Source organism: Mycobacterium sp., assembly GCF_019247635.1.
Lineage (GTDB): Bacteria > Actinomycetota > Actinomycetes > Mycobacteriales > Mycobacteriaceae > Mycobacterium.
In genome coordinates, this window is the sequence record NZ_JAFBAR010000128.1 from 115,343 (window position 1) to 169,293 (window position 53,951).

General features: G+C 64.4%; 48 protein-coding genes, 2 tRNA genes and 4 pseudogenes (1 of these 54 cut by a window edge). 39 read left to right on the forward strand and 15 right to left on the reverse strand.

Annotation, left to right across the window (positions count from 1 at the left end; translation table 11 throughout):
- On the forward strand, nt 1-1,007 hold the 3' portion of the coding sequence (locus JO236_RS21915; RefSeq protein ID WP_293335691.1) for a L,D-transpeptidase. The gene continues 160 nt to the left of window position 1, outside the view; the window shows 1,007 of its 1,167 coding nt (coding positions 161-1,167); its start codon lies off the left edge, out of view; the stop codon is at nt 1,005-1,007.
- A 208-nt stretch (nt 1,008-1,215) separates the two neighbouring features.
- Here the strand turns inward: JO236_RS21915 and JO236_RS21920 are convergent, their stop codons facing one another.
- The 3 genes from JO236_RS21920 to orn form a co-directional block, all read right to left on the reverse strand.
- The gene (locus tag JO236_RS21920; RefSeq protein ID WP_293335537.1) at nt 1,216-1,911 is read right to left on the reverse strand and encodes a sensor domain-containing protein; all 696 of its coding nucleotides are present in this window, start codon (nt 1,909-1,911) and stop codon (nt 1,216-1,218) included.
- 191 nt (nt 1,912-2,102) lie between these two features.
- Nucleotides 2,103-2,178: transfer RNA gene (locus tag JO236_RS21925), tRNA-His, on the reverse strand.
- A gap of 47 nt (nt 2,179-2,225) precedes the next feature.
- Nucleotides 2,226-2,873: an oligoribonuclease gene (gene orn / locus JO236_RS21930; RefSeq protein ID WP_293335540.1), complete on the reverse strand. Its 648-nt coding sequence runs from the start codon at nt 2,871-2,873 to the stop codon at nt 2,226-2,228.
- A 111-nt stretch (nt 2,874-2,984) separates the two neighbouring features.
- Here orn and JO236_RS21935 point away from each other — a divergent pair, with 111 nt between their 5' ends.
- Nucleotides 2,985-4,544 carry a helicase HerA-like domain-containing protein gene (locus JO236_RS21935; protein WP_293335543.1) on the forward strand — a complete coding sequence of 520 codons (1,560 nt, stop codon included), beginning with the start codon at nt 2,985-2,987 and terminating at the stop codon, nt 4,542-4,544.
- Between the two features lie 88 nt (nt 4,545-4,632).
- On the opposite strand, the gene cmrA is transcribed toward JO236_RS21935, so the two are convergent.
- Nucleotides 4,633-5,436, reverse strand: a complete 804-nt coding sequence (cmrA, locus tag JO236_RS21940) for a mycolate reductase (protein ID WP_293335546.1) — start codon at nt 5,434-5,436, stop codon at nt 4,633-4,635.
- A 59-nt stretch (nt 5,437-5,495) separates the two neighbouring features.
- On the opposite strand from cmrA, the gene JO236_RS21945 reads away from it, so the two are divergent.
- Entirely contained in the window at nt 5,496-6,839 is a 1,344-nt protein-coding gene (locus JO236_RS21945) for an MFS transporter (RefSeq protein WP_293335549.1), read from the forward strand.
- On the opposite strand, the gene JO236_RS21950 is transcribed toward JO236_RS21945, so the two are convergent.
- Together JO236_RS21950 and JO236_RS21955 are read right to left on the reverse strand one after the other, a co-directional pair.
- On the reverse strand, nt 6,836-7,669 hold the full coding sequence (locus JO236_RS21950) for an MmpS family transport accessory protein (protein ID WP_293335552.1): 834 nt from the start codon (nt 7,667-7,669) through the stop codon (nt 6,836-6,838). The two genes, JO236_RS21945 and JO236_RS21950, sit on opposite strands and share 4 nt — an antisense overlap.
- 7 nt (nt 7,670-7,676) lie before the next feature.
- Entirely contained in the window at nt 7,677-8,381 is a 705-nt protein-coding gene (locus tag JO236_RS21955; protein ID WP_293335555.1) for a TetR/AcrR family transcriptional regulator, read from the reverse strand.
- 144 nt (nt 8,382-8,525) lie between these two features.
- Between JO236_RS21955 and JO236_RS21960 the strand changes: the two genes are divergently transcribed.
- The 8 genes from JO236_RS21960 to JO236_RS21995 all read left to right on the forward strand — a co-directional run bounded on the left by JO236_RS21960 (nt 8,526) and on the right by JO236_RS21995 (nt 17,671).
- Entirely contained in the window at nt 8,526-10,088 is a 1,563-nt protein-coding gene (locus JO236_RS21960) for an AMP-binding protein (protein ID WP_293335693.1), read from the forward strand.
- 102 nt (nt 10,089-10,190) lie between these two features.
- Entirely contained in the window at nt 10,191-10,937 is a 747-nt protein-coding gene (locus JO236_RS21965; RefSeq protein ID WP_293335558.1) for a CoA transferase subunit A, read from the forward strand.
- Nucleotides 10,938-10,986: 49 nt separating this feature from the next.
- Nucleotides 10,987-11,634, forward strand: coding sequence for a CoA transferase subunit B (locus JO236_RS21970; RefSeq protein ID WP_293335561.1), 648 nt, complete (start codon nt 10,987-10,989; stop codon nt 11,632-11,634).
- A 4-nt stretch (nt 11,635-11,638) separates the two neighbouring features.
- Nucleotides 11,639-13,219 (forward strand): carboxyl transferase domain-containing protein, encoded by a 1,581-nt coding sequence (locus tag JO236_RS21975; RefSeq protein ID WP_293335564.1) that lies wholly within the window; start codon nt 11,639-11,641, stop codon nt 13,217-13,219.
- Between the two features lie 6 nt (nt 13,220-13,225).
- Nucleotides 13,226-15,211: an acetyl/propionyl/methylcrotonyl-CoA carboxylase subunit alpha gene (locus JO236_RS21980; protein WP_293335567.1), complete on the forward strand. Its 1,986-nt coding sequence runs from the start codon at nt 13,226-13,228 to the stop codon at nt 15,209-15,211.
- The gene (locus JO236_RS21985) at nt 15,208-16,371 is read left to right on the forward strand and encodes an acyl-CoA dehydrogenase family protein (RefSeq protein WP_293335570.1); all 1,164 of its coding nucleotides are present in this window, start codon (nt 15,208-15,210) and stop codon (nt 16,369-16,371) included. The genes JO236_RS21980 and JO236_RS21985 overlap by 4 nt, the downstream gene beginning before the upstream one ends.
- The gene (locus JO236_RS21990) at nt 16,368-16,856 is read left to right on the forward strand and encodes a MaoC family dehydratase (protein WP_293335573.1); all 489 of its coding nucleotides are present in this window, start codon (nt 16,368-16,370) and stop codon (nt 16,854-16,856) included. The genes JO236_RS21985 and JO236_RS21990 overlap by 4 nt, the downstream gene beginning before the upstream one ends.
- On the forward strand, nt 16,856-17,671 hold the full coding sequence (locus tag JO236_RS21995) for an HpcH/HpaI aldolase/citrate lyase family protein (RefSeq protein WP_293335576.1): 816 nt from the start codon (nt 16,856-16,858) through the stop codon (nt 17,669-17,671). The genes JO236_RS21990 and JO236_RS21995 overlap by 1 nt, the downstream gene beginning before the upstream one ends.
- Before the next feature lie 248 nt (nt 17,672-17,919).
- On the opposite strand, the gene JO236_RS22000 is transcribed toward JO236_RS21995, so the two are convergent.
- Nucleotides 17,920-19,380: an FAD-binding oxidoreductase gene (locus JO236_RS22000; RefSeq protein WP_293335579.1), complete on the reverse strand. Its 1,461-nt coding sequence runs from the start codon at nt 19,378-19,380 to the stop codon at nt 17,920-17,922.
- Between the two features lie 222 nt (nt 19,381-19,602).
- On the opposite strand from JO236_RS22000, the gene JO236_RS22005 reads away from it, so the two are divergent.
- Nucleotides 19,603-19,926 carry a DUF732 domain-containing protein gene (locus JO236_RS22005; RefSeq protein ID WP_293335582.1) on the forward strand — a complete coding sequence of 108 codons (324 nt, stop codon included), beginning with the start codon at nt 19,603-19,605 and terminating at the stop codon, nt 19,924-19,926.
- A 36-nt stretch (nt 19,927-19,962) separates the two neighbouring features.
- Here JO236_RS22005 and JO236_RS22010 read toward each other — a convergent pair whose 3' ends face one another.
- Entirely contained in the window at nt 19,963-20,925 is a 963-nt protein-coding gene (locus tag JO236_RS22010) for an NHL repeat-containing protein (protein ID WP_293335585.1), read from the reverse strand.
- Nucleotides 20,926-20,994: 69 nt separating this feature from the next.
- Between JO236_RS22010 and JO236_RS22015 the strand changes: the two genes are divergently transcribed.
- On the forward strand, nt 20,995-21,240 hold the full coding sequence (locus JO236_RS22015) for a hypothetical protein (protein WP_293335588.1): 246 nt from the start codon (nt 20,995-20,997) through the stop codon (nt 21,238-21,240).
- Between the two features lie 141 nt (nt 21,241-21,381).
- Here JO236_RS22015 and JO236_RS22560 read toward each other — a convergent pair.
- Together JO236_RS22560 and JO236_RS22020 are read right to left on the reverse strand one after the other, a co-directional pair.
- Nucleotides 21,382-21,474 (reverse strand): annotated as a pseudogene (locus JO236_RS22560) (DUF2510 domain-containing protein); the annotation flags it as partial.
- A gap of 59 nt (nt 21,475-21,533) precedes the next feature.
- The gene (locus JO236_RS22020; protein WP_293335591.1) at nt 21,534-22,493 is read right to left on the reverse strand and encodes a LysR family transcriptional regulator; all 960 of its coding nucleotides are present in this window, start codon (nt 22,491-22,493) and stop codon (nt 21,534-21,536) included.
- 111 nt (nt 22,494-22,604) lie between these two features.
- Here JO236_RS22020 and JO236_RS22025 point away from each other — a divergent pair, with 111 nt between their 5' ends.
- The 13 genes and pseudogenes from JO236_RS22025 to JO236_RS22085 all read left to right on the forward strand — a co-directional run bounded on the left by JO236_RS22025 (nt 22,605) and on the right by JO236_RS22085 (nt 35,467).
- A complete protein-coding gene (locus JO236_RS22025; RefSeq protein WP_293335594.1) occupies nt 22,605-23,897 on the forward strand; it encodes an aromatic ring-hydroxylating oxygenase subunit alpha in 1,293 nt (430 codons plus the stop codon).
- Nucleotides 23,898-23,899: 2 nt separating this feature from the next.
- Entirely contained in the window at nt 23,900-24,223 is a 324-nt protein-coding gene (locus JO236_RS22030) for a hypothetical protein (RefSeq protein ID WP_293335597.1), read from the forward strand.
- 4 nt (nt 24,224-24,227) lie between these two features.
- On the forward strand, nt 24,228-25,058 hold the full coding sequence (locus tag JO236_RS22035; RefSeq protein WP_293335600.1) for a TauD/TfdA dioxygenase family protein: 831 nt from the start codon (nt 24,228-24,230) through the stop codon (nt 25,056-25,058).
- Nucleotides 25,055-25,933: a TIGR03619 family F420-dependent LLM class oxidoreductase gene (locus JO236_RS22040; RefSeq protein ID WP_293335603.1), complete on the forward strand. Its 879-nt coding sequence runs from the start codon at nt 25,055-25,057 to the stop codon at nt 25,931-25,933. Before JO236_RS22035 ends, JO236_RS22040 begins: the two co-directional genes overlap by 4 nt.
- Nucleotides 25,934-26,202: 269 nt before the next feature.
- The gene (locus JO236_RS22045) at nt 26,203-27,855 is read left to right on the forward strand and encodes an acyl-CoA synthetase (RefSeq protein ID WP_293335606.1); all 1,653 of its coding nucleotides are present in this window, start codon (nt 26,203-26,205) and stop codon (nt 27,853-27,855) included.
- Nucleotides 27,856-27,996: 141 nt separating this feature from the next.
- Nucleotides 27,997-28,962, forward strand: a complete 966-nt coding sequence (locus JO236_RS22050; protein ID WP_293335609.1) for an NHL repeat-containing protein — start codon at nt 27,997-27,999, stop codon at nt 28,960-28,962.
- A 491-nt stretch (nt 28,963-29,453) separates the two neighbouring features.
- Nucleotides 29,454-30,911: pseudogene (locus JO236_RS22055) on the forward strand (APC family permease).
- Entirely contained in the window at nt 30,883-32,307 is a 1,425-nt protein-coding gene (locus tag JO236_RS22060; RefSeq protein WP_293335612.1) for an FAD-binding oxidoreductase, read from the forward strand. Before JO236_RS22055 ends, JO236_RS22060 begins: the two are co-directional and overlap by 29 nt.
- A gap of 25 nt (nt 32,308-32,332) precedes the next feature.
- Nucleotides 32,333-33,127 carry a DUF4239 domain-containing protein gene (locus JO236_RS22065; RefSeq protein ID WP_293335615.1) on the forward strand — a complete coding sequence of 265 codons (795 nt, stop codon included), beginning with the start codon at nt 32,333-32,335 and terminating at the stop codon, nt 33,125-33,127.
- 108 nt (nt 33,128-33,235) lie between these two features.
- Nucleotides 33,236-33,349, forward strand: a pseudogene (locus JO236_RS22070) (hypothetical protein); the annotation flags it as partial.
- A gap of 104 nt (nt 33,350-33,453) precedes the next feature.
- Nucleotides 33,454-34,104, forward strand: coding sequence for an MspA family porin (locus tag JO236_RS22075; protein ID WP_416362306.1), 651 nt, complete (start codon nt 33,454-33,456; stop codon nt 34,102-34,104).
- A 30-nt stretch (nt 34,105-34,134) separates the two neighbouring features.
- On the forward strand, nt 34,135-34,713 hold the full coding sequence (locus tag JO236_RS22080; protein WP_293335621.1) for a hypothetical protein: 579 nt from the start codon (nt 34,135-34,137) through the stop codon (nt 34,711-34,713).
- A 235-nt stretch (nt 34,714-34,948) separates the two neighbouring features.
- Entirely contained in the window at nt 34,949-35,467 is a 519-nt protein-coding gene (locus JO236_RS22085) for a hypothetical protein (RefSeq protein ID WP_293335624.1), read from the forward strand.
- Between the two features lie 193 nt (nt 35,468-35,660).
- On the opposite strand, the gene JO236_RS22090 is transcribed toward JO236_RS22085, so the two are convergent.
- Nucleotides 35,661-35,861 carry a hypothetical protein gene (locus tag JO236_RS22090; protein WP_293335627.1) on the reverse strand — a complete coding sequence of 67 codons (201 nt, stop codon included), beginning with the start codon at nt 35,859-35,861 and terminating at the stop codon, nt 35,661-35,663.
- Nucleotides 35,858-36,763 (reverse strand): SPFH domain-containing protein, encoded by a 906-nt coding sequence (locus JO236_RS22095; RefSeq protein WP_293335630.1) that lies wholly within the window; start codon nt 36,761-36,763, stop codon nt 35,858-35,860. The genes JO236_RS22090 and JO236_RS22095 overlap by 4 nt, the downstream gene beginning before the upstream one ends.
- A 75-nt stretch (nt 36,764-36,838) precedes the next feature.
- Here JO236_RS22095 and JO236_RS22100 point away from each other — a divergent pair, with 75 nt between their 5' ends.
- On the forward strand, nt 36,839-37,528 hold the full coding sequence (locus tag JO236_RS22100) for a DUF4389 domain-containing protein (protein ID WP_293335695.1): 690 nt from the start codon (nt 36,839-36,841) through the stop codon (nt 37,526-37,528).
- 96 nt (nt 37,529-37,624) lie between these two features.
- Complete coding sequence (locus tag JO236_RS22105; RefSeq protein WP_293335633.1) at nt 37,625-38,068, forward strand: thiol-disulfide oxidoreductase DCC family protein; 444 nt, start codon at nt 37,625-37,627, stop codon at nt 38,066-38,068.
- Nucleotides 38,069-38,340: 272 nt separating this feature from the next.
- Here the strand turns inward: JO236_RS22105 and JO236_RS22110 are convergent.
- Nucleotides 38,341-38,709: pseudogene (locus tag JO236_RS22110) on the reverse strand (hypothetical protein).
- Between the two features lie 166 nt (nt 38,710-38,875).
- A complete protein-coding gene (locus JO236_RS22115) occupies nt 38,876-39,580 on the reverse strand; it encodes a class I SAM-dependent methyltransferase (protein WP_293335636.1) in 705 nt (234 codons plus the stop codon).
- Nucleotides 39,581-39,716: 136 nt separating this feature from the next.
- Here JO236_RS22115 and JO236_RS22120 point away from each other — a divergent pair, with 136 nt between their 5' ends.
- The 3 genes from JO236_RS22120 to JO236_RS22130 are packed head-to-tail and all read left to right on the forward strand — an operon-like array spanning nt 39,717 to nt 41,453.
- Nucleotides 39,717-40,562 (forward strand): SDR family NAD(P)-dependent oxidoreductase, encoded by an 846-nt coding sequence (locus tag JO236_RS22120; RefSeq protein ID WP_293335639.1) that lies wholly within the window; start codon nt 39,717-39,719, stop codon nt 40,560-40,562.
- 20 nt (nt 40,563-40,582) lie between these two features.
- Nucleotides 40,583-40,792 (forward strand): hypothetical protein, encoded by a 210-nt coding sequence (locus JO236_RS22125; protein ID WP_293335642.1) that lies wholly within the window; start codon nt 40,583-40,585, stop codon nt 40,790-40,792.
- A gap of 10 nt (nt 40,793-40,802) precedes the next feature.
- Nucleotides 40,803-41,453 carry a TetR/AcrR family transcriptional regulator gene (locus tag JO236_RS22130; RefSeq protein WP_293335645.1) on the forward strand — a complete coding sequence of 217 codons (651 nt, stop codon included), beginning with the start codon at nt 40,803-40,805 and terminating at the stop codon, nt 41,451-41,453.
- A gap of 70 nt (nt 41,454-41,523) precedes the next feature.
- On the opposite strand, the gene JO236_RS22135 is transcribed toward JO236_RS22130, so the two are convergent.
- Nucleotides 41,524-41,600 (reverse strand) — tRNA-Arg (locus JO236_RS22135).
- Between the two features lie 187 nt (nt 41,601-41,787).
- Between JO236_RS22135 and JO236_RS22140 the strand changes: the two genes are divergently transcribed.
- The 8 genes from JO236_RS22140 to ettA all read left to right on the forward strand — a co-directional run bounded on the left by JO236_RS22140 (nt 41,788) and on the right by ettA (nt 53,883).
- Nucleotides 41,788-43,044 carry an alpha/beta hydrolase gene (locus tag JO236_RS22140; RefSeq protein WP_293335648.1) on the forward strand — a complete coding sequence of 419 codons (1,257 nt, stop codon included), beginning with the start codon at nt 41,788-41,790 and terminating at the stop codon, nt 43,042-43,044.
- A gap of 121 nt (nt 43,045-43,165) precedes the next feature.
- On the forward strand, nt 43,166-44,641 hold the full coding sequence (locus JO236_RS22145; RefSeq protein WP_293335651.1) for a WS/DGAT/MGAT family O-acyltransferase: 1,476 nt from the start codon (nt 43,166-43,168) through the stop codon (nt 44,639-44,641).
- A complete protein-coding gene (locus JO236_RS22150; RefSeq protein WP_416362307.1) occupies nt 44,638-46,434 on the forward strand; it encodes an HAD-IB family hydrolase in 1,797 nt (598 codons plus the stop codon). The genes JO236_RS22145 and JO236_RS22150 overlap by 4 nt, the downstream gene beginning before the upstream one ends.
- Nucleotides 46,431-48,794, forward strand: coding sequence for a glycerol-3-phosphate 1-O-acyltransferase (locus tag JO236_RS22155; protein ID WP_293335654.1), 2,364 nt, complete (start codon nt 46,431-46,433; stop codon nt 48,792-48,794). Before JO236_RS22150 ends, JO236_RS22155 begins: the two co-directional genes overlap by 4 nt.
- A 28-nt stretch (nt 48,795-48,822) precedes the next feature.
- Nucleotides 48,823-50,847, forward strand: a complete 2,025-nt coding sequence (locus tag JO236_RS22160) for a cytochrome c oxidase assembly protein (protein WP_293335657.1) — start codon at nt 48,823-48,825, stop codon at nt 50,845-50,847.
- Nucleotides 50,848-50,939: 92 nt separating this feature from the next.
- Nucleotides 50,940-51,341 carry an NAD(+)--rifampin ADP-ribosyltransferase gene (gene arr, locus JO236_RS22165; RefSeq protein WP_416362308.1) on the forward strand — a complete coding sequence of 134 codons (402 nt, stop codon included), beginning with the start codon at nt 50,940-50,942 and terminating at the stop codon, nt 51,339-51,341.
- A gap of 315 nt (nt 51,342-51,656) precedes the next feature.
- Nucleotides 51,657-52,139: a single-stranded DNA-binding protein gene (locus JO236_RS22170; protein WP_293335663.1), complete on the forward strand. Its 483-nt coding sequence runs from the start codon at nt 51,657-51,659 to the stop codon at nt 52,137-52,139.
- 67 nt (nt 52,140-52,206) lie between these two features.
- The gene (gene ettA, locus JO236_RS22175; RefSeq protein WP_293335666.1) at nt 52,207-53,883 is read left to right on the forward strand and encodes an energy-dependent translational throttle protein EttA; all 1,677 of its coding nucleotides are present in this window, start codon (nt 52,207-52,209) and stop codon (nt 53,881-53,883) included.
- The last annotated feature ends 68 nt before the right edge of the window (nt 53,884-53,951 follow it).

Consider the following 53,951-nt stretch of genomic DNA (forward strand, 5'->3'; position numbering starts at 1 on the left):
CCGTGGACGCGCCCGTGACGGTTTCGGTTGCCGACGGCGTGCTCGCGGCGGTCACCATGGTCAACGACAACGGCAGGACGATCAACGGTCAACTCAGCCCCGACGGGCTGCACTGGTCGACCACCGAGCAACTCGGCTACAACAGGCGCTACACGCTGAACGTGAAGGCGCTCGGCATGGGCGGCGCGGCCACCCGCCAGATGACCTTCCAGACCAGTTCCCCGGAGCACCTGACGATGCCCTACGTCAACCCCGGCGACGGCGAGGTCGTGGGCATCGGCGAGCCGGTGGCCATCCGGTTCGACGAAAACATCGCCAACCGTCTCGCGGCGCAGAAGGCGATCGTCATCACCACCAACCCGCCCGTCGAGGGCGCGTTCTACTGGCTGAACAACCGCGAAGTACGTTGGCGCCCAGAGCATTTCTGGAAGCCGGGCACAACGATCGACGTGGCGGTCAACACCTACGGAGTCGACTTGGGTGAGGGCATGTTCGGCGAGGACAACGTCAAGACGCACTTCACGATCGGCGACGAGGTCGTCGCGACCGCCGACGACAACACCAAGATGGTTACGGTGCGGATCAACGGCGAAGTCGTCAAAACCATGCCCACCTCAATGGGCAAGGACAGCACCCCTACCGCGAACGGCGTCTACATCATCGGCGGACGGTTCAAGCACATCATCATGGACTCGTCGACCTACGGCGTTCCGGTCAACTCGCCCAACGGATATCGCACCGACGTCGACTGGGCCACGCAGATGTCCTACAGCGGGGTCTTCGTGCATTCCGCGCCGTGGTCGGTGGGCGCCCAGGGTCACACCAATACCAGCCACGGCTGTCTGAACGTGAGTCCCAGCAACGCCGAATGGTTCTACGACCACGTCAAGCGCGGCGACATCGTCGAGGTGATGAACACCGTCGGCGCAACCTTGTCCGGCACCGAGGGTCTCGGGGACTGGAATATTCCGTGGCCGCAGTGGAAAGCGGGCAACGCCAACACCTGAGCGCGGTGCCGCCGAGATCATCGCGCGTCCTGTCAGGACATTGGTGCGGTGTCCCTCGGGCGTCTCGAGGATATGGCTTTTTGCCCACCTCCGAGCGACACGGCGTGGGCGGGCGCGCAGCGGAATCGGTTGTCGCTGTAAGGCGGGCAATTCGGCACACCCGAAACTTGCCGTGACGCAACGTGATCTCACGCCGGCTCTCGGCGACTTACTGCCTGGCCACCTTGGCCGCGATCTGGTGAGCGATGTTGACCGCAATGTCGGCCGGATTGCCGGGCACGCAGGCCGCGATGTCGACGGCGATGTTGCTGTTGACGGTCAGCGCGCGCTGACAGGCCCACGTTTTGGTGCCCTGGCGGGTGTCGGTAACGCTCAGGGTCCCGTCGGCGTCGGCGAGGGGCCCCGCGCTCCAGACCACGTCGGGGTCGTCGGGGGAGGTGTGGCGGTACTGGCGGTTCGCGCAGGCTGGCCAATGCTCTGCCGAACTGGCGAAGAACCGCGCCGCGTCCTCGGCGGAGGGAAACGACACGACAGCCTGAGTGACTTCATGGGTGGAGTGCCCGCCGGGCTGGTCGAGGATCTGACGACGAACGGCCGTCCAGTTGCTGACGACATACACCGAGTTGTCAGCCGGATACGCGAAAACGCAATCCTTGTCGGGTATATGGGAACTCGCGTCGAGCATCGTGGTCCATGTTCCCGCGACCGTCATTGACCGCGTCCCCATCGCTGTGTTGACCTCGGCGGCGCTGAGCAGCAGCTCGTCCAGGGCGGCCGCGGCGACCGACGGTGTTGTGGTGGTGAGCTCTGCGCTGGAGGAAACCGCGGGCGTGCCGCCGCTGCAGCCGGTGAGGAGTATCGCGAACGCGATGAGGTGGCGTCCGATGCGCTCGTTGTGAGCCACACTTCGAAGGCTAACCTCGCGTGCCGGGCGCGGCGGGGCACGGCGGCGCGCGCCAGGCGGGCGGCGGGGCACGCCACGGGTCGCGAGTGTGCATTGCGCGACGCATTATCGGCGTGTCGCGTCGCGAGATTCACAGTGGAGAGGGGCTCGCGACAGCAAAAGGTCAGAGGGCGAAAACGCCCTCTGACCTGTGGGGTGAGTGACGGGACTCGAACCCGCGACATCCAGGATCACAACCTGGTGCTCTACCAACTGAACTACACTCACCATGGCCGTCGGCCGGCCCTGAGGGCTAACTCGCGGCGACGTCGATACTAACTGTTCGTAGCCTCGTCGGCCGAATCGTTTCCGTCGGATGTGCCCGATTCGCCCTCGAGCTCGGCGGTGACTACCCCGATTTCGCTGATAGAAGGCCCGGGTGGGGGCACGAACGCGGTACGGCGGTAGTACTGCAGTTCACGGATGGATTCGTGAATGTCGGCCAGGGCCCGATGTGCAAGGCCCTTGGTCGGCTGCCCGAAGTAGATGCGCGGGTACCAGCGCCGGCAGAGTTCCTTGATCGAGCTGACGTCGATCATGCGGTAATGCAAGAAGGAGTCCAGCTTGGGCATGTCGCGCGCGATGAACGAGCGATCGGTTGCGATCGAGTTGCCCGCCAGCGGGGCCGTCTTGGGCTGCTTGACGTGTTCGCCGATGTAATCGAGCGCCATCGTCTCGGCGGTGGCCAGGTCGATGGTGGAGGCCTTCACCTCGTCGATCAGCCCGGAGCGCGAGTGCATCTCCGTCACGACGTCGATCATCGACGACAGCGCGGCGTCCTCGGCGTGAATCACGACGTCGACACCGTCACCGAGTATGTTCAGCTCGGCGTCGGTGACCAGCACTGCGATCTCGATCAACTTGTCCGAGCCCAGATCCAGCCCGGTCATCTCGCAGTCGATCCACACCAATTCGTCACGCACAGCGCACAGCGTAGGCCCACGTCACCACCTGCCCCTGTTCACCCTGCGAAGTAGGGTGATGGTCTGCCTTGCTCGCATGGGACCACTGGGGAGATCGAGGGCCGACGCACGATGAGCACCGAATCAGCACCGACACCCGCTAAACGCATCGCGGACGGGTATGCCGTCGAGGGCCAGGCACTGGAGCTGGGCACCGTCGTCGTCGACGGTCAAACCGACCCGGCGGCCCAGATCCGCATCCCGTTGGCCACCATCAACCGGCACGGCCTGGTGGCCGGTGCGACGGGCACCGGCAAGACCAAGACGCTGCAGTTGATCGCCGAGCAGCTCAGTGCTGCGGGGGTTCCGGTGCTGATGGCCGATGTGAAGGGCGACCTGTCCGGGTTGGCGCGCCCGGGGGAGGCGAACGACAAGACCGCCGCACGCGCGAAGGATACGGGCGACAATTGGCAGGCGACGGGATTCCCGGTCGAGTTCCTGTCGTTGGGCACCGACGGGGTCGGCGTGCCGATACGCGCGACCGTCGCCAGCTTCGGCCCGGTGCTGCTATCAAAAGTGTTGGGGCTCAACGCTACTCAGGAATCAACACTCGGGCTGATCTTCCACTGGGCGAAGGAAAACAACCGTTCGCTGGTCACGGTGGGCCAGCTGCGCGCCGTCATCAGCCACCTGACCAATGACGAGGGCAAGGCCGACCTGAAATCCCTGGGCGGGGTGTCGTCGACGACGGCGGGCGTCATCCTGCGGGCGCTGGTGAATCTCGAAGGCGAGGGCGGCGACACGTTCTTCGGCGAGCCGAAGCTTGATCCGAAGGATCTGCTGCGCGCCAACGACCAGGGCCAGGGCATCATCTCGCTGCTCGAATTCAGTGGTCAGTCGTTGCGCCCGGTTATCTTCTCCACCTTCCTGATGTGGCTGCTCGCCGATCTGTTCACCGAACTCGACGAGGTCGGCGACGTGGACAAGCCCAAACTGGTCTTCTTCTTCGACGAGGCGCACCTGTTGTTCGCCGACGCCTCCAAGGCATTCCTTGAGCAGGTCGAGCAGACCGTGAAACTGATCCGGTCCAAGGGCGTCGGGGTGTTTTTCTGCACGCAGCTGCCCACGGACCTGCCCAACGACGTGCTCTCGCAGCTGGGTGCGCGCGTCCAGCACGCGCTGCGCGCGTTCACGCCCGACGACCAGAAGGCGCTGAGCAAGACGGTGCGCACGTACCCGAAAACCGATGTCTACGACCTGGAGTCGGCGCTGACGTCCCTGGGCATCGGCGAGGCGGTCGTGACCGTGCTGTCCGAAAAAGGCGCGCCGACGCCGGTGGCGTGGACGCGGATGCGGGTGCCCCGCTCGTTGATGGCCGCGATCGGGGCGGACGCCGTCTCCGCGGCAGCCAAATCCAGCCCGCTGCAAGCGAAATACGGGAAAACGGTCGAGCAGGAGTCCACGCCCGAACCAAGCCCCAAAGGCCAAGATCCCCAGCCCGGTAAGCCCGAGCCCGAATATCCGGCGCTGCCAGACGATTACGAGTTGCCCCCGATGCCGCCGCCCGCCGCGCCGAAGGGACCTAGCATGTGGGAGGAAGTGCTGAAGAATCCCACCGTGAAAAGCGGCATCAACACGGCGATACGTGAAGCGGTGCGTAGCGTGTTCGGGTCGGGCCGCCGGCGCAGGTAGCGCCGCGAGCGTAACGCCACTGCGAAAATCCGCGGCGGATCTCACAGTAGCGTTACGCTCGGCAGAGCGTCGGCCCAAACGCGGCCTGCTAGCCGCCCAGCTTTTTGTAGAAGCTGCCCACGATCGGTGCCACAATGGCGCGCGGGGCATACTGACTCGCCACCGACATGGCCTTGGACGTCAAGCCGGGCACGACACGCATCTTGTTGCGCTCCAACGCATCCAGCGAAACCTGGGCGGTGTGCTCGGTGGAGATCCAGAGGAAATCCGGCACCAGCCTTTCGACCAGGGATGCTTCGGCGTCGTCCGGCAGGTCGGTGCGTACCGGGCCCGGGGCCAGCAGCGTGACGTGCACACCCGAGCCTTTCAGTTCGCCGCGTAACGACTCGCTGAACGTGTTGGCGAACGCCTTGGTGGCGGCGTAGGTGGCGTTGAACGGAATCGGCGAATTGCCCGCCGCCGAGCCGGAAATCAGGATGCCGCCCGCCTTACGCTCGATCATGCCCGGCAACACTGCCAACGAAAGATCATGCACTGCAACGGCATTAAGTTGAACCTGAGCCCTTTCGCCCGCCGGGTCCAGTCCCGAGACCGGACCGAACGTCGCCGTCCCCGCGTTCGCACACAGGATGGAGATGGGGCGGGCGGCCAGCTCGTCGCACAGCTTCGCTCGTTCGGCCGGGTCGGCGAGGTCGGCCGGTCGCACCTCCACGCTGACGCGGTACTTGTCGGTCAGCCGTGCGGCGAGCTCCGTTAGCAGATCCTCACGGCGCGCGGTGACGATCAGGCTGTGACCGCGCGTGGCCAGCTCGGTGGCCAGCGCCGCCCCGATGTTTTGTGAAGCTCCGGTGACAACCGCGCGCGCGTCGGAACTGGGAGCGGGTATCGGCATGAGGGCAATCGTAGACAGAGCGCGCGCACGGTGGACCGGCTGCCAATAAGCTGCCCGTCATGGCTGCACCCGACGCGGATTCGCGCGGCATTATGCGATCTCGGGTCGTGGCGTGGGCGCTGTGGGATTGTGGCTCGACGGGCCTGAACGCGATCGTCGCGACCTTTGTCTTCTCCGTGTACCTGACGAGCACCGTCGGGGTCGGCTTGCCGGGCCCGACGACGCCGGCGAGTTGGCTGGGTCGTGCCGGCGCCCTGGCGGGGCTGACCGTCGCGCTGCTGGCGCCGGCCGTCGGCGTATGGGTGGAGTCAGCCCACCGGCGGCGGGTGGCGCTTGGCGTGCTGACCGCACTCGCGATCACGCTGACCTGCTCGATGTTCTTCATCCGCGACCGGCCCGGCTACCTGTGGGCCGGACTGGTTCTGCTGGCGGCCACGGCCGCGTGCGGGGACCTGGCCAGCGTCCCCTACAACGCGATGCTGCGTCAGCTATCGACGCCGCAGACGGCCGGGCGGATCTCTGGTTTCGGCTGGGCAGCGGGTTATGCCGGCAGCGTGCTGCTGCTGATACTCGTCTACTCGGGGTTCATCTCCGGAAGTGGCTCGGGCCCAGACGCGGTGCGGGGGTTGTTGCGGGTGCCCGTCCACGACGGGCTCTACGTCCGGGAGGCGATGTTGGCGGCCGCGGCCTGGCTGGCGGTGCTGGCGCTGCCACTGCTTCTGGTCTCGCACCGTTTCTCCGACGACGGTCTCGAACTTGATGCCGCCTATCAGCCCACCAGCATGCTAGGCGGCTACCGCAGGCTGTGGACGGAGATCAAAGATCAGTGGCGGCGGGACCGTAACCTGGTCTACTTCCTGGGTGCCAGCGCGCTCTTCCGTGACGGGCTGGCGGCAATCTTCGCCTTCGGCGCGGTGATCGGCGTCAACGCATACGGCCTCACCCAGGGCGACGTGTTGATTTTCGGTGTGGCGGCGAGCGTGGTGGCCGCACTGGGCGCGGTGCTGGGCGGGTTCGTCGACCAACGGATCGGATCCAAACCCGTCATCGTCGGTTCGTTGACCGCGATCGTCACCTCGGCCCTCACCTTGATGACGTTGTCGGGGCCGGTCGCCTTTTGGGTGTGCGGCCTGCTGCTGTGCCTGTTCATCGGGCCGTCACAGTCGTCGTCACGTGCGCTGTTGTTGCGGATGGCTCACGACGGCAAGGAGGGGGTCGCGTTCGGCCTGTACACCATGACGGGCCGGGCGGTGGCATTCGTGGCTCCGTGGCTGTTTTCGCTCTTCGTCGATATGTTCGGCGCGGTCCGCGCCGGCTTGGGTGGAGTGTGCCTGGTGCTGGCTGTCGGGTTGCTGGCGATGGTCGGCGTGCGCGTACCCACGCTCGATGCCGCGCGGCGTTAGGTGGTGCCCTGGCAGATCGTGAGGCCCACGCCGGTGCGCTGACTGACCTGAACCCCCGCCACCGTGACCGAGCAGGTCACGTTGTGCCCGATGTTGACGACGGTGACGGTCGCCGGATGAACGGCCGACTTCGACAGGCTGACCTGCTTGCTCCACGGCAGCGACACGTTGAACTCGGTCTGGATGATGTCGCCGGTGTCCATGTACATGATGCTGATCGCACGGCCGTCGCCGGCCACGTTGTAGACGACGGTCTCCGTGCCGGCTGGGCCGGTTGTCGCGGTGGTGGGGGCGCCACTGGTCGGTGGTGCCGGTGCGGCGGAGGGCTGAGATGAGGTCCTCGTCGTTGTCGGGGTGGGGGTCGTCGAAGACGGCGTGGGCATGGGTGGCAGTGGCTCGATGGCGGTCTGGTCCTTCGCCGAGCCGTTTGCGATCACCAGCGCGACAACCAGCGCGACGACCAGAACCACCGCGGCCACGGCGGCAACCCACAGCCACCGCGGCGACCTAGGTCCCTGCGGTGGCGCGGGAGTCAGCCCGTCCGATGGCGGCGCACCCGGTGGCGGCTCGTCGTGCTGCCATGAGTCGCGTTGCCACGCGTCTTGCTGCCACGCGTCTTGCTGCCACGACCGGGGCAACCGTTTGGTCGGGTTGGTCTCGTTGGGAGTCGGCGCCCACTGCGGGGCGACCCCGCCGTATGTGGGCGAGTAGTGCGTTTGATCGGCGTAGGCCGGGTCGACATACGCCGGGTAATCGGGACCCGGCGGTGGGTACCGTCCAGACCCCGGTTGAGGGGGACCAAACCGCCCGGCTCGACGTGGATCGTTCATATCCACCTCATGGATTGCAGGGTACCTGGGGCCGACGAGTTGGCGGCGCAGCCGCTAACGATCCGGGCCCGGGCCCATCTCCGGCCGTCAGCGCGGCGACCGTCATCGCGCGCATGACGGCGCGGGAGCGCTCTGCACGCGCCGGCTTGGTGTCGGCCGATTTCATGCTGTGCGGTGTGGAGTTCAACAAGCCGAATACCGCGTGCGCCATCAGGCGGGCGTCGGCTTCGGCCAGTGTGGGATTCAGTTCGCGCAGCACGCCAACCCAGACCTCGACGTATTGCCGCTGGGCTCTGCGAACCTGCCGCTCGGCCGGCGCCGGCAGGTACGCCAGGTCGCGGTCCTGGATGCGGATGAGATCTTGTTCGTCCAGGGCGAAGTCGAGGTGGAAATCGATGAGCCCGTCGAGCGCAGCGGTCGCGTCGGAATTGCGCACCGTCACATCACGCGCGCCGGCGAGCAGCCGCGCACTGATCCCGACCAGCAACTCGACCAGCAGCGACTCCTTGTTGGGGAAGTGGCGGTAGATGGCCGGACCGCTGACGCCGGCGGCAGCGCCGATGTCCTCTAGTCGTACCGCCAGGAAACCGCGTTCGGCGAACAGCCGTTCGGCCGCGGAGAGAAGTTGCAGGCGCCGGTCGGACTTCAACTGGCTGCGCCGATTTGGGGCCTCTGTCGCGCCGGGCTGCCCGTCCGGGGCAGACGTCGTCATAGCACCTCCGACACACTCGTCCTGGACACTTCAGTTAATCGTCACTAACGTAGCACTGGAGTTTGTCGCGGGGTAAGCATCAGGCGGAGGAACGTGGCAGACCCGTCATATGAGCAAGGCCCGGGCAGCCCCGCGCTGCTCGAGATGACGATCGGTGCCAACCTTGCGGGCACCGTCGCCGAATACGGCGAGCGCGACGCGCTGGTGGATGTCCAGGCGGGGCGGCGGTGGACCTATGCCGAGCTACTCGAAGCCGTACGAAAGCTTGCGACGGGACTCCTGCGCGCTGGGATCGGCACAGGTGACCGGGTCGGAATCTGGGCGCCCAACCGGTGGGAGTGGGTGCTGGTGCAGTACGCGGCCGCCGAGATCGGTGCGATCCTGGTGACCATCAATCCCGCCTATAGCACGCGCGAATTGCGTTACGCGCTAGGACAATCCGGCGTAGCCATGGTGATTGCCGCGCCGGGCTTCAAGGGCGCGGATTACGTGACGATGCTGGCCGAGGTGACGTCGCAATGTCCGGGCCTGCGCGTGGTGGTCATGGGTGGCGACAGTTGGGACGCACTTGCCGGTGCGTACGCCGACCTGCCGGCGCTGGCTGAGATCGCGGCGACGTTGTGCGGTAATGATCCGATCAACATCCAATACACCTCCGGCACAACGGGATACCCGAAGGGCGTCACGCTGAGCCATCGCAACATCCTCAACAACGGTTATCTGGTGGGCGAGCTGCTCGAGTACACCGCCGAGGACCGAATCTGCATCCCGGTTCCTCTCTATCACTGCTTCGGCATGGTAATGGGGAATCTGGCGGCCACCAGCCACGGCGCATGCATGGTGCTGCCCGGTCCGGGATTCGATCCGGCCGCTACCCTTCGGGCGGTGCAGGCCGAGTGTTGCACCAGCCTCTACGGCGTGCCCACGATGTTCATCGGCCAGCTGGGCCTGCCGGAGTTCGCGGACTACGACCTGAGCAGCCTGCGCACCGGAATCATGGCGGGCGCCCCGTGCCCGATCGAGGTGATGCGCAAGGTGATTGATCGCATGCACATGCCGGGGGTCTCGATCTGTTACGGGATGACGGAGACGTCGCCGGTGTCCTGCCAGACGCGCACCGACGACACGCTGGAGCGGCGCGTGGGCACGGTCGGCCGCGTGGGTCCCCATCTGCAGGTCAAGGTGGTGGACCCGACGACCGGCGACACCGTGCCCCGTGGCGTGTCGGGCGAAATGTGTACACGGGGTTATTCGGTGATGGCCGGATACTGGAACGACCCGGATAAGACCGCCGAGGTGATCGACTCCGACGGCTGGATGCACACCGGTGACCTGGCCGCGATGGACGACTGCGGCTATGTGCAGATCACCGGGCGGATCAAGGACATCGTGGTCCGCGGCGGCGAAAACATCTCCCCGCGCGAGATCGAGGAGCTCCTCTACACCCATCCCGACATCGTCGACGGCCACGTCATCGGGGTACCCGACGCCAAGTACGGCGAGGAGCTGATGGCGGTGGTCAAGCTGCGCGACGCCGCGCCGGAGCTGACGATCGAGCGGTTGCGCGAATTCTGCGCGGGCCAGATCGCCACGTTCAAGATCCCGCGCTACCTGTGGATCGTCGACGAATTCCCCATGACCGTCACCGGCAAAGTCCGCAAAGTCGAGATGCGGCAACGCGCGGCTGAGTTCCTGCGCGGCGACTGACCACACCTTTACCCGCCGCGCGGCTAATGGTATTCTCACCTCGGTTAATCGGCATTAACTGAAAGTCTGGACCGCCCCGACGGCGAGGAGGCTGCGCGGTAAATGGACAAGGTGGTGGCCAGCGCCGCCGAGGCGGTGGCGGACATAACCGATGGGTCGTCGTTGGCGGTGGGGGGGTTCGGGCTGTGCGGCATCCCCGAAGCGTTGATCGCCGCACTGGCCGACCGTGGGGTGACCGATCTGGAGACGGTATCCAACAACTGCGGCGTCGACGGTGTGGGGCTCGGGGTGCTGTTGGCGCACAACCGTATTCGTAGGACCGTCTCGTCGTATGTGGGGGAGAACAAGGAATTCGCCCGCCAGTTTCTGTCCGGCGAACTCGAGGTGGAACTGACCCCGCAGGGCACGCTGGCCGAGCGGCTCCGCGCCGGCGGGATGGGCATCCCGGCCTTCTACACGCCGGCCGGCGTCGGCACCCAGATCGCCGACGGCGGACTGCCGTGGCGCTACGACGCCTCGGGTGCGGTGGCGGTGACATCGCCACGCAAGGAGACCCGCGAGTTCGACGGCGTCACCTACGTTCTCGAGCGGGGGATCCGCACCGACTTCGCGCTGGTGCATGCCTGGAAGGGCGATCGGCACGGCAACCTGGTGTACCGGTACGCCGCCGGGAACTTCAACCCGGAATGCGCGCCGGCCGGACGGATCACCATCGCCGAGGTCGAACACCTCGTCGAGCCCGGTGAGATCGACCCCGCGACGGTGCACACCCCCGGGGTGTTCGTGCAGCGCGTCGTGCATGTGCCCGATCCGGTGAAGGGGATCGAGAAGGAGACCGTGCGCTCATGAGCGAAGCGATGTGGGGGCACTTCCCGCTTGCGGGGGAGAGTGGCGCCAAATGAGCTGGAGCAGAGACGGCATGGCCGCGCGGGTGGCGGCCGAGTTCGAGGACGGGCAGTATGTCAACCTCGGCATCGGCATGCCCACGTTGATCCCCAATCACATTCCCGAGGGCATAACCGTTGTCCTGCACTCCGAGAACGGGATCCTCGGCGTCGGTCCGTACCCCCGGCGGGAGGATCTGGACGCCGATCTGATCAACGCGGGCAAGGAGACGGTCACGACGTTGCCGGGCGCTTCGTTCTTCGGCTCGTCGACCTCGTTCGGAATCATCCGCGGCGAGCACCTTGACGTGGCCGTCCTTGGGGCCATGCAGGTTTCGGTCTCCGGTGACCTGGCCAACTGGATGATCCCCGGCAAGATGGTCAAAGGCATGGGCGGCGCGATGGATTTGGTGCACGGCGCCCGCAAGGTGATCGTGATGATGGAGCACGCCGCCAAGGACGGCAGCCCGAAGATCCTCGAACGGTGCACGTTGCCGTTGACCGGCGTCGGGTGCGTCAATCGCGTGGTCACCGAACTCGCGGTCATCGACATCCGCGACGACGGCCTGCACCTGATCGAGACCGCCCCCGAGGTGTCTGTCGAAGAGGTCGTCGCCAAAACACAACCGCCCCTGGTGCTTTCGGGTTTGGCAACGCGGTGACCGGATGGTAGCCATCGCCGCACCGTCATATGCCGACGAACACCGCCGGCTGGTTCAGGAGCTCAACGACAAGCTTGCGGTCGCGGCGTTGGGCGGCAACGAGCGCGCACGCGAACGTCACGTCAGCCGCGGCAAGCTGCTGCCGCGGGAACGGGTGGACCGGCTGCTCGATCCGGGCAGCCCGCTCTTGGAAGTGGCCCCGCTGGCGGCCGGCGGCATGTATGGCGACGAGTCGCCGGGTGCCGGCATCATCACCGGGATCGGCAGGGTGTCCGGGCGCGAGTGCGTGATCGTCGCCAACGATGCGACGGTCAAGGGCGGCACCTACTATCCGATGACGGTCAAAAAGCACCTGCGCGCACAGGAAGTCGCGCTGCAGAACCGGCTGCCGTGCATCTACCTGGTCGACTCGGGTGGCGCCTTCCTGCCCCGGCAGGACGAGGTGTTTCCCGACCGGGAGCATTTCGGGCGGATCTTCTACAACCAGGCGACCATGAGCGCCAAGGGAATTCCGCAAGTGGCCGCGGTGCTGGGATCGTGCACCGCGGGCGGCGCCTATGTGCCGGCGATGAGCGACGAGGCCGTCATCGTCCGCGAGCAGGGCACGATATTTCTGGGTGGACCACCGCTGGTCAAGGCCGCCACCGGCGAGATCGTCACGGCCGAGGAACTCGGCGGCGGCGACCTGCACTCCCGGGTCTCCGGTGTCACCGATCACCTCGCTGAGGACGACGAGGATGCGCTGCGGATCGTCCGCAAGATCGCGGCCACCTTCGGACCGCGCGACGCCGCGCAATGGGAGGTGGGCCGCTCGGTCGAGCCCAAGCATGCGGTGAACGAGGTGTACGACGTCGTGCCCCCGGATCCGCGGGTGCCCTACGACGTGCACGAGGTCATCGTTCGGCTCGTCGACGGCAGCGACTTCAGCGAATTCAAGGCGAAATACGGCAAGACGCTGGTGACGGTGTTCGCGCGTATCCATGGTCATCCGGTGGGGATCATCGCCAACAACGGAGTGCTGTTAAGCGAATCCGCTTTGAAGGGCGCGCATTTCATCGAACTCTGCGACAAACGGCGGATCCCGTTGCTGTTCCTCCAGAACATCGCCGGCTTCATGGTCGGTCGTGACTACGAGGCGGGTGGGATCGCCAAGCATGGGGCCAAGATGGTCACCGCTGTCGCGTGCGCGCGCGTGCCGAAGCTGACCGTCGTGATCGGCGGATCGTATGGGGCGGGCAACTATTCGATGTGCGGGCGTGCCTATTCGCCCCGGTTTTTGTGGATGTGGCCGAACGCGCGGATCTCGGTGATGGGTGGCGAGCAGGCCGCGTCGGTGCTGGCGACGGTCCGCGGCGAGCAGTTATCGGCGTCGGGCAGGCCGTGGTCGCCCGACGAAGAAGAGGCATTCAAGGCCCCCATCCGCGCGCAGTACGAGGACCAGGGCAATCCCTACTACTCGACGGCCCGCCTGTGGGACGACGGGATCATCGACCCCGCGGACACCAGAACCGTTGTCGGGCTGGCACTGTCGGTATGTAAGCACTCGCCACTGGAACCGGTCTCCTACGGCGTATTCCGGATGTGAGTGACGATGTTTGACACCGTATTAGTGGCGAACCGAGGCGAGATAGCGGTACGCGTTATCCGGACTCTGCGTCGCCTGGGCATCCGGTCGGTCGCGGTTTACAGCGACGCCGACGTCGGGGCTCGGCACGTGCTCGAGGCCGACATGGCCGTGCGACTGGGGCCCGCAGCCGCCCGCGACAGCTACCTCAACATCGATAGGGTGCTCGATGCCGCCGCGGCCACCGGGGCACAGGCGATCCACCCGGGCTACGGATTCCTGTCCGAGAACGCGCATTTCGCTGCCGCGTGCGAACGCGCCGGGGTGGTGTTCCTGGGGCCGCCGATCCGCGCGATCGAGGTGATGGGCGACAAGATCACCGCCAAGAACGCGGTCTCCGCGTTCGACGTTCCGGTGGTGCCCGGGGTGGCCAAGCCGGGTCTGACCGACGACGATCTGGTCGCGGCCGCAGACGAGGTCGGCTATCCGGTGCTGATCAAACCGTCGGCGGGTGGCGGCGGCAAGGGCATGCATCTTGTGGGAGTCCCCGCCCAGCTGCGTGCAGCGCTGGTCACGGCGCGCCGGGAGGCGGCGTCCGCGTTCGGTGACGACACACTGTTCTTGGAGCGATTCGTGTTGCGGCCCAGGCACATCGAAGTGCAGGTGCTCGCCGACACACAGGGCAACGTCGTGCATCTCGGCGAACGCGAGTGCAGCCTGCAGCGGCGCCATCAGAAGGTCATCGAGGAGGCCCCCTCCGCGCTGCTGGACGCCTCGACCCGTGCGCGCATCGGCGAGGCCGCCTGCAACACCGCACGCAGCGTCGCCTATGTGGGCGCCGGCACCGTGGAGTTCATCGTTTCTGCCGACCGGCCTGACGAGTTCTTCTTCATGGAGATGAACACCCGGTTGCAGGTGGAACATCCGGTGACCGAGGCGGTCACCGGGCTGGACCTCGTCGAGTGGCAGCTACGGGTGGCGGCGGGGGAGAAGCTGTCGTTCGCGCAGGACGACATCGAACTCAATGGCCACGCCATCGAGGCTCGGGTGTACGCCGAGGACCCCGCGCGGGGATTTCTGCCGACCGGCGGCCGGGTGTTGCAGGTGGTCGAACCCTCGGGTGACGGTGTGCGCGTGGACTCGTCGCTGCTGGGGGGCACGGTGGTGGGCAGCGATTACGACCCGATGCTGAGCAAGGTGATCGCGTGGGGTGCGGACCGGGAGCAGGCGCTGACCCGGCTCGACCAGGCGCTGGCCCACACCGCGGTGCTGGGCGTGCAGACCAACGTCGAGTTTCTGCGGTTTCTGCTTGCCGACGACCGGGTGCGCGCCGGAGAGCTGGACACCGCTCTGCTGGAGGAGCGGTTGCCCGAGTTCGCACCGCTGCCGGTGCCCGATGATGTGCTGGCCGCGGGCGCCCTGTACGTGCAGGGGGTCTTGGCCCGACGTGGGCGCGGCGACCTATGGGCGGAGCCCAGCGGCTGGCGCGTGGGCGGCGGCGTGGCACCGGTCCGCACCGCCCTGCGCACTCCGCTGCGCAGCGAGACGGTGTCGGTGTGGGGCTTACCCGAGGCGGCCCTGGTCCAGGTCGGCGATGGTGAGATCACCTCTGCTAGTGCGCAATTGGAGCGCACTCGGATGAGTGTGACACTGGACGGGCTGCGCCGTGACTACCGGTGGGCTGAGGCCGAGCGGGAGCTGTGGATCAGCGACGAGCGGGGTACCTGGCATCTGCGCGAGGCCGAGGAGCACAAGATTCATCGCGCCGCCGGAGAGCGTCCCGCAGAGGTCATCAGCCCGATGCCGGGCAGCGTGATCGCCGTGCAGGTCGCCTCCGGCAGCGAGGTGTCCGAGGGCGACGTTGTGGTGGTCGTCGAGGCGATGAAGATGGAACACGCACTGGCCGCGCCGATTTCGGGACAGGTGGAGGTACTGGTGTCGGTCGGCGATCAGGTGAAGGTCGAGCAGGTGCTGGCCCGGCTCATTCCGAAAATCGAGGGTGAACAAGCATGACAACGATTTCCGCGGGCGCGTTACCGAAGGAATACGAGGATCTGCGCGAGACGGTGGCCGATTTCGCGCGCACCGTCGTGGCTCCGGTGTCGGCCAAACACGATGAGGAGCACAGCTTCCCGTATGCGGTCGTCGCCAAGATGGGCGAGATGGGACTGTTCGGCCTGCCGTTCCCGGAGGAATACGGCGGCATGGGCGGCGACTACTTCGCGCTGGCGCTGGCGCTCGAGGAACTCGGCAAGGTCGACCAGTCGGTGGCGATCACGCTGGAGGCCGGAGTGGGCCTGGGCGCAATGCCGATCTACCGATTCGGCAACGAGGAACAGAAACTGAAATGGCTGCCGGACTTGATAGCCGGCCGGGCACTGGCCGGTTTCGGGCTCACCGAGCCCGGGGCCGGTTCCGATGCCGGAAGCACGCGCACCAACGCCCGGCTGGAGAACGGCGAGTGGGTGATCAACGGCTCCAAGCAATTCATCACCAACTCGGGAACCGACATCACCTCCCTGGTCACCGTCACCGCGGTGACCGGGACCATCGGCGACGCCAAGAAAGAGATCTCGACGATCATCGTACCCAGTGGTACAACGGGATTCACTGTCGAACCGGTCTATAACAAGGTCGGGTGGAACGCGTCGGACACCCACCCGCTGAGCTTCGCCGATGCGCGCGTCCCGGAGGAAAACCTGCTGGGCCCCCGCGGCTCCGGCTACGCGAACTTTCTTTCCATCCTCGACGAGGGCCGCATCGCGATCGCCGCGCTGGCCACCGGGGCGGCGCAGGGATGCGTCGACGAGAGCGTCAAGTACGCCAAGGAGCGCCAGTCGTTCGGTCAACCTATCGCTGCCTATCAGGCGATCAGCTTCAAGATCGCGCGGATGGAGGCGCGTGCCCACGTGGCCCGCACCGCGTACTACGAGGCCGCGGCAAAGATGCTGGCGGGCAAGCCCTTCAAGAAGGAAGCGGCGATCGCAAAGATGGTTTCGTCGGAAGCCGCGATGGACAACGCCCGCGACGCCACCCAGATCCATGGCGGATACGGCTTCATGAACGAGTATCCCGTGGCGCGACACTACCGCGACAGCAAGGTGCTCGAGATCGGCGAAGGCACCACGGAAGTGCAGCTGATGCTTATCGCGCGTTCGCTGGGACTGTCATGAGCGACAAGACGATTGTCCAGCGCGGCTTATGGTTCGAGGAGTTCGAGATCGGCACGACCTACCTGCACCGGCCCGGCCGTACCGTCACCGAGGCAGACAACGTCTTGTTCACCACGCTGACGATGAATACGCAATCGCTGCACCTGGACGCGGCGTGGGCCGCCGAGCAGCCGGGTTTTCACGGTGAGCGACTGGTGAATTCGATGTTCACGTTGTCGACGTTGGTGGGATTGTCGGTGGCGCAGTTGACCCTCGGCACCATCGTGGCCAACCTCGGCTTCTCCGAGGTCTCATTCCCCAAGCCCGTCTTCCACGGCGACACCCTCTATGCGGAGACCGTGTGCACCGACAAGCGCGAGTCGAAAAGCCGGCCCCGAGAAGGCATCGTTACCCTCGAGCACACCGGTCGCAACCAGCATGGTGACGTGATTGCGCGCGCCGTGCGGACCACATTGGTGCAGAAGCGACCCACAGAGGAGGAGTAATGAGCCTGCGTGCCGCAGGACCGGGGTGGCTGTTCTGCCCCGCCGACCGGCCCGAGCGTTTCGCCAAGGCCACCGCCGCCGCCGACGTGGTGATCCTTGACCTGGAAGACGGTGTGGCAGAGGCGGATAAGCCCGCCGCCCGCAAGGCGCTACAGGAGGTTCCGCTCGATCCCGCACGCACGGTCGTACGCATCAATGGGTCCGGCACCGACGAGTACGCCCGCGACTTGGAGGCCCTGTCCGGCACCGCCTACAGGACGGTCATGTTGGCCAAGGCCGAATCAGCCGCGCAGGTGAACGCGCTGGCGCCGCGCGATGTCATTGCACTGGTGGAAAGCGCGCGAGGCGCCGTGCTTGCCACAGAGATCGCCGCCGCGGAGAACACCATCGGAATGATGTGGGGCGCTGAAGATCTGATCGCCTCGTTGGGTGGCAGCTCCAGCCGGCGATTCGACGGCCTCTATCGGGATGTGACGCGGCACGTGCGTTCGATGGTTCTGTTGGCGGCGTCCGCGTTCGGTCGGCTCGCTTTGGACGCCGTGCACCTGGACATCCCCGACATCGAGGGCTTGGAGGGCGAAGCGATAGACGCCGCGACGGTGGGCTTCGACGTGACCGTGTGCATTCATCCGAGCCAGATTCCTGTGGTGCGCAAGGCCTATCGTCCCACCGAGGAGAAACTGGACTGGGCGCGGCGGGTGGTGGAGGCGGCGAAGAACGAACGGGGCGTGTTCGCGTTCGAGGGGCAGATGGTCGACTCCCCGGTGCTCAAGCATGCCGCGATGATGCTGCAACGGGCGGGGGAACGGGCATAACCACTATCGAAGTTCAATCACCGGCACCATACCGTCGGCACCGGCGACATAGGCGGTGTGTCACATGCGTTTCTGCAGCGGTGGGCACACTAGTTTTGCCCGGCTCGTAGCGACTATCGGGGCGCTCGGCGTGGGACAGTTCGCCAGCGTAACGGCACTGCGATTCTCCCGCCGATTTTTAGCAGTGGCGTTACGCCCGCGGTCCCGGACCCGGCGACCGCTGCCAGGTGCCTACCAACCAGGTAGCGTCAAAAATTTAGGCTTGAGAACATGATTCGGTTCGGATCATACTTCTGTCTGGCGGCGGTCAGCCGAGACAGGTTAGCGCCGAAATAGCGCGAAGCCGGCTGGTTCGCTTCGAGATAATTCACGTAACCGCCGACCGAATACGGTTGCACCGCTTGGTGTGCGGTGTTGAGCCAGCTGGTGGCCGCGGTGGGATCACCGGTTTCGACGTACCACTGCACCAGCGAGGATTGCCGACGCCACGGAAAGGCTGTAGCGCCGGGTGCCACGCTGGCGAGCGCGCCGTCGAGCGCGTGCATGATCGCCAACATGCGCCCCGCCCCACCGGGAAAGGCCGCGACGGCCGAGGCGATCCCTTGGGCGGCGGCGGGGGTGAGGGTCGTAAAAACGTCGGATCCGCCGACGTATCCGAGCGGCGACGGGTTGAGGTTCTCGACGGCCAGATATTTCACCAGGTCCAGATAGTTGAACGTGTGATTCTCGGTCCCGATCGGTTGCATCCCGACGGCCGAGACGATGGCGCTCGCCATGCTGTTGCCCGACCCGGCCGGGCAGGTCGCAAGGATTCGACAGTGCGTACCCATGGCGTCGACGGTGGCGTCCGCCAGTGCCCAGCTGCGTTGGTCCGCGGTGCGCAGCCACGCCTGCCAACCGAGGAGAACCTGCGCGAAAGACTGCGGCGGAAAAACCAGGTTCACGGCGTCGACGTCGCTGGTGGCGAAGGTGGCGAAGGTCAATGACGTTGTCACCCCGAAGTTTCCACCCCCGCCGCCGCGTAATGCCCAGAACAGGTCTGGCTGGCTGGCGGAGGACGCGGTGACCACCTGGCCGCCGGGCAGCACCACCGTCGCCGACGTCAATTGGTCGCACAGCAGGCCCGCGTGCCGCGATTGGGAACCCAAACCGCCGCCCAGCGCGTGCCCCGCGGCACCGACCGACGGGCAGGTACCCGTCGGGATTCCCCGGCCAGCCGCGGCCAGCGCCTGGTGAATCGCAAACAAGCTAGTCGCCGGCGTCACCGTGACCTGCCCGCTGGCGGCGTCGTAGTTGATAGCGCCGGGCAGCTGACGCAGGTCGATCACCATCGTGCCGTTCGCCGTGGACGCCCCCACATAGGAATGTCCCCCGCTACGCGGAGCGACCTTGAGGTTGCGGGCGGCGGCGAACGCCATCGCCTTTTGAACATCCGCCGTCGAGGTGGGAACAACGACGGCCGCGGGCGTCGAGCCGTTGTAGTTGGTGTTGAAAACCTGTTTGGCCGTTGCGAATTGCCCTCCGTTTTCCGGCGTCAGCACCTGTCCGCCGATGGCGGTGGAAAGTCCGGTCCAGCCGGAGGTACTCGGGGCCGGATCGGCACCGGCTCGGTGTGATCCGAACACAGCGCCCGTCGCTAACGCTCCGGCGGCCGCCCGCAGAAACGTCTGGCGTGAGATCTCACGCGTCGACTCCCGCGGTACCGTCATGTCCGCATTGTGGGCTACGTGGCCGCCAAAACCGTCCGCGCCGCATGACGTGTCGCAGGAAGATATGAGCTTGTGACCGGTCCCGAGCGGTGGGATCCGAGCGTCGCGACGGGGCTGTCGTCGCCGCCCCCAGCTATTTCCCGGCCTTCGCTATCCTTCCTATTTGCGCCGTTATGGACCCGTACACTGATCGCCCAACCACAAGCAGAAGGAAGGCATCGGATGTCCCCCATTCGTTGGCTGGCCAGACTGACCGTCCCGATCTTGATCGGCGGTGCCTTGTGCAGTAGCACCGCTAGTGCCGTTGCTGATCCCGTTGACGACTTGTTCCTCGCCAAGTTGGCCGGCATCGGCTTCGTCTGGCCGCCGGACCAGACGCCAAGCGTCGTCTCGCTGGGGCATCACATCTGCATCGATCGCCTGACGGGGTGGACCGCAGACGCGATTGCTCACGACGTCCACTCCATCATGAGCGCGCAAGGTTTCACGTTCGAAGACGTCACATCCATAGTGAGTGCCGCGGAATCGACCTATTGCTCGTATTAGGCCGGCCGGCTTCGCCGCAGAGGCCAACGGCCAGTTCTAGTTCGGCGGCAGTTTCACCACCCGATCGCGATCATCGGTGACGTACACGGTGCCGCCGGAGTCCACCGCCACACCATGATCGCGGCCGAGCCCCGCGAACTCCAGCTCGGACTGCGTTGCCGAGCCCGCCGCCAGCTTCACCACCCGTTGCCAGTAGGGGTCGGTGGCGTAGACGTTGCCTGCCGTGTCCACCGCAACCCCCCAGGCGCCACCGGGGCTGGTAAACGTGAATGGCAGCGTCTCCGGGCTGGTCGCCCCCGCCGTGAGCCTGCGCACCAAGTCGTCCGCGACGTAAACGGTGCCCGCGTTATCGACGGCTACCCCGGTGGGCCCGCCCAAGGCGGTGACGGGGAAGGCGAAGGGCAACGTTGTCGGGGTGCTCGCGTTGGCCGCCAGCTTCAGCACTTGACCGCGGGTACCGCCTTCCTCCTGGACCGAGGCAGTGACGTACACCGCTCCGGCGCTGTCCACGGCCACAGCCTTGGGGTCGGTGAGGCCACTGAGGGGAAGCGTCGTCGGGGTGCTCGCGCCCGGCGCCAGCTTCAGCACCCGGTTGTTGCCCGAGTCGGTGACGTACACGGTGCCGCTGGTGTCGACGGCCACGCCGGAAGGCTTGTTGAGGCCGGTGAACGGCAGTGTCGTCGGTGTGGCCGTCCCGGCCGGCATTTTGAGCACCCGGTTGTTGCCCTGGTCGACCACGTACACCGCGCCGGCGGTGTCGACGGCGACACCGCGGGGATCGTTGAGGCCCGTGAAGGGCAGGACGACCTGTGGCGACGCCAATGCATACGAGGTCAACGCGAAGGCCAGAACGGCGACGACGGCGACCGTGCCCGCGATGATCCACGGTGCGCGGCTACGTCGCGCCGAGGGGCCGCCGGGCTGGTTCATGGGTGAATACGGCTGTCGCGCCGGGCTCGGCTGTGCGGCTCCGACGAGCGCGCTGATGACGGCACCCACGATTCCAACGACAAAAAGGAGCGCCCCAACGCTTTTGAAAAGGTCCCCTATCGAATAACTCACTTCGACTTGAGCGACAAACCCCGCGACCGCGATCATATAGCCCACAGTCGCCACGATCAGAAACGTCAACAGCCTTCGCACCGCGGGCTTCGCGGCTCTCGTATTCACGACGATGAGTGCACCAACATCCCCGGCGAGAACAAGAAGAAGCGCGCCAACGGTGTAGATTTCGGTTCCGCCGGCATACAGGAGTTTGATAAATCCCGCCACCGCCGTGGAAAATCCAACAACCGCCAGGAGAAGGAACAGTAGCGCTCGCACCGCTGGATGGCGTTGTGCGCCAACGCGTTTAGCTGCACCTCCGGCGCCGAATGGAATCGCCGCCGTCGGCATCACCGCGGGCGCTGCCTGCGAGGACCGGGCTGCGGGGATGCCCTGCCACGCTGCGGCATTACTGACGTGGTCTGTCCATTGGGCGCCGTCGAAATAGCGCATTCGCCCGGCACCGGCCGGATCGGGATACCATCCCGCGGGCGCTGATGCCATCTGTGACTCCTCCCGTACGCACAACGTCCCGGTCGCGACGAAAGCGACAGCTTATGAGCTCATGTGGCCATGCTAGACAGGGCTGCGCCGACCTCCAGGTCTCGGCTTCTGGCAATGTTTTCGACGATGATCTGGCAGGCCGTGTCGTAGAAGGCGCTGATCAGGGTCGAGAACGAGAGCTCGAAGGGATAGATCATGTGCACGGCCAAAGGTTCCAGGGTCCACTCGGGAAGGATCGGCACAATGGTGCCCTCGCGCAGTTCCGTGGTGCAGATGATTTGAGTAGGCATCGCCCCTATGCCCAGGCCCTGCAGGACGTACTGCTTGCACACCTGAAAGTTGTTGGCGCGTGCGCGCACCGGAGGCGACAGTTCGCATCGTCTCTTGAGCCTGGCCACCGTCAATTTATGAGGGCCGCAAAAGCCGAAGTCTATGAACGGCAGGCTGTTTAACTGTGTCGGGTCGCTGAGCGGAGCCGCGAGTCGCCGCACGAAATCCGGTGAGGCGCAAAGGAACAGATTTAGGTCGAATACCTTGCGCGCGATCAGCGTCGAATCCTGTAGCGGTCCAGGGCCGAACACAACGTCGAAGCCGTCTTTGATCGGGTCGACCATGTTGTCGACGAGACGGATGTCCAAGCGCGAGTGGGGATAGTTCTGAAGAAATGTGGCGCCGACCCTTGAGGCGTAATCGATGCCGAGCCACACCGGCATCGCGACCCGCAGTTCACCCTGCGGTTCCTGCTTACTTCCTTCGACCAGTGCGCGCACGTCATTGGCCTCGGCCAGAATGTTCATCGCGTGGGTGTATATCTGCTCGCCAAGATCTGTGACCGTGATCTGATGGGTGTTCTTTCTAAGCAGCTTGATGCCGAGGTCGGACTCCAGTTTGGTCAACTTCCGGCTAACTGTGGACTTGGGCATTCCGAGCAACGACGCCGCCTTTGAGATACTGCGGCAGTCCACCACCTTGCCGAATATCAGCAGGGCATCGAGGTCAAAGGGCAGATTTTGTTCCATGGGCTGTGTTCCAAGTATGCAACAACGTGTTGCACGCGTGCACCTTCTTGAGGGTTCCAGCAACTGCTACCGTCGGCCGCACCAGCCCGGGGGGATCAGGGAGGAATCGGGATGACCCAGAACGTGGCTATGAAACCAGCCTTAGCGAAACCCGCAAGCGGGCACTGGACCGATGCCTATCCCGAACTTGGCCGTGGGCCGGTGTCGCTTGAAGACTGTGTGTCCGAAGAGTTCTACGAACAAGAACGCGAGCACGTCTTCAAGAAGACCTGGCTCTACGTCGGGCGCGTCGAACGAGTCCCTCGCTCGGGCAGCTACTTCACTCGCGAACTGAAGGTGTTGAACACGTCGATCATCATCGTGCGCGGCAAGGACGGCGTGGTCCGCGCTTTTCACAACGTCTGTCCGCACCGCGGCAACAAGATGTTGTGGGAAGACGATCCGTTCAAAGAGGTTTCTGGCCGCGCGCCGTTGCTGTACTGCCGCTTCCATGGTTGGCGCTATAACTTGGATGGCTCGCTGCACGCGCCCACTCGTAAGGATCTGCTGCTGGACTTCGACGCCGACAGCTGCCGGGTGCCGGCGGTGCAGTGCGAGGTGTGGCAGGGCTTCATCTTCATCAACCTCAATCCGCATAACACCGAGCCGCTGCGTTCTTTCCTTGGTGAGCTGGCGCATGGCATCGAGGGCTATCCGTTCGACGGCCCGCATCAGATCTACAAGTTCTCCGCAGAGTTGCAGTGCAACTGGAAGATCTTCGTCGACAGCTTCGCGGAGAGTTACCACGGTCCGTACTTGCACGCGTCCTCGTTCGGCAACCTCACGGCGGAGGCCAAGGAGGCGCTGGATAAGCCGAACCCGTTCACCGATGCATTGGCCTACCACCTCAGCGGCCCGCACCGGATGTTCTCGTTCTCCGGTGAGCCGTCCCGAAAGACGCCGTACTCGAAGCCGATCGAATGTGTGATGCAAGCAAGCGCGGCGGGCCCGTGGAACAAACGGGTCGACAGAGGTCCGATGCCGCCGGGGATCAATCCCACCCGGGCGGAAAAGTACGGCTTCGACTCCTTTCAGTTTTTCCCCAATTTCGTGCTCATCTTCGGTGCATCCGGATTCACCACCCACGCCCACTGGCCGACGGGCCCGCACTCACACGTGTTCGAAGTCGAGATGTTCTATCAGCCACCGAGGACGCACAAGGAGCGACTCGGCCAAGAGCTCACGGTGACGTTCCTCAACGACATCATCCTCGAAGATGCGAGTCCCTCCGAAGGGCTGCAGGCGATGCTCAACAGTGGCGTCCTTACCCATTTCACGATGAACGACGAGGAAATCCTGGTTCGTCACCTGCATAAGGTGGTCGGCGATTACGTCGCAGCCGGCGAGAAGGCACAGGTGACTTAACGATGAATGCGGTTCTGCCACAGGAGTTTTCGTATCTAGAACACTTGGTGACCGAGTGGGCGATCGAAGACGGCCACCAACGCTACGTAAAACGTGTCAACAGTTCCATGGACGAAATTCGTGCTTTCTATGACGAGGTGTTTCCGCACGCCGAGGAAGCGGTCGCCTATATCGACAAGTTCGACTACTCCGAACCGCTGCCCGACGACGTCGCGAATCTGCGCAACCTGCTTTACTCGCTGATCACCGTCTCATTGGCGGTCGAGCTGTGGAACCAGCCGCGGGTGAAGCATTCGGCCAACACCATTCTCACGAGATTGAGCTGAGCTAATGGGACTCAGCTCCGCACAGCTAGACATTGTCAACCTCACTCCGAGTATCGGCAGCGAGATCAGAACCGATCTCGACACGCTGCTGAGCGGCCGAGAAGCTGCGACCATCCGCGAGACGCTCGAACAGCGCGGGGTGGTGTTCTTCCGTGGGTTGCAGATCAGCGACGAGCAGCAAGTCGTCATTGCCAAGACTCTCGGCGACCTCGTCACCAACGAGGGCGAGGGTGGCATCAACAAAATCTCGCTCGACGAGAAGGTGAACCAACGCGCCAAGTACCTACGGGGCTCGATGTTTTGGCATTTCGATGGTTCCTTACAACCGCTACCAAATCTGGCCACCCTGCTGCGAGCGGTCAAGCTCTCCGATAACGGAGGACAGACCGAATTCTGTAACACCTACACCGCCTACGAGGACCTTCCCGAACCTGAGAAACAGCAAATAGCGGACCTGCGTGTGGTGCATAGCGCGGAGCGCTCGCAGTATTACGTCACACCGGAAATGAGCTATGCGGAGGTGGCGTTCTGGCAGAAGTCACCCACCAAGGCCTGCCCATTGGTTTGGACGCATCAATCCGGTCGTAAGTCGCTGCTACTGGGCGCGACGGCAGACTATGTGATCGGGATGTCGGCGGAAGATAGCCGCGCTCTGCTTGCGCGCCTTCGTGATTGGGCTACCCAGGCCCAGTACGTCTACCGGCATGAGTGGCAGCTCGGCGATCTGCTCATCTGGGACAACACCGGAACCATGCACCGAGTGTTGCCCTATGCGGTTGATAGCGGCCGCCTTATGCATCGAACCATCCTGGCGGGCGAAGAGCCGCTGCAGTGAAACTCGGTATCGCCACGCCCATCGTCACCAATGTCGGTGGAGCTCCCTTGGAATGGGAGAAGGACGCCGGCGTCGAAGACATAGGGCGGGTGGCAGAGGTCGCGGATCGACTCGGCTACCACCACATGACATGCAGCGAGCACATCGGTGTGCCCTCGGCCGAAATCGGACGGCGCGGAGCACGATACTGGGATCCCCTTGCCACTTTCGGCTATGTATCGGCGCGCACAAAACAGATTCGATTCGCCACCATGACGTTGGTGCTGGGATATCACCATCCGCTGGCGATCGTGAAGCGTTATGGCACACTCGATCACGTCAGTGCGGGACGTGTGATCCTCGGTGTCGGCGTCGGCTCCCTCAAGGAGGAGTTCGACCTTCTCGGTGCACCTTTCGAGGACCGGGGCCCCCGTGGTGACGACGCACTGAGGGCGCTGCGCGCAGCACTGCCGAGTAGCGCGCCGGCCTATCAAGGCGAGTTCTACTCGTTCGGTGGGCTGGCAGTCGATCCGTGTGCATTACAGCCGCATATGCCCATCTGGATCGGCGGCCGCACGCGACGCTCGTTGCGGCGAGCAGTCACACTCGCGGACGGGTGGTGTCCCTATTATGTGTCGATCGAAATCGCAGCGAAGTGGCTGCAGGCGTTTGAGCTGCCTCCCGATTTCGAGGTTGTCATGCCGGCCGATCATCCCCTTGATCCAATCGGGAAACCCGATGCGACAAAGGAAACGCTGCGGACACTGGCCACCGGTGGCACCACAACCCTTTCGGCTCGCTTCGTCCATCACTCGCTGGCGCACTACCTCGAGCAAATCCATGCCTTGACCGAACTGCATCGCGCAGCCTTTGGCGCGGACAACGGCTGCACATAGGCAGGGCACACATGGCTCGGTATCCGAAACCTCCCAGGGCCGTTGGTACGCAGGATTATTCGCAAACTCGTCATCACTCATTTTCGCGCTCAACCGGGATTTCACATGCGCCTCAGGAGTACCGGCCGGGTGACCATGAGGCCCTCGGGAAATCCGCTAGCGCATGCGCTAGCACGTTTGTGAATCGCCTCATGGTTGGGCACCGACTCAGCGCGCTAACGGTGGCAAGCGTTGTTAGTCTGTCTCGAAACGGGGGCTGAGGAGACCCGATGGCCAAAGAATTGGGCGGCATCCGGCGGAAGCTGAGCCGCGCCACGGAGATGACGAAAGCCGTCAAGCGACTGCACGATACCGGCATCGTCGATCTCGGCAACCTCGGCGTGACTCTGGAGACCGTGAGGAATTCGCGCGTTTACGGACCGCAGGCGACGATGGCGATCCAGGGCGGCCGCAAGTACTCGTCGCTGCCCGCGGTCGTCGACGAGCGTGGGACGGTGACCTACCGGCAGGTAGACGACATGTCCACCGCTTTCGCCCGCGGGCTCAAGGGGTTCGGCGTCGACGAAAGTTCGGTGGTGGGCCTGCTCTGTCGTGACCATCGGGGCCTCATCATCGCGATGGCCGCGTGCGGAAAGCTCGGCGCCCGAGTGGTGCTGATGAACACCGGCTTCGCCAAGCCGCAGTTCGCGGAGGTGTGTGGCCGCGAAGGCGTGAAGGTCGTGCTCTACGACAGCGAGTTTTCGAGCTTGATCGACGTACTGCCCGCCGACGTGCCACGCATGTTGACCTGGGTGGACGAGGGCGCCAATCTGACCGACGGCGTGGCGACGATCGACAGCATCATCGCGGCGAACGTCGCCGAGCCCTTGCCCAGGCCAGCCAAGGCCGGCGGGGTCGTCGTCCTCACGAGCGGTACGACTGGGTTGCCGAAGGGGGCACCGCGGGCCGCAGTGCCGCCGTTAGCGACGGTGGGGCTGATCGACCGGGTTCCGTTCCCGCGTAAGGGGACCATGGTCATCGTCTCGCCGATCTTCCACGGAACCGGACTGGCCACCTATCTGGTCGGCGCGACATTGGGAAACAAAATTGTCACCACCCGGCGGTTCAGTCCAGAGGACACCCTGAAGCTCATCGCAGACCATGAGGCGGACATGCTGGTCGCGGTCCCGACAATGCTGCATCGTGTCGTCGAGCTCGCCCCCGCCGTCATCGCGGCTTACGACACAACGTCACTGAAGGCCATCGCGATCGCCGGATCGGCGCTGTCCCCGGAGCTTTCTAACCGCGTGCAGGACACATTCGGTGACGTGCTTTACAACATCTACGCCTCAACCGAGTGCGGATTCGGCACCATCGCAACCCCCGACGAACTGCGAAAGGCTCCCGGAACGGCGGGCCGCTCGCCGGTAGCCTGCGAAGTCGTGTTGTTCGATGAACACGACCGGCGTGTGCATGGCACGAATAAGCGGGGCCGAATCTTTATCCGCAGCGACGCGCGTTCCGAGGGTTACACCGACGGCCGGCGCAAGCAGATCATCGACGGCTATATGTCCAGCGGCGACATGGGCCACTTTGACGAAAACGGATTGCTGTTCGTGGATGGGCGCGACGACGACATGATCGTCTCCGGCGGTGAGAACGTCTTCCCGCAGGAGGTCGAGAACCTGTTGATCGAGCGCGACGACGTCTTCGATGCGGCGGTGGTTGGTGTCGACGACGATGAGTTCGGAAAGCGGTTGCGTGCCTTCATTGTTTCTCAGCCCGGCGCACCGCGGGACGTTGAAGAGATCAAGCTTTACGTCAAGAACAACTTGGCGCGCTACAAGGTCCCCCGGGATGTGGTGTTCGTCGACGAGCTGCCGCGCAATGCCACGGGCAAGCTGCTGCGACGGGTCTTGACCGAGCTGGACGTCGACAGCTGACCTGAATCCGAATAGGCACGCCAGCGGTTGCAGGCATGCCCTGGCGCGCCGGCTCGAGGCCGTCCGACCAACCGCAGCCGCTGATTGCAGCTTCTTCGAACAGGCCCGGACGCGTGCTGGTAGCGGTCTAACGTCGCTGGCATGGTTCACGGAGATGCCGCACCACCCACCAAGCACGCGCGGCGGTTGAGCAAGCGCACCAGTATCGCCTTCATCGCCGGCGCGGGTGCAATCGTGGCCGCTGTCGCGATTGCGCTCGTGGCGTTCCTGCCAGCCGGACCACCGTCTCGAAACGCCGGGCCGCCACCAACCTCGCCGCCCCAGCAAACGCCCGCATCCTATGCCTCCCAGGTGGTGCTGCCGTTCGACGACGACCTCTACTCTCCCTACGGTGTGGCGGTGGACACCGCGGACAACGTCTACGTCGCCGGCACCAGCAACCGGGTGCTGAAGCTGGCGCCCGGGGCGAGTGGGCCCACTGTGCTGGCTTTCGGGGACTACGGCCAGCCCGTTGGCGTGGCGACGGACACCGCGGGCAACCTCTACGTCGCCGACGACGGCACCAACCGGGTCTGGAAGCTGGCAGCGGGGGACAGTAGCCGCACAGTGCTGCCGTTCGGTGGCATCGAGCACCCCCATGGCGTGGCGGTGGACAACGGGGGCAACGTCTACGTCGCCGACTGGGGCCACCACCTTGTATGGAAGCTGGCGCAGGGGGCGAGTACCCCAACCGTATTGCCGTTCGGTGCCCTCCATTTCCCCAACTATGTGGCGGTGGACAACGCGGGCAGCGTCTACGTCGCCCACGCCGGCGGGGTTTGGAAGCTGCCCGCGGGAACCAGTAGCGCCACCGTGGTGCCGTTGACCGGCGTCGGCTCCGGCCCCAACCAAGGCCCGGGCGGGATAGCGGTGGACACCACAGGCAACCTTTATGTGGCCGACTTCGCCAACAACCGGGTGCTCAAGCTGGCGGCCGGTGCATCCACACCGACGGTGCTGCCATTCACCGGGCTCAATGATCCCCAGGGTGTGGCGGTGGACACCGCGGGAAACGTCTACGTCGCCGACAGCAACAACAACCGGGTGCTGAAGTTGCCTGCGCGGTAGCGCAATCCAACATCACCAATGCTAACGTGCACCCGATGGACTCGGCTCACGTCGACGAGGAATCTGGAGCCTCGCGGCGACCAATCCGCTGTGAGCTTGTTCCGCTTCCGCAGAGCTATCCAGGAAACATCTGGACTAAGGCGCCGCCGGCCGTTAGCTCATAACCCAGATCCTCTACAGCAGGCATGTGAGTGCTTTACGGTGTGACTCATCGACGCATCACGAGGTGGCTGTGGAATGACAATCGCATCGCCCTGGTTCGACGACGATTCTCTGAGCGCCGCGGCTTTGTACCGTAGCTCAGTCGCACAGTCCGAGGTGTTCTGTGGTTTCGTTTCGTGTTTCTCCCGGTGGTCCTGCGTACCAGGCACCACTTTCTCAGCAGCTTCGCGGTCATCGAGGTCGTGCGAAATGAACATCGGGACAACCAGATACGGCCGTGCGCCAACACTAATTGCCCGTTCGATATACACGGTTCCAGGAGGAGTCAAGTGACCGCCATATTCCCCGGGACCGCTGCCGCAGACGAGTTCTGCGAAGACTGCGGCTATGCGCAGGAGCTGAAAAGGACGCTGAACTCCTTTCAGATGTTTGCGATTCATTCGCGTCGGTCTCGGTGGTGATCGGGGTCTTCGGAACGTACGACGACGTCCTGCGGAACTCGGGTCCGGTGGGAATCTGGCTGTTCCCGCTCGTGGCGGTGGGTCAGATCCTGGTGTCGTTGGTTTACGCGCAATTCGCGGCACGCATCCCGCTCAGCGGATCGTCGTACCAATGGGCCTCACGGCTGGCCAACCCGAAGATTGGCTGGCTGTTCGGCTGGATCGCGGTCTGGAATGTGGGGCTCAGCCCGGTCACGATCGACGATGCGCTGGCCAGCCAATGCCTGATACCGCTGTTGAACATAACTCCGAGCGAACATACGACGCGAATAATCGCCGTGATATTGCTGGTAATTCAGGCCGTACTGGTGATCGCCTCAACCCGCGTGGTTGGTTGGACGAACTCACTGGCCGTTGGCGTCGAACTGACGATAGTCGTGGTGCTTGGCATCGCCCTCATCGTCGCGGTGGTGCTGACCGGCCACGGTTCAACGCAAAATCTGCTCTCGCAGGGTATTGCCGCCGGCGCGCCAAACTATTTCGCCCTCGGTGGCGGATTGATGGCCGCGCTGATCATGGGCCTATCGACGCTCGTGGGGTTTGACGCCGCCGCGAACATGGCGGAGGAAGCGAAGGATCCGTTCCGAAGCGTTCCGCGGGCGATCGTGGGGTCAGTTGTCGTGGCCGCCATCCTGGGGATGGTGTTCATCATCGCTCTGACTGTCGCAATCACTGACATGCGCGGCGTCTCTGCCAGCAATTCACCCGTTGCGCAGATCATGCACGATCAGTTCGGTGCGGGACTGGAGAGGCCATTCCTGCTCGTGATCGCCGTCGCGTTCTTCGGGGCCGCCCTGGTCTCCATGGCCGCGACATCGCGGATCGTGTTTGCGATGTCGCGCGACGAACGCTTCCCCGCGCACGGCCTGTTCAGGAGGGTCAATCCACGCACGCAAACACCAATCTCGGCAACTGTTCTCGTGCTTGTGCTCGGCGTCGTTCTGATGGTTGCGATGCCGGGTGGCGCTCTGCTGCAACTCATCCTCGGGAGCAATCTTCACGAACGTCCCCTACGCGATGACGATCGTCCTCTACCTCGTAGTGCGTCGAAAACTTGACCGCCGGGAAGGTGCTTTCGACCTCGGACGGTTCGAGGTGTGGGTCGCGGTCCTCGTTCTGATCTGGGTATTGCTCGCGATGTTCTTCGTGACCGTGTCCTCGGCCAGCGTTGTCCCCATATTGATCGTGGCCGGCCTGATGCTCGCGGGCGGAGCGTATTTCGCCTACCTGTTACTGTTTCGGCGCGAGGTTCTCGAGCATGGGCCCGGAAAAGCCGACTTGTTATAGCTTTCCATTTCAAGAGAGGCGACCGATGGCTGCGGACACCGCGAAACTAACGGGTAAGGTCGTGCGTCCAGGCGATGCAGGTTATGAAGCCGCGCGAGTCGGCTTCAACCGGCTGTACTCCCGTCACCCCGAGGCAGTCGTTTTCTGCGCCGACACCCAAGATGCCGTCAATGCCCTGGCATGGGCCCGACAAAACGATGTCCGCGTCCGGCCACGAAGCGGCCGACACTGTCTGGAGGGTTGGTCCGCCGTCGACGGCGGCCTCGTCATCGACGTGAGCGGGATGAAGTCGACCGAGATCGACGCGGCCTCGAATACCGCCACCGTGGGCGCCGGACTCAACCAATTGGAGGCTGTAACCGCACTCGGCAAGGCTGGGTTTGCGGTGCCGACCGGGATCGAAGGATCAGTCGGAGTCGTCGGCGCCACGCTCGCTGGTGGCTTAGGTCCCCTTACCCGCACCTACGGCATGGCTTGCGACAATCTCCTCGCGGCGGAAGTCGTCGTGGCGTCGGCCGACGGCGGAGCAACCGTGATCATCGCCGACGAGGAGAGCAACTCAGATCTGTTGTGGGCCTTGCGGGGCGCGGGCCTTGGCAACTTCGGGATCGTCACCTCACTCACCTACAAGATCCATCCACTGACGCGGACCCTGTATCTCGGCGCAACGTGGCCGGGGCTCGACGACCTTCAGGGAGTTTTCCAGGCCTGGCAACGCATTGCCCCGCATCTGGACAACCGCCTCACAACCCAGCTCGAAATACACCGCCACGACATGATTCTCAACGCCTTTCTTGCCCCAGGATCGGAAGCCGAGGCAAAGCGGACGCTGGAGCCGATCCTTTCGATTGGACAGCCCCAGGTCGCGATCAAGGACGCGAGCTGGGCTGACAACTACGCCGCGTTGCAGATACCGATCGAGCAAGAGCCCGCGAATTGGAAGTTCTTCTCGCAGTTCATTTCCGAGCCCTTTCCGCCCGAGGCTATCGGCTTGATCGGGTCGCTGATGGCCGAGGCGCCGACCCCGGAGTCCAACTACTTCACGAACGCATTCGGCGGGGCGGTCAGGAGCAGCGAACCCTACGGCGGTTCGGCCTTCGCGCACCGCGAGGCGCTCTTCTACGCTGAGCCCGGCGCGGGGTGGGGCACGCGCGGCGGGGTACCCGCCGCGGACGATCCGCTGACCGAAAAGTGCCTTAATTGGATTGCGGATTTCGCCAAAGAGTTGAGGCCCTACGTGAATGGCGCCTACGCCGGCGTTCCGAACGCGGGTATGCCGGAATGGGAGACGGAATACTGGGGACCTAACGTCGGCCGGCTACGCACGATCAAGGCGAAATATGACCCCGACAACGTGTTCAGCTATGAGCAGGGCCTATCCCTTGTCAGCGGGTGAGCGCTGTGAGTGAGGAGTGTGGCTTGTGGCTCGTTGGTTGGTGAGTAACGTCCCGTCGTGGCTGCTGTTGTTTGGGCTGGTTGTCCTCGTCGCAGGCGGGGCACTGCTGCTCCTGTTTGTTGTCCGGCATCGGTACCCGCAGTGGGAGGAGGGCACGCAAAATCACGTCACGGTGTTCGCCTTCAGCTTCATCGGATTCATGTTCGCGATCCTGGTCACTTTCGTGAGCAATTCGTTGTGGGGTCAGATCAACGATTCAGACGCCAGGGCGCGGACCGAAGGCGCGACCGGGCTGCAACTCGCCGGCGACCTCGCCGCATTCGATAAAGCCGACAGCGACCGGATTCGACAGAGCCTGATCGAATACGAACGCGCGGCCGTTGCCGAGTGGCCGGAAGCCGCGAGCGGCCGTGCCTTTCCCGAGGCCGCCAACGCTCTGCAGCGGGTGTACGACGCATACCAGCAGGTGCAGCCGCACAGCGATATTCAGAAGAAATCGCTTGATACTTCGGTGAGCAACCTCGACACTATCCGCCAGGCACGCAGAGAACGATTACTCCAGGCTCACATAGACGTCGGCCCACCTTGGTCGTTGTGGGTGATCATCTTGCTGACCAGCGGGTTGGTCCTTGGCTGCACGATCGTTTACGGCGTCGAGGAGGCCGCCACGCACTACGCGATGGTCGCGAGCGTGGGCGCGCTGGTAGCCACCGCATTGTTCCTCGTTCTGGAACTGTCATTTCCGTACACCGGCGAAATGGCAACGTCCCCGGAACCGCTGCGCGAGGTCATCCAGGCGCTCTCGCAGACTGCGGCGTAGTCGAGACGGCACGGTCCGTTTCAGCTTTGGCTGCTTGCGTTTTCTGGTTATGCGTTAGCTAGTTCAGCCGTATCCAGATGAATAACGTTAGGGAATCTGTACCTTCCCATTCACGAGACGACACGAGCTGGCCTCACCGACTTGAAGTTCCGTCTAGTGCGAGAGTCCTTCGCCGAAGCGGTGTCGTGGGTGGCAAAGAATCTGCCCACCCGGCCCGCCGTGATATCGTTCTATGCGCGGATTCATAACAATTTCGCCAACGACAGCATCGCCCACCATGCTGCCGATCATCAACCACCTAGAGTTCGGTGGCTGTGAGGGTAGCTATGATTCGCGCCGGTGCAGTCGGCATAGCGATCTTGGCTTTTGTCATGTCCAGCGAGGTGGCGCCGGCACACGCCGAACTGACCGCCATCCCGATGCCTCCCAAACAAATTAACAAAGTTAGCCGCGAAGGTTATCAAATCGAAATGCGCCTTGAGCGGGAATCGGTGACCCCAACGCCCAACCTGGCTGCTGCGCCCAATTCCCACGAAGCGTTCATAACGATAAGTGGAATCGTGTCGGTCACGGGCGGCTCGAGCCCCATTACCGACAGTGTCCTCGTCATCGGTTATCAGCTTGGGTGCCAGAACGATGTCTCGGCCGGGCTGCAGTTTGGCGGAACCGGGGGCAGCCTGCCGAACGGAACGGTTGCCGTGACGCCGGGGAGCCCGGCCACCACGGACCTGGGTAACGCCGGTGGCGGGGCCGGGTTCGGCCAAACTGTCGTCCAGCCGGGCGTGATCGTGGATTTGCCGTTGTCGAACATGACGCTCAACGACAAGGGGCACGCCGCCCTCGATATGGACGACCTCCACATCAAGGCCGACGCGTGCGGTGGTGAGGTCACCATTCGGTCGTACCTTTATCTGCGGATCTCCACCCAAATCGCGCACACTCAATACGCCATTTTCGGCGATCCCATCAAGATCTAACGTTGCGTCCATCGGAAGGAAAAGCACTACATGAACAAGTTGACGTTTCGTACAGTGTTGGGGCTTATTCCGGCAGCGGGCATCGGCATGCTGCTGGCGCTCGCGCAGGCACCCGCAGCTGATGCCGCCCCGGGGGACCCGCCACCGCCGCCTGCGCTACCAGGGACGCCGTTCCTCCCCAACGTCGGGTTTATCCCCGGCGCCTACGGCTACTTGTACGGCGTCTACGTCACCCCACCGCCGGCGACCGTCGACGCTCGCGGAGTAAAGGCCGCCGCCCTGGTCGACTCAAGCCAACAGGCGGTAGGCATGCCGGGCAGCCAACTAGGCAACAGCCCTCCGGTTGCCGGGTTTTTCACCGGCGCGAGCGCGCAATATTACATCGGCGGTGGCCAGACTCAGACGCCTCCCGTCGTGAAGGGCCCGGACGCGATGGCCCTGAGCTCCGCCACGCCACCGGAGGATCCTTCCGGCATTCCACCCGAAAAACGTCCAGGACCCGAATCGACCCAACCCGGCCCTGCTCCCGTTGTCGTCCCACCCATCCTCGAAACCCCGGGCGGCAGGCCGTATGGAGCAGCGGGTGGCGGCGCGGGTGGTCATGGCTGATGACGACCACGTCGACCGCTAGCCCTTCACGTCGACGTTAAACGCGCGATAACCCTCGATTGATTTGTGCACGCGCGGCTGACCCACGGGTGCGGCCGACGGCGACCCCTGGGCTGAAAGGCCAAAAGCACGATCGCTCGCGACTTGAAATCGCCGAAATGTCGTACCAATAAGCGGCCGCTCAGGCGGATACGCTGGCACCGGGTCCGGCAACGTCAATGCAGAGGCGCGGCGTATGTTTTTTCGCATAACGCTCATCGCGGCAGCGGTCATCGCAATCACCGCGATTGATGTGCGATCGCAAGTGAACGCCGAACCTTTGCAGCCTGGGCCGCACTCCGCGATCGCTGACGTCGATTTGCCGATGGGAACGGTCCAATGCATCGATTTCGGTTGCATCGATGCACCCGCGAACACCGATCCTAACTACGAGTGGTGGCGATATACCGCGCCCTACGACGACATCGTGGCATTTCTGCAGGACCGTTTCAGCGCCGGGCGGCGGTACGATGCCCACGGCGCGACTTGGTGGCATGGCTTACAACCGTGCTACGACATTAATCACCAAAGCCCACCGTGGGGATGGACCGCTGACGGCGGCACCAGGTGGATCTGGTCCGATAATGCCAAGGCGCTCGTCGTCGCCGTAGACAAACCGGGAATCAAGACCGGTGCCGGCGACATCGTGCCTTTCGGCAGGATCTATTTGATAGCGGTGGGTTCTTCCGTAGGGACTATTTGCTACCGCGAGTGATCGCGTCGCCACGATGAATGAATGTGCAACGGCCATTCGTTCGGCTAACCGATCCTGACGCTGGGCGAAGCAAACTACGATGCTCGTCTAACGCCGGGAGGATTTAGCATGCGTGACGCACCTTATAGAAACTGTGTGCTTCCCGGCGAAGGCGTGGTTGTGCTGGCGTGTTATTCACTCTAATCGTGGGACGCTAACCCGGTGTGGCTCTGGGACGGCCCCTCTTGGGCGGTGGTGCCGCGTGCTTTGGCATCCGACCGACGTCGTTGAGTGCTCGGCGCAGGATCATTTCGATCTGGCCGTTGAGGCTGCGGAATTCCTCGTTTGCCCACCGGGTGAGTGCGTCGTGGATAGCAGGGTCGACCCGGAGCAGGATCTGTCGGCGGTCGCTCACGTGTAGAGCGTGCCGGTGTTGACCACGGGTGAGGGCGGTTGGTCCGCGCAGAGTACAACCATGAGGTTGCTGACCATGCTGGCGGTGCGCTCCTCGTCGAGGTCCACGACACCCGTGTCGGTGAGTTGCGCTAGCGCCAGCTTGACCATCCCGACGGCGCCCTCCACGATGCGGGTGCGGGCGGCGATGACGGCGCCGGCCTGCTGGCGGCGCAGCATGGCCTGGGCGATTTCTTGGGCGTAGGCCAGGTGGGAGATGCGGGCCTCAACAATTTCTACGCCGGCGAGTTGGACGCGCTGGGCGAGCTCGTGGGCGAGGTCGGCGACTACTTGGTCGGTGGAGCCGCGTAGCGAAATGCCGGCGCCGGTGGGGTCGTCGTAGGGGCGGCTGGTGGCGACGTGGCGCAGCGCCGACTCGGCTTGCATCGACACGAAGGCTTGGTAGCTATCCACCGCGTAGGTCGCCTTGGCGGTGTCGGCCACCTGCCAGACCACGATCGCAGCGATCTCTACCGGGCTACCGTCGGCGTCGTTGACCTTCAAGTGTGCCGTCTCAAAGTTGCGCACCCGCAGGCTGACCCCGCGTCGCACGGTCAGCGGCGCCACCCACCAAAAGCCCGGACGGCTCACGGTGCCGATGTAGCGCCCGAAGAACTGGATCACTGAGCTCTGCCCGGGCGGAACAATCACCAGCGAGGTGACGACCAAGGCAAGGATCACGATCGGCAGCCACAGCAACTCACGTTTGTTGTTGGCCGCCAAGACAATTCCAGCGATGCTCGCGGCAACGACGAGTACACCGAGCCAGCCGGCGACGGCGCGAGCCGGACGTTGATGAATCTCGACCTGGGCCCCTTGGTGTCCGACAACGTGAGCGTTGTTGGTTGGTCCAGCGTTGTCCACGAGTACCGCCCTTCTCAAAAGTGATATAAAATGATATCACTTTTCTGTCAGAACGACACCAAGGAGCAGTCGATGATGCAACTTGAAACCGGTCCGGTTCGGGTCCGAGGTGACCTCGATCCGGCGTTGTCACGCTGGCAATGGTTAGTCAAATGGATTCTTGCGATTCCGCACTACATCGTCCTGTTCTTCTTGACCATCGCCGTCGTCGTAGTCTTCGTGATCGCGTTATTCGCGATCCTGTTCACCGGCAAGTACCCGCGCGCGCTGTTCGACTTCAGCCTCGGTGTCATGCGGTGGCGGTGGCGGGTCGCCTTCTACGCGCTAACCGCACTCGGTACCGACAAGTATCCGCCGTTCAGTTTGCAGCCAAAGGCCGACTATCCGGCCGATTTGGAGGTCGACTACCCTGAGCGCCTGAGCCGGGGCTTGGTGCTCACCAAGTGGTGGCTGCTGGCCATCCCGCACTACCTGATACTTTTTGCCTTCTTCACCGGCGGCTGGCGGTTTTTAATGTTGAAGCCGAACGACGTTGTCGCCTACGCGTTGCCGCCGCTGATAGTGATCCTGCTGGTGATCGCCGTGGTGGGCTTGCTGTTCACTGGGCGCTACCCGAAGGGGTTGTACGACTTCGTACTCGGCATCAACCGGTGGAGTATCCGGGTGCGGGCCTACAGCTCGCTTATGCGCGACGAGTACCCACCGTTCCGCCTCGACGTGGGACCGCGTGAATCCGCGCCAGCGGCAGTACCCGAATCTTCCTGAAGCCCTACCCGTGGCCACGGGACAAGTCTGCAGCAGTCCTGAGCGCGATTTGCGATGATGGAGTAAGCGATATCGCGTCCCCGTAGGGAGGTCCACGTGAGTGCGACACAAAGGCCGCCGAACGCGCCTATTCTGCTGTACGACGGTGTGTGCGGTGTCTGTAACAGCGTGGTGCGCAACATTCTTCGGTTCGACCGAGAGGGAACCCTGCGGTTCGCCTCCCTGGACAGTGACTTCGCTCGCGACATCAGCGCCCGCCACCATCAGCTGGAGGGCGTGGATTCTGCCGTCTACGTCCGGAACGTGGGACGGCCCGACGAGACGGTGGATATCCGGGCTGCGGCGCTGCTGCAGGTCGCTGCGTACCTCGGTGGCTGGTGGAAACTGGCGCTAGCGGCATACGTGATTCCGCCGGCGGTGCGCGATTGGCTCTATGAGCGCTTCGCCGCTTTCCGTTACCGCGTCGGTGGCCGGTACGACACTTGCCCAATTCCGACAGCCGAGGTGCGCATTCGTTTCCTCGATGAGACTTACGGCTGACTTGCTGCCCGGCCTCGCCAGCATCGGCGTGTTTCAACCGCAACACCTGGATTTCGCTGTACACGTCGAACACGACGACGTAGTCCCAGAACCTCAGCAAACTACCTACCACCGCGGCCCAGGCAATGTGCCCAGCGCCAGGCCGCAACCCGACGGCGACCAGCGCTCCGCCCTGCCCCCATCCGCCCGATCGGACGCTCCGAAACGGGAGGAATACGGCAGCAGCGAATATTTTGCAAAGCTGCCTCAACGTCGAGCCACTACGCGTTTGTTCACTGCGCCTTTCGAGAGGGCAATTTGCGCCGGGCTTGCCAGGTCAGACAGGCACCGTCTTCGCCAGATCTGGCCGACCCCCGGCCTGCACTCTCATAGCGCGGTAGAACGACCACACCTGACGGGGTGTAGGAATTTTCGGAAGCCACGCCAGCTCCCAATGAATCCCGTTGATCGGGTCGTCGAAGAACACCGCGTAATAGCCACACCGAGCAGGCGGTTGGTATCAACCACATCGCCTTGTGGGCCCGCAACAGCGTCGAAAAGCTGCTATAGCCCAGCCAGCCGAATACCGTGTCGTAGAACGTAATCGAATCGTCGTAGTCCAATACCGCGAACTCCACGTGATGAACACCGCGCCAACGCATCATGTCCCCTCAGAAACCCAAATACTACGCAATGTGGTACCAACGGAGGGTTGTGGGAAGACCCCATCCGTTCGTGAAGAAAAAGGGCCAGACGACCTGACGGAACCCACCCGTTGGGCCCGCAAGTAGAGATGGTCGCCCCGGGCGAATCCTGGCTTGGTGGGGTTCAAGCTGCTTTCCGGCCTTGGAACTGCAGAACGGGAAGGCCGGGGCGACGCTGCACTTCGACGTCGGTTAGCGGCAGCGCAGCAACCAAAGCCTGGGCATCCGCCAAGTCGATCGATAAGCCGCTGACGTAGGTTCGGAACAGCATCAACGGGATTGGCCCGAAGAACCGAAGCCCGGTTCGCAGCGCGAGGAAGTGCTTGGCGTCATCGATCGTGCATCCTCGGTCCAGCTCGCCCACGACCAAGAGGCCACCGGGCCTAAGAACCCTAACCATTTCGGCCAGGCCGTCAGTTTGGCTCTGCCAGTGTTTGATAGCGCCGGCGCTCACGACGGCAGCGAACGTGTTGTCCTCGAAAGGCAGGTTCTCCGCGGCCGCGTGGTGGATCTGGGCGTGTACGCCGAATCGCGATAGGCGTGCCTTGGCCCGGTGGACTTGCGCCACGGAATAGTCGACGCCGTGCAGGGATGCCTCGGGGCGACTGCGGGCAAGTGCCCCAAGGAATTGGCCACCGCCGCAGCCAACATCGAGGATCGGGCCGGTCGGCGACTCGGCGCCGATAACGTCCACGAGATCGGCGGACATCGGTGCTGCTGCCTCGGCGATGAAGGTGTCATAGAACCAAGAATCAAGGCGGGTATAGCCTCCCCTGAAGCCGCTGCTGAGGGACATGGTCAGCTCCTTTCTGGTCACGTGTTGTGCCATCGGTATTCCAGTCCGGTAGTCCTATGTCAGATATTGACTGATTATCAATCAGTATGCAACCTTTGGGTTAGTGCCCTGCGTCTGCACGGCACAGCAGAAGGGTCATGATGGCTGAGATTGGTGAAGCGAGGCGGGCATGAGGTCGCGGCGACGGGCGCGTGGGCTGAATCTACGTGGCGCGCGGGTATTGGTGACTGGCGCGTCCAGCGGTATCGGGCGTGCGTTGGCCATGCGACTGGCTCAAGAGGGCGCCGCAGTTGTGTTGGCGGCGCGTCGCCTCGAGCTGCTCGACACACTCGCAGACGAGATCGGGACCGCCGGGCACCGGCGGCCGGTGGTGATCCGCGCCGACCTCAACCAGCCGGGCGCCGCCGAGGCGCTGGTCGGGTCTGCGCTTCAGGAGTTGGGCGGAGTGATCGATGTGGTGATCAACAACGCCGGTGACGGCATGGTCGGCGCCGTGTCGGTCATCGGTGATGGTGCAAATGCGCGCGGCGTTTTCGAGGTCAACTTCTGGGCGCCACTGGCCGTCATTGCGGCGGTGGTGCCGGCGATGACTGCGGCCGGTTCGGGGACCATTGTTAATGTCACCTCCACCATGCAGGCGATCCCGCTGCCGCTGCTGGGCTATTACGCATCATCGAAAGCGGCGCTGGCCCAAGCCACCCGGTCTTTGCGTCTGGAGCTGGCCGAGACACCGATCCGCGTCGTCGAGGTCGCGCCGGGAGCCACCGATACCGGATCACGCGATCAGGGGATAGGCGAGATGCCCTGGAAAACAACCCCGCCGCGAATGTTGCCGCCCGTCTCCCCGCAGTCGCTCGCCGCGCAGATTGTCGCAGCGCTCCAACGCGGCCGCACACGGCTGGTGTATCCAGCTTCTTCCCGTGTCCCACTGGAAGTTCCGGCGATCGGACGCCTCATTGCCCGCGCCGGCGGGAGACGAATCAACACCCGCGATGCCCTCAACACGCACCCCTGAAAGCGAACAACATTCCGTCAATGAGCCAACCCCGTCTCCCGCTTACGGACCACATAGTCGACGTGGAAGCCCAGATCGCCCCGGTCGTCGCCGCCCGGGCGACTCACGTGACAGCATCCGGCTGGCCGAGCAAACTCCGTTACCTGATGGGCGACATCGGTCAGCGGGCCAACCCCATCATCACCTGGCCCGCAGGCGAACTCGCGTGTGTGCCCAAACCGACCGGATAGCGTGGCCACCATGAGCCCCTCGCGGCCCCGCAAACCGGTCGATCGACGCCAATTGCTCATCGACACCGCCCGCAGGCTCTTCGCCCACCGTCCCTACGATCAGGTCACCACCTCCGAGATCGCCAAAAAGGCCGGCGTGGCCTATGGGTTGATCGCGCACCATTTCGAGAACAAGCGTGGCCTCTACGTCGCGGTCATGAACGAGATCGCGCGAGAGATCGCCTCGGTCCACCTCAGCAGACCGCCACAAGACGCATCGCTTGCCGACCAATTGCGTCACGCGCTGCGCGGCCACATCTCCTACATCGACTCCTACGGCGATAGCTTCGTGGCATTCGTGCGGGGTAACCTCGGATCAGATCCCCAACAGCGCGCAGCTTTCGACGAGCTGCGCTGGCAGGGTGTACAACGGGCCCTGCTCATGCTCGGTATCGCCGAACCCGTCCCACCGGTATTGCGCACGGCGCTGCGCGGATGGGTGTGCTATTTCGACGAAATGATGATCGACCGCATCACCAACCGCGACCTCGATTCCGAAGTCCTCGTTGAGCTCGCCATCGCAAACCTGTCCGCCACCCTGGAAACCGCCACACGGCTCGACCAATCGATCGCCATCGCACCAGCAATCATTGATGCCCTCAACACCTCGTCGGCCGGTTGAGTAAGCCGCCTCGGGCAGGATCGGCCTCTCCGAATTTTCAGCGGGTCCGAAAACACCTGTGACCAGTGCCTGGTGCCCCCGGCACGACTCGAACGTGCGACCTAGGGATTAGAAGGCCCTTGCTCTATCCACCTGAGCTACGGAGGCATGTGCGCAGGTCAGTCTATCGAACGGCGACACGGACGCGGCTACCGCGAGGCAACACGCGCGGAAAGCGTTTAAGCACTGCAATTATCGGTTATGGTGTGTTCCTCGACACACGTACAAAACCGGCTAGTAATTAGCCGTTTACCGCAATGAAGCGTGTGCCTGACGTCGAGGGGTGGGCGTTGCTATGAGCATGGCCGTTGATGTGGCTTCGCGGTGCTCGCGGGCTGGTGCCCAGGCGCTGCGGCACGGAGCGCACCTGGCGGCTGACGCCAGAGATACCTGCCGAGCCGGAGCCGTGCTGCTGCGCGGCTCCCCGTTCGCAGTGGGTTGGGTCGCGGGCTGGCTGGCCACGGAGTTTCCCCCACACGTGGTGACCGGGCACGCGTTGTCCCGGGTGTCGCCGCCGTCGATCAACCGGGTCGGTACCACCTGGGCGGCACAACGGGCCGACCAAGCGCTCACCGCCGCGCTACAAGACTCCTTTGGGCCGAATTTCCGCGATCTGGTGTCCCATCCGAGCAGCGATCCGACCGTTGTTGCCCGCCGTGGCGGGCTTCTGCCCAAGCCTGGGCCGCACAGCCGCTACGCCGCGCAGACCTCCGACATTTCCTACGGCCCGTACCGCCCGGCACATTTGCTGGACATCTGGCGTCGCCCCGACTTGGCGCCGGGCTGCCGGGCGCCGGTGCTGATCCAAGTCCCCGGCGGCGCGTGGGCCCTCAACGGCAAGCGTCCCCAGGCGTACACGCTGATGAGCCGCATGGTGGAACTCGGCTGGATCTGTGTGTCGATCAACTACAGCAAGAGCCCGCGCTGCGCGTTTCCGACGCACCTCATCGACGTGAAGCGGGCGATCGCGTGGGTCCGCGAGAACATCACCGACTACGGCGGTGACCCCGATTTCATCGCCATCACCGGCGGCTCGGCGGGCGCCCACCTGGCGTCGTTGGCGGCGCTCACGCCCAACGACGCAGCGTTTCAGCCCGGCTTCGAAGACGCGGACACAACCGTGCAGGCCGTGGCGCCGTACTACGGCGTCTACGACTTCACCGACTTCGACAACATGCACGAGATGATGCTGCCGTTCCTCGAGCATTTCGTGCTCAAAGCCCGCTACGCGGACGACCCGGAGCGGTTCACGGCCGCGTCGCCGATCTCCTACGTACACAGCGAGGCTCCGCCCTTCTTCGTGCTGCACGGTGAGAAGGACGAACTGGTTCCCAGCGGCCAGGCCCGGTCGTTCTGCGCGGCGCTGCGGCAGGCCGGAGCCACGGTGTCCTACGCCGAACTCGCCAATGCGCACCACGCGTTCGACATCACCCCGACGGTCCGGTCTCGGCTGGCCGCCAATGCCGTCGCCGACTTCCTGGGTGTGATCTACGGGCGGCGGGACAGCTCGCTGCCGCATTCGTTCTCCCTGTCCGCGACGTCTGCCAGTTGATGGCCAGCGAAGGGCCGGCCGAGGCCAGCTGAGCAGGGGCCAGCCGCTTTCACCAGCGCGTCGACGCGACTAGCGTTGTGGTGGCAATTTCCCTTGGCGGGGATCTGAAGCGGGAGGCTTGATGACGGAGTCGATCGAGGCCATGGGATTGTCCGATGAGCTCGGTCCCGTCGACTACCTACTGCATCGCGGAGAGGCGAATCCGCGAACCCGCTCGGGCATCATGGCGCTGGAACTGCTCGACACCACGCCGGACTGGGATCGGTTCCGCACCCGTTTCGAAAACGCCTCCCGGAAAGTCCTGCGGCTGCGACAGAAAGTTGTAGTGCCGACCCTGCCGACGGCGGCCCCGCGCTGGGTGGTCGATCCCGACTTCAACCTGGACTTCCATGTGCGCCGGGTACGCGTCTCCGAACCCGGCACGTTGCGTCAGGTGTTCGACCTGGCCGAGGTGATCCTGCAGTCGCCGCTGGACATCTCGCGACCGCTGTGGACGGTCACCCTGGTCGAGGGCCTCGCCGACGACAAGGCCGCGGCGCTGCTGCACCTCAGCCATGCCGTCACCGACGGCGTGGGCAGCGTCGAGATGTTCGCCGAAATCTACGACCTCGAGCGCGATCCACCAGCGAGACCGCTACCCCCGCAACCGATCCCACAGGATCTGACCCCGAACGACTTGATGCGGCAGGGCCTCAACCGGCTGCCGCTCGCGCTCGTCGGCGGTGTCCTGGGCGCGGTGTCCGGGGCGGTGTCGATGGCCGGGCGGGCGATCCTGGATCCGGTGTCCACGGTGTCGGGAATCCTGGGCTACGCCACCTCGGGCGTGCGGGTGATGAACCGGGCCGCCGAGCCGTCGCCGCTGCTGCGTCGGCGCAGCCTGGCCACCCGCACCGAGGCGATCGACATCCCGTTGTCCGATCTGCACAAGGCGGCGAAGGCGGGCGGAGGATCGATCAACGACGCCTACCTCGCCGGCCTGTGCGGCGCCTTGCGGCGCTATCACGAGGCCCTCGGTGTGCCGATCAGCACGCTGCCGATGGCGGTGCCGGTGAATCTGCGCGCCGAAGGCGACGCGGCGGGCGGCAATCAGTTCACCGGCGTCAACCTGGCCGCGCCCATAGGGACCATCGATCCGGTGGGCCGAATGAAAAAGGTCCGCGCCCAGATGACGCAGCGTCGCGACGAGCCCGCGATGAACATCATCGGATCTTTTGCCCCGGTGCTCAGTGTGTTGCCGACAGCGGTGCTCGAAGGCATCACCGGCTCGGTGGTCGGCTCCGACGTCCAAGCCAGCAACGTCCCGGTGTATCCCGGGGACACGTTCATCGCCGGCGCAAAAGTATTGCGGCAGTATGGGATAGGCCCGTTACCCGGCGTGGCGATGATGGTGGTGCTGATCTCCCGCGGTGGGTGGTGCACCATTACCGTGCGCTACGACCGGGCGTCGGTTCGCGAGGAAGCGTTATTCGCCCGATGTCTGCTGGAGGGATTCGACGAGATCCTGGCGCTGGCAGGGGATCCGGTACCGAACGCGGTGCCGGCATCGTTTAGCGCCGAGCCGGCCACGCCGGTGACCCGATCGGTGTCGGGTTCGTGAGCGCCGCCAAAGCCGACGGGGCGAACAAGACGATCGATCTGCGGCTGCCCGGCTCGGTCGCCGAAATCCTGGCCAGCCCACCGGGTCCCAAGATCGGCGCGTTTTTCGACCTCGACGGGACGCTCGTCGCCGGCTTTACCGCGGTCATCCTCACTCAGGAGCGGCTTCGACGCCGCGACATCGGGGTGGGCGAGTTGCTCAGCATGGTGCAGGCGGGGCTGAACCACACACTAGGACGGATCGAGTTCGAAGACCTTATCGGCAAGGCCTCCTCGGCGCTGCGTGGGCGGCTGCTGACCGACCTGGAGGAGATCGGCGAGCGGTTGTTCGCCCAGCGCATCGAGGGCCGCATCTACCCCGAGATGCGTGAACTCGTGCGGGCGCATGTGGCGCGCGGCCACACCGTCGTGCTCAGTTCGTCGGCGTTGACCATCCAGGTCAATCCGGTGGCCCGATTTCTCGGTATCACCAACATGCTCACGAACAAGTTCGAGACCAACGACGACGGGTTGCTCACCGGTGGCGTAATCAAGCCGATTCTATGGGGCCCGGGCAAAGCGTCTGCGGTGCAACGGTTTGCGGCCGAGCACAGCATCGACCTCAAGGACAGCTACTTCTATGCCGACGGTGACGAGGACGTCGCTCTGATGTACTTGGTCGGTAACCCGCGCCCGACGAACCCCGAAGGCAAGATGGCCGCCGTCGCCAAGCGGCGTGGCTGGCCGATCCTGAAATTCGACAGCCGCGGCGGTGTCGGCCTGCGCCGGCAGATCCGCACGCTTGCCGGCTTTTCCTCCATGTTTCCGGTGGCGGCGGGCGCGGTGGGCCTCGGTCTGCTCACGGGGAGCCGGCGGCGGGGCGTTAACTTCTTTACTTCCAACTATTCCCGCCTGTTGCTCGCTACCTGTGGCGTGCGCCTGAACGTCATCGGGAAAGAGAACCTGACCGCGCAGCGCCCGGCCGTCTTTATCTTCAACCACCGCAACCAGGTCGACCCGATCATCTCCGGAGCGCTGGTGGGCGACAACTGGGTTGGGGTGGGCAAGAAGGAACTGGAACGCGACCCGATCATGGGCACGATGGGCAAGATATTGGACAGCGTGTTCATCGACCGGGACGATCCAGCCTCCGCTGTGGAGACGTTGCACACCGTGGAAGAGCGCGCCCGCAACGGGCTTTCCATCGTGATTGCCCCTGAGGGCACCCGGCTGGACACCACCGAGGTCGGCCCGTTCAAGAAGGGGCCGTTCCGGATGGCGATGGCCGTCGGCATTCCCGTCGTCCCGATCGTCATCCGCAACGCCGAGATCATTGCCGCCCGCAACTCCACCACGTTGAATCCAGGCACCGTGGATGTCGTGGTATTTCCGCCGATTCCGGTGGACGACTGGACGCTTGACACGCTGCCGGAACGCATCGCCGAAGTGCGCCAACTTTATTTGGACACGCTGGCCGACTGGCCCGTCGACGAGCTTCCCGAGGCCGACCTGTACGCCGAGAAGAAAGCGGCGAAGAAGGTGCCTGCCAAGAAAGCGCCCGCCAAGAAGGTGCCTGCGAAGAAGGCCGCGGCGAAGAAGGCGCCCGCGAAGAAAGCGCCCGCGAAGAAGGCGCCCGCGAAGAAGGCCCCCGCGAAGAAGGTCCCTGCAAAGAAGGTCCCCGCGAAGAAGACTCCCGCGAAAATGGCTCCCGCGAAGGCGCCAGCGAAGGTCAAGGGTGAGGCCAATGCCAACCCGTCCGCATCCAAAGTTGGTGCAGCACAACGCGAAACCGTTCCGCCCCGAGGGCGACCGTGACCAAACCGACCGCGGATACCGGCGCAGTCCTCACGGCTGAAGACACGCTGGTGTTGGCGTACACGGACACTCCAGTCGAAATGGAGCTGGTCATGAAGTGGCTGGGCGGACAACGAGCCCGCAACCCGGAGGCCAAGTTCGACGTATCGAAGCTCCCGCCCGATACCGCGCCACCGGCGGCGCTGACCGCGCTCATCGAGCAGCTCGGCTCCGGTGAAGACCGGTCAATCGTGCCGGTGCAGGTGTTCTGGCTGCCCCCGGCGGATCGAGGCAAACTTGCCAAGGTGGCGGGGATGCTGCCCGGCCGCGACCCCTACCACCCCAGCCAGCGGCAGCAGCGCAGCATCCTGCGCAACGACCCGCAGCGCGCCAAGGTGGTGGCCGGGGAGTCGGCCAAGGTGTCCGAGCTGCGCCAACAGTGGCGCGACACCACCGTCGGCGAGGACGAGCGAGATTTCGCCCAGTTCGTGACGCGGCGGGCGATCCTTGCCCTGGCTCGCGCCGAGTACCGGATCCTGGGGCCCCAATACAAGTCGCCTCGGCTGGTGAAGCCAGAAATGTTGGCGTCGGCCCGATTTCGTGCCGGCCTGAAGCAGATCCCCGGTGCCACCCTCGAGGAGGCCGGCAAGATGCTCGACGAGCTTGCGACCGGATGGAGCCAGGTATCGGTGGACCTGATCTCCGTCCTCGGCAAGCTGCTGAGTCGCGGATTCGATCCCGAGTTCGATTACGACGAATACCAAATCGCGGCCATGCGTGCCGCGCTGGAGGCCCATCCGGCGGTCATGCTCTTTTCGCACCGGTCCTACATCGACGGTGCGGTAGTCCCGGTGGCCATGCAGGACAACCGGTTACCGCCCGTGCACATGTTCGGCGGCATCAACCTGTCCTTCGGTGTGATGGGCCCGCTGATGCGGCGTTCGGGGACGATCTTCATCCGGCGCAACATCGGCGACAACCCGCTGTACAAGTACGTGCTCAGGGAGTACGTCGGTTACATCGTCGAGAAGCGGTTCAACCTGAGCTGGTCGATTGAGGGCACGCGGTCGCGCACCGGAAAGATGTTGCCGCCCAAGCTCGGTCTGATGAGTTACGTGGCGGACGCCTATCTGGACGGTCGTACCGACGACATTCTGCTGCAAGGGGTTTCGATCTGCTTCGACCAGTTGCACGAGATCGCCGAGTACGCCGCCTACGCGCGCGGCGGCGAAAAGACACCCGAGGGCTTCAGCTGGCTGTACAACTTCATCAAGGCGCAGGGCGAACGCAACTACGGCAAGATCTACGTCCGCTTCCCCGAAGCCGTCTCGATGCGTCAGTACCTCGGTCCGCCGGGCGGCCCGCTGGCACGCGACCAGGACGCCAAACGGCTTGCGATGCAGAAGATGTCGTTCGAGGTCGCGTGGCGGATCCTGCAGGCGACACCGGTGACGGCGACAGGCCTGGTGTGCGCGCTGCTGCTGACCACACGCGGTGCGGCACTGACGCTCGACCAGTTGCACCACACGTTGCAGGACTCGCTGGATTACCTGCAACGCAAGCAAACTCCGATGTCGACGAGCGGGCTGCGGCTGCGTTCGCGTGAAGGTGTACGGGCGGCCGTGGACGCATTGTCCAACGGCCACCCGATTACTCGCGTCGACAGCGGCCGCGAACCGGTGTGGTACATCGCGCCCGACGACGAACACGCCGCCGCGTTCTACCGGAACTCGGTGATACACGCGTTCCTGGAGACCTCGATCGTCGAACTGGCGCTGGCCCATGCCAGGCGCGCCGACGGCGATCGGGTGGAGGCCTTCTGGGCACAGGCGTTGCGGTTGCGTGATCTGTTGAAGTTCGATTTCTACTTCGCGGATTCGGCGGCGTTTCGCGCCAACATCGCCGAAGAGATGGCTTGGCACCAAGATTGGGAAGCGCACGTCGCCGCCGGCGGTGACGAGATCGAAGCGATACTGTACGCGAAGCGCCCGTTGATGTCGGATGCGATGCTGCGGGTGTTCTTCGAGGCGTACGAGATTGTGGCCGACGTGTTGCGCGATGCGCCACCGGATATCGGCCAGAAGGAGCTCACCGACTTGGCGTTGGGGGTCGGCCGGCAATACGTGGCGCAGACACGGATCCGCAGCAGCGAATCGGTGTCGACGCTGCTGTTCGCGACCGCGCGTCAAGTCGTGGCAGATCAGAATTTGTTGACGCCCGCGGCCGACCTAGCCGAACGCCGGATCGCGTTTAGACGCGAATTACGCAACATCCTGCGTGATTTCGCTTATGTCGAGAAGGTCGCGCGCAACCAGTTCGTTGCCCGTGAATTCACCTGGCGCCAACGGCACCTGGGCGCCGGCGCAGACCAAGCGCAATAGTCTCTACGCCCGCCCATACTCTGGGTACATGACGGATGCCCGCCCGGCCGGTAAGCCCGCTGTGGTGTGGCCGGTACTCGCTGGCGTCGTCGTGCTGGCAGGCTGCACCGCGGCCGGAATTGGGGCGTTGTCGCTGGCGGACGCGCTGACGGCCACCGGGCTCCCCAATCCCGGTCCGGTGACCACTTTCGGCTTGCCCTTCGTCCGTGCCGCCGGGGAGATCGGCGCTGTGCTGGCCGTCGGTTCGTTCATGTTCGCGGCCTTCCTGGTGCCCCCGCAACGCTCCGGGGTGCTCGACGTCGGCGGCTACCGCGCGCTGCGGTTGGGCACGGTGGCATCGGGGGTGTGGGCGGTGTGCTCGGCCCTGCTGGTGCCCCTGACCATTTCCGATGTGTCCGGCCACCCGGTGGTCGAAAACCTCAACCCGGCGACCGTCTGGTCGTTGGCCGGCCTGATCAACACCGCCGACGCCTGGCGTTGGACGGCGGCCCTGGCCACCGCGGTGACGCTGGCGAGTCTGGCGGTCCTGCGCTGGTCTTGGGCGCCGGCGCTGCTGGCCGGGTCGCTGGTGACTCTGGTTCCGCTCGGGTTGACCGGTCACTCGTCGGCGGGCGGTGCGCATGACCTGGCCACCAACAGCCTGCTGATCCACCTCGTCGCGGCCAGCCTGTGGGCCGGGGGTCTGCTTGCCCTCCTGGCCCACGCCCTGCGCGGCGGTGACCACACCGAACTGGCCGCGCGGCGGTTCTCGGCGATCGCATTGTGGTGCTGGATCGCGATGGCGCTCAGCGGCGGCGTCAACGCCCTCGTGCGGGTGCTTCCCTCGGACCTGCTGACCACCGGCTACGGACGCCTGGTGGTGGCCAAGTTCGTTGCCCTGTGCGCGCTGGGAATCCTCGGCTGGCGCCAGCGACGCTCCGGAGTTGCTGCGCTGCAAGCAGATCCGCACGCCCGCCGACCGCTGCTCCGGTTGGCGTTTATCGAGGCGGCGATCTTCAGCCTCACCTTCGGTATCGCCGTCGGGCTGGGCCGCACACCACCGCCGCCACCCCCGACCCGGCTGCCGTCGATCCCCGAAGCCGAGATCGGCTACGACTTCGACGGGCCCCCCACCCTGGCGCGCATCCTGTTCGACTGGCGCTTTGACCTGATCTTCGGCACCACGGCCATCGTGCTGGCCGCACTGTATGTCGCCGCTCTGCTGCGGCTGCGTCACCGTGGTGATGCCTGGCCGCCGGGCAGGACGCTCGCGTGGCTGCTCGGCTGCCTTGCCCTGTTGTTCGTGACGTCCTCCGGGGTGGGCCGCTACATGCCGGCGATGTTCAGCATGCACATGGCCGCGCACATGGGGTTGTCGATGCTGGTGCCCATCCTGTTGGTACTCGGCGCGCCGGTCAGCCTGGCGCTGCGGGCGTTGCCTGCCGCCGGCCGTCAAGATCCGCCGGGCATGCGCGAATGGCTGTTGGCCGCGCTACACAGTCGGGTCTCGCGGATCCTGACCAACCCGATCGTGGCCACCTTCCTGTTCGTGGCAGGCTTCTACGGCTTGTACTTCGGCAGCATTTTCGACGACGCGGTGGGCAGCCACGCCGGACACCTCGCGATGAACGTGCATTTTCTGGTCAGCGGCTATCTGTTCTATTGGGTGGTGATCGGCGTCGACCCGACGCCACGGCCGATCCCCCCGCTGGCCAAGGTCGCTGTGGTGTTCGCGTCCCTGCCCATGCACGCGTTCTTCGGCGTGGAGCTGATGAGCACCCGAAGAGTGCTGGGCGCCGCCTACTACCGGTCGTTGGGCCTGAGTTGGCACACCGATCTGCTGGGTGATCAGCGATTGGGGGGTGGAATCGCTTGGGCAGCAGGGGAATTGCCGTTGGTGATCGTGATGCTGGCGTTGCTGGTGCAGTGGGCGCGCAGCGACGCCAGGACCGCGCGGCGGTTGGACCGTGCGGCCGACCGCGACGACGACGCGGAGTTGGCCGCCTACAACGCGATGCTGGCCCAGATGGCGGGCCGTGACGCTGCTGGGCGAAGTCGGGATCCGCGAGCGTAACGTCACAGCCAATTCCAGCGCGGATTTTCGCAGGGACGTTACGCTCGGGGAGGTGTCTCCAAGTGGTGACGAGAACGCCGAAACCTTTTGAGATGCACGAGTCGGGTGTGTTTCTGCACGGCACCAAGGCCGACCTTTCGGTGGGCGACCTACTAGTGCCTGGGCGCCACTCGAACTACGGCGCAGAACGTCTCTCCAACCACGTTTACGTGACCCAAACATTAGATGCCGCAGCGTGGGGAGCCGAACTGGCTAACGGCGAGGGCCGGTGTCGCATCTACATCGTGGAACCCGAAGGGGCACTGGAGGACGACCCGAACGTGACGGACAAGAAGTTTCCCGGGAATCCGACCCGCTCCTACCGCACTCGGCAGCCCGTGAAAATTGTTGGTGAGATCAAGGACTGGACGGGGCACTCACCCAGCCAGCTGCAAACCATGCGAAACCGCTTGGCTGACCTCAAGCGCCGGGGACTCGCCGTCATCTACGACTAGATCCAGGTCCGCCGGATTGCACCCGATACAAAACTTGATGATTTCTCCCGGTTGAGTCGATCAGATCGAGCACGTCGTGCGGATCGGCAAGCTGGTTCAACGCCCCGACTTCGATCGCAGCTCAAGCCGATTTGGGCTCCCTGCCGTGCAGTGTCCGCCGCAGCTGGTCCGCCACGTTGATATCCACAGTCACGAGTGTGTCCACAGCCTTAAAGAACATCGCAATGGCCACCCGTGCAGCCTGTCGGTGCCGCGGGGCTGAATGGGCACCACGCACGAGCGCTATCTGAGACAAGAACGAAAGGAACTGAAGCAATGTTTGAAACACCACTGACCGTCGTCGGTCACATCGTCAATGACCCCCAGCGCCGCAAGGTCGGCAACCAAGAGGTCATCAAGTTCCGGGTGGCGAGCAACTCCCGCCGCCGGACCGCCGACGGCGCGTGGGAGCCCGGCAACTCGCTGTTCATCACCGTCAATTGCTGGGGCAAGTTGGTCTCCGGCGTGGGTGCGGCGCTGGGCAAGGGCGCGCCGGTGATCGTCGTGGGCCACGTCTACACCAGCGAGTATGAGGACCGCGACGGAAATCGTCGGTCGTCGCTGGAGATGCGGGCGACGTCGGTCGGGCCGGATGTGTCGCGCACTTTCGTACAGGTACTGAAGCCGAGCTACACCGGTCCCGGTCCTGAGGAGGCGCCGGCCGGCACAGGCGTGTCGCAGGCCGGCGGCTCGGACGGCGAACCGGCCGGCGAAGTCGACCCAGCCCCTGCGGAGGCGGCACTGCCACTGTCGGCTTAGCCCTGCCCGGCGGTGCATAGGATGGTCGCCGGATAGTTCCGATAGACCAGAAAGGCAATACCGCGGCATGGCTGAGTTCATCTACACGATGAAGAAGGTCCGCAAGGCGCACGGCGACAAGGTGATCCTGGACGACGTCACGTTGAGCTTCTATCCAGGGGCAAAGATCGGGGTCGTCGGCCCGAACGGCGCCGGCAAGTCGAGCGTCTTGCGGATCATGGCCGGTCTGGACAAGCCGAACAACGGCGATGCGTTCCTAGCTACCGGAGCCTCCGTCGGCATCCTGCAACAGGAGCCGCCGTTGAACGAGGAGAAGACCGTCCGCGGCAATGTGGAAGAGGGCCTGGGCGACATCAAGGTCAAGCTCGACCGGTTCAACGAGGTCGCCGAGTTGATGGCGACCGACTACTCGGACGCGTTGATGGAAGAGATGGGCCGGCTGCAAGAGGACCTCGACCATGCGGACGCGTGGGATCTGGACTCCCAGCTGGAGCAGGCCATGGACGCGCTGCGCTGCCCGCCGCCCGACGAGCCGGTAACCAACCTGTCCGGCGGCGAGCGGCGCCGCGTCGCGCTATGCAAGTTGCTGCTGTCCAAACCCGACCTGCTACTGCTGGACGAACCGACCAACCACCTGGACGCAGAGAGCGTGCAGTGGCTCGAGCAGCATCTCGGCAGCTACGCGGGCGCGATCTTGGCCGTCACTCACGACCGTTACTTCCTGGACAACGTGGCCGAATGGATCCTGGAGCTCGATCGCGGCCGCGCATACCCCTACGAAGGCAACTACTCGACGTACCTGGAGAAAAAGGCCGAGCGGCTGGCCGTGCAGGGACGCAAGGACGCCAAGCTGCAAAAGCGGTTACAAGACGAGCTGGCGTGGGTGCGGTCCGGAGCCAAGGCGCGCCAGGCGAAAAGCAAAGCGAGGCTGCAGCGGTACGAGGAAATGGTCGCCGAGGCCGAGAAGACCCGCAAACTCGACTTCGAAGAGATCCAGATTCCCGTCGGGCCCCGACTGGGCAACCTGGTTGTCGAGGTCGCGCACCTCGACAAGGGCTTCGAGGGACGCACCCTGATCAAGGACCTGTCCTTCACGCTGCCCCGCAACGGCATCGTCGGCGTGATCGGTCCAAACGGGGTTGGCAAGACCACGCTGTTCAAAACGATCGTCGGGCTCGAGAAACCGGACAGCGGCACCGTCAAGGTCGGCGACACCGTCAAGCTGAGCTATGTGGACCAGGCCCGCGCGGGCATCGATGCCAAGAAGACCGTGTGGGAGGTTGTCTCCGACGGGCTGGACCACATCCAGGTGGGCCAGACCGAAGTGCCGTCGCGTGCCTACGTGTCGGCTTTCGGCTTCAAGGGTCCAGACCAGCAGAAGCCGGCCGGTGTGCTGTCCGGTGGTGAACGCAATCGGCTGAACCTCGCGTTGACTCTCAAACAGGGCGGCAACCTGATCCTGCTGGACGAACCGACCAACGACCTCGACGTCGAAACGCTGAGTTCGCTGGAGAACGCGCTGGTGGATTTCCCCGGCTGCGCGGTGGTGATTTCACACGATCGCTGGTTCCTGGACCGGACCTGCACCCACATCCTGGCTTGGGAAGGCGATGACGACAACGAGGCCAAATGGTTCTGGTTCGAGGGCAACTTCGGCGCATACGAAGAAAACAAGGTGGACAGGCTCGGGGCTGAGGCGGCGCGTCCGTACAGAGTGACCCACCGCAAGCTGACACGCGACTAAGGTCAGCTCTGCTACAGCCTCGCGACGATGCGGCCGGGATGGCCGCTGAGGAGTGGGGCAATCGAGCC

Excerpts from the sequence above, each read along its gene's own strand:
- JO236_RS22025 (WP_293335594.1), top strand. The coding sequence starts at position 22,605 with ATGACCCAGAACGTGGCTATGAAACCAGCCTTAGCGAAACCCGCAAGC.
- JO236_RS21970 (WP_293335561.1), top strand. The coding sequence starts at position 10,987 with ATGAGCTGGAGCAGAGACGGCATGGCCGCGCGGGTGGCGGCCGAGTTC.
- JO236_RS21935 (WP_293335543.1), top strand. The coding sequence starts at position 2,985 with ATGAGCACCGAATCAGCACCGACACCCGCTAAACGCATCGCGGACGGG.
- JO236_RS21985 (WP_293335570.1), top strand. The coding sequence starts at position 15,208 with ATGACAACGATTTCCGCGGGCGCGTTACCGAAGGAATACGAGGATCTG.
- JO236_RS22060 (WP_293335612.1), top strand. The coding sequence starts at position 30,883 with ATGGGCCCGGAAAAGCCGACTTGTTATAGCTTTCCATTTCAAGAGAGG.
- JO236_RS22005 (WP_293335582.1), top strand. The coding sequence starts at position 19,603 with ATGTCCCCCATTCGTTGGCTGGCCAGACTGACCGTCCCGATCTTGATC.
- JO236_RS21960 (WP_293335693.1), top strand. The coding sequence starts at position 8,526 with ATGACGATCGGTGCCAACCTTGCGGGCACCGTCGCCGAATACGGCGAG.
- JO236_RS21980 (WP_293335567.1), top strand. The coding sequence starts at position 13,226 with ATGTTTGACACCGTATTAGTGGCGAACCGAGGCGAGATAGCGGTACGC.
- JO236_RS22080 (WP_293335621.1), top strand. The coding sequence starts at position 34,135 with ATGAACAAGTTGACGTTTCGTACAGTGTTGGGGCTTATTCCGGCAGCG.
- JO236_RS21945 (WP_293335549.1), top strand. The coding sequence starts at position 5,496 with ATGGCTGCACCCGACGCGGATTCGCGCGGCATTATGCGATCTCGGGTC.
- JO236_RS21965 (WP_293335558.1), top strand. The coding sequence starts at position 10,191 with ATGGACAAGGTGGTGGCCAGCGCCGCCGAGGCGGTGGCGGACATAACC.
- JO236_RS22020 (WP_293335591.1), bottom strand. The coding sequence starts at position 22,493 with ATGGAACAAAATCTGCCCTTTGACCTCGATGCCCTGCTGATATTCGGC.
- JO236_RS22120 (WP_293335639.1), top strand. The coding sequence starts at position 39,717 with ATGAGGTCGCGGCGACGGGCGCGTGGGCTGAATCTACGTGGCGCGCGG.
- JO236_RS22145 (WP_293335651.1), top strand. The coding sequence starts at position 43,166 with ATGACGGAGTCGATCGAGGCCATGGGATTGTCCGATGAGCTCGGTCCC.
- JO236_RS22035 (WP_293335600.1), top strand. The coding sequence starts at position 24,228 with ATGGGACTCAGCTCCGCACAGCTAGACATTGTCAACCTCACTCCGAGT.
- arr (WP_416362308.1), top strand. The coding sequence starts at position 50,940 with ATGCACGAGTCGGGTGTGTTTCTGCACGGCACCAAGGCCGACCTTTCG.
- JO236_RS21990 (WP_293335573.1), top strand. The coding sequence starts at position 16,368 with ATGAGCGACAAGACGATTGTCCAGCGCGGCTTATGGTTCGAGGAGTTC.
- JO236_RS22170 (WP_293335663.1), top strand. The coding sequence starts at position 51,657 with ATGTTTGAAACACCACTGACCGTCGTCGGTCACATCGTCAATGACCCC.
- cmrA (WP_293335546.1), bottom strand. The coding sequence starts at position 5,436 with ATGCCGATACCCGCTCCCAGTTCCGACGCGCGCGCGGTTGTCACCGGA.
- JO236_RS22085 (WP_293335624.1), top strand. The coding sequence starts at position 34,949 with ATGTTTTTTCGCATAACGCTCATCGCGGCAGCGGTCATCGCAATCACC.
- JO236_RS22045 (WP_293335606.1), top strand. The coding sequence starts at position 26,203 with ATGGCCAAAGAATTGGGCGGCATCCGGCGGAAGCTGAGCCGCGCCACG.
- JO236_RS21995 (WP_293335576.1), top strand. The coding sequence starts at position 16,856 with ATGAGCCTGCGTGCCGCAGGACCGGGGTGGCTGTTCTGCCCCGCCGAC.
- JO236_RS22000 (WP_293335579.1), bottom strand. The coding sequence starts at position 19,380 with ATGACGGTACCGCGGGAGTCGACGCGTGAGATCTCACGCCAGACGTTT.
- JO236_RS22160 (WP_293335657.1), top strand. The coding sequence starts at position 48,823 with ATGACGGATGCCCGCCCGGCCGGTAAGCCCGCTGTGGTGTGGCCGGTA.
- JO236_RS22130 (WP_293335645.1), top strand. The coding sequence starts at position 40,803 with ATGAGCCCCTCGCGGCCCCGCAAACCGGTCGATCGACGCCAATTGCTC.
- JO236_RS22100 (WP_293335695.1), top strand. The coding sequence starts at position 36,839 with ATGCAACTTGAAACCGGTCCGGTTCGGGTCCGAGGTGACCTCGATCCG.
- JO236_RS22115 (WP_293335636.1), bottom strand. The coding sequence starts at position 39,580 with ATGGCACAACACGTGACCAGAAAGGAGCTGACCATGTCCCTCAGCAGC.
- JO236_RS22030 (WP_293335597.1), top strand. The coding sequence starts at position 23,900 with ATGAATGCGGTTCTGCCACAGGAGTTTTCGTATCTAGAACACTTGGTG.
- JO236_RS21975 (WP_293335564.1), top strand. The coding sequence starts at position 11,639 with ATGGTAGCCATCGCCGCACCGTCATATGCCGACGAACACCGCCGGCTG.
- JO236_RS21955 (WP_293335555.1), bottom strand. The coding sequence starts at position 8,381 with ATGACGACGTCTGCCCCGGACGGGCAGCCCGGCGCGACAGAGGCCCCA.
- JO236_RS22140 (WP_293335648.1), top strand. The coding sequence starts at position 41,788 with ATGAGCATGGCCGTTGATGTGGCTTCGCGGTGCTCGCGGGCTGGTGCC.
- ettA (WP_293335666.1), top strand. The coding sequence starts at position 52,207 with ATGGCTGAGTTCATCTACACGATGAAGAAGGTCCGCAAGGCGCACGGC.
- JO236_RS22050 (WP_293335609.1), top strand. The coding sequence starts at position 27,997 with ATGGTTCACGGAGATGCCGCACCACCCACCAAGCACGCGCGGCGGTTG.
- JO236_RS22125 (WP_293335642.1), top strand. The coding sequence starts at position 40,583 with ATGAGCCAACCCCGTCTCCCGCTTACGGACCACATAGTCGACGTGGAA.
- JO236_RS21950 (WP_293335552.1), bottom strand. The coding sequence starts at position 7,669 with ATGAACGATCCACGTCGAGCCGGGCGGTTTGGTCCCCCTCAACCGGGG.
- JO236_RS22075 (WP_416362306.1), top strand. The coding sequence starts at position 33,454 with ATGATTCGCGCCGGTGCAGTCGGCATAGCGATCTTGGCTTTTGTCATG.